54 protein-coding genes (2 of these 54 cut by a window edge) are annotated in these 55871 nt (G+C 72.4%); 38 read left to right on the forward strand and 16 right to left on the reverse strand.

The annotated features are described in order from the left end of the window. The 6 genes from M3147_RS10205 to M3147_RS19535 form a co-directional block, all read left to right on the forward strand. A protein-coding gene (locus M3147_RS10205) for a sugar phosphate isomerase/epimerase family protein (RefSeq protein ID WP_251203368.1) crosses the window boundary here: on the forward strand, positions 1–261 show its 3' portion. 546 nt of this gene lie to the left of the window's left edge; only the last 261 of its 807 coding nucleotides appear in the window; its start codon lies off the left edge, out of view; the stop codon is at positions 259–261. Next, positions 258–1550, forward strand: a complete 1293-nt coding sequence (locus M3147_RS10210; protein ID WP_251203369.1) for an MGH1-like glycoside hydrolase domain-containing protein — start codon at positions 258–260, stop codon at positions 1548–1550. The genes M3147_RS10205 and M3147_RS10210 overlap by 4 nt, the downstream gene beginning before the upstream one ends. Further along, positions 1547–2278, forward strand: a complete 732-nt coding sequence (locus M3147_RS10215) for a ThuA domain-containing protein (RefSeq protein WP_251203370.1) — start codon at positions 1547–1549, stop codon at positions 2276–2278. The genes M3147_RS10210 and M3147_RS10215 overlap by 4 nt, the downstream gene beginning before the upstream one ends. Positions 2279–2465: 187 nt before the next feature. Further along, positions 2466–2702, forward strand: coding sequence for a hypothetical protein (locus M3147_RS10220; protein ID WP_251203371.1), 237 nt, complete (start codon positions 2466–2468; stop codon positions 2700–2702). A 115-nt stretch (positions 2703–2817) separates the two neighbouring features. Beyond that, the gene (locus M3147_RS10225; RefSeq protein WP_251203372.1) at positions 2818–4383 is read left to right on the forward strand and encodes a helix-turn-helix transcriptional regulator; all 1566 of its coding nucleotides are present in this window, start codon (positions 2818–2820) and stop codon (positions 4381–4383) included. A gap of 237 nt (positions 4384–4620) precedes the next feature. Next, positions 4621–8808 carry a DUF5979 domain-containing protein gene (locus M3147_RS19535; protein WP_251203373.1) on the forward strand — a complete coding sequence of 1396 codons (4188 nt, stop codon included), beginning with the start codon at positions 4621–4623 and terminating at the stop codon, positions 8806–8808. 72 nt (positions 8809–8880) lie between these two features. On the opposite strand, the gene M3147_RS10235 is transcribed toward M3147_RS19535, so the two are convergent. From M3147_RS10235 to M3147_RS10250, 4 genes are all read right to left on the reverse strand, one after another. Next, positions 8881–10218, reverse strand: a complete 1338-nt coding sequence (locus M3147_RS10235) for an MFS transporter (protein ID WP_251203374.1) — start codon at positions 10216–10218, stop codon at positions 8881–8883. A 32-nt stretch (positions 10219–10250) separates the two neighbouring features. Further along, positions 10251–10730: an RpiB/LacA/LacB family sugar-phosphate isomerase gene (locus M3147_RS10240; protein ID WP_251203375.1), complete on the reverse strand. Its 480-nt coding sequence runs from the start codon at positions 10728–10730 to the stop codon at positions 10251–10253. Positions 10731–10847: 117 nt separating this feature from the next. Further along, complete coding sequence (locus M3147_RS10245) at positions 10848–11813, reverse strand: LacI family DNA-binding transcriptional regulator (protein ID WP_251203376.1); 966 nt, start codon at positions 11811–11813, stop codon at positions 10848–10850. A gap of 90 nt (positions 11814–11903) precedes the next feature. Next, complete coding sequence (locus M3147_RS10250; RefSeq protein WP_251203377.1) at positions 11904–12209, reverse strand: hypothetical protein; 306 nt, start codon at positions 12207–12209, stop codon at positions 11904–11906. Positions 12210–12346: 137 nt separating this feature from the next. Here M3147_RS10250 and M3147_RS10255 point away from each other — a divergent pair, with 137 nt between their 5' ends. After that, entirely contained in the window at positions 12347–14275 is a 1929-nt protein-coding gene (locus M3147_RS10255; RefSeq protein ID WP_251203378.1) for a bifunctional diguanylate cyclase/phosphodiesterase, read from the forward strand. A gap of 31 nt (positions 14276–14306) precedes the next feature. Here M3147_RS10255 and M3147_RS10260 read toward each other — a convergent pair whose 3' ends face one another. Beyond that, positions 14307–14600 (reverse strand): DUF7882 family protein, encoded by a 294-nt coding sequence (locus M3147_RS10260; RefSeq protein WP_251203379.1) that lies wholly within the window; start codon positions 14598–14600, stop codon positions 14307–14309. Between the two features lie 43 nt (positions 14601–14643). Here M3147_RS10260 and M3147_RS10265 point away from each other — a divergent pair, with 43 nt between their 5' ends. Beyond that, positions 14644–14910 (forward strand): hypothetical protein, encoded by a 267-nt coding sequence (locus M3147_RS10265; protein WP_251203380.1) that lies wholly within the window; start codon positions 14644–14646, stop codon positions 14908–14910. A gap of 17 nt (positions 14911–14927) precedes the next feature. Here the strand turns inward: M3147_RS10265 and M3147_RS10270 are convergent, their stop codons facing one another. Next, on the reverse strand, positions 14928–15707 hold the full coding sequence (locus M3147_RS10270; protein ID WP_251203381.1) for an EAL domain-containing protein: 780 nt from the start codon (positions 15705–15707) through the stop codon (positions 14928–14930). A 175-nt stretch (positions 15708–15882) separates the two neighbouring features. Between M3147_RS10270 and M3147_RS10275 the strand changes: the two genes are divergently transcribed. Further along, a complete protein-coding gene (locus M3147_RS10275; protein ID WP_251203382.1) occupies positions 15883–16206 on the forward strand; it encodes a DUF7882 family protein in 324 nt (107 codons plus the stop codon). A 31-nt stretch (positions 16207–16237) separates the two neighbouring features. Here the strand turns inward: M3147_RS10275 and M3147_RS10280 are convergent, their stop codons facing one another. Continuing rightward, positions 16238–16555, reverse strand: coding sequence for a DUF7882 family protein (locus tag M3147_RS10280; RefSeq protein ID WP_251203383.1), 318 nt, complete (start codon positions 16553–16555; stop codon positions 16238–16240). Between the two features lie 83 nt (positions 16556–16638). Here M3147_RS10280 and M3147_RS10285 point away from each other — a divergent pair, with 83 nt between their 5' ends. Then, the gene (locus M3147_RS10285; protein WP_251203384.1) at positions 16639–17586 is read left to right on the forward strand and encodes a hypothetical protein; all 948 of its coding nucleotides are present in this window, start codon (positions 16639–16641) and stop codon (positions 17584–17586) included. A gap of 244 nt (positions 17587–17830) precedes the next feature. Here the strand turns inward: M3147_RS10285 and M3147_RS10290 are convergent, their stop codons facing one another. Further along, positions 17831–18616 carry an SDR family NAD(P)-dependent oxidoreductase gene (locus M3147_RS10290; protein ID WP_251203385.1) on the reverse strand — a complete coding sequence of 262 codons (786 nt, stop codon included), beginning with the start codon at positions 18614–18616 and terminating at the stop codon, positions 17831–17833. Then, positions 18613–19968 (reverse strand): aspartate aminotransferase family protein, encoded by a 1356-nt coding sequence (locus M3147_RS10295; protein WP_251203386.1) that lies wholly within the window; start codon positions 19966–19968, stop codon positions 18613–18615. The genes M3147_RS10290 and M3147_RS10295 overlap by 4 nt, the downstream gene beginning before the upstream one ends. Before the next feature lie 137 nt (positions 19969–20105). Here M3147_RS10295 and M3147_RS10300 point away from each other — a divergent pair, with 137 nt between their 5' ends. The 9 genes from M3147_RS10300 to M3147_RS10340 all read left to right on the forward strand — a co-directional run bounded on the left by M3147_RS10300 (position 20106) and on the right by M3147_RS10340 (position 28966). Further along, complete coding sequence (locus tag M3147_RS10300) at positions 20106–21347, forward strand: M20 family metallopeptidase (RefSeq protein ID WP_251203387.1); 1242 nt, start codon at positions 20106–20108, stop codon at positions 21345–21347. After that, on the forward strand, positions 21344–22174 hold the full coding sequence (locus M3147_RS10305) for an IclR family transcriptional regulator (RefSeq protein WP_251203388.1): 831 nt from the start codon (positions 21344–21346) through the stop codon (positions 22172–22174). The genes M3147_RS10300 and M3147_RS10305 overlap by 4 nt, the downstream gene beginning before the upstream one ends. Then, positions 22171–23124 carry a thiamine pyrophosphate-dependent dehydrogenase E1 component subunit alpha gene (locus M3147_RS10310; RefSeq protein ID WP_251203389.1) on the forward strand — a complete coding sequence of 318 codons (954 nt, stop codon included), beginning with the start codon at positions 22171–22173 and terminating at the stop codon, positions 23122–23124. The genes M3147_RS10305 and M3147_RS10310 overlap by 4 nt, the downstream gene beginning before the upstream one ends. After that, complete coding sequence (locus M3147_RS10315) at positions 23117–24148, forward strand: alpha-ketoacid dehydrogenase subunit beta (RefSeq protein WP_251203390.1); 1032 nt, start codon at positions 23117–23119, stop codon at positions 24146–24148. Before M3147_RS10310 ends, M3147_RS10315 begins: the two co-directional genes overlap by 8 nt. Beyond that, complete coding sequence (locus tag M3147_RS10320) at positions 24145–24972, forward strand: acetoacetate decarboxylase family protein (protein WP_251203391.1); 828 nt, start codon at positions 24145–24147, stop codon at positions 24970–24972. Before M3147_RS10315 ends, M3147_RS10320 begins: the two co-directional genes overlap by 4 nt. 91 nt (positions 24973–25063) lie before the next feature. Beyond that, positions 25064–26413, forward strand: coding sequence for an MFS transporter (locus M3147_RS10325; protein WP_251203392.1), 1350 nt, complete (start codon positions 25064–25066; stop codon positions 26411–26413). Positions 26414–26430: 17 nt separating this feature from the next. Continuing rightward, a complete protein-coding gene (locus M3147_RS10330; RefSeq protein WP_251203393.1) occupies positions 26431–27459 on the forward strand; it encodes a quinone oxidoreductase family protein in 1029 nt (342 codons plus the stop codon). Beyond that, a complete protein-coding gene (locus M3147_RS10335) occupies positions 27456–27866 on the forward strand; it encodes a RidA family protein (protein WP_251203394.1) in 411 nt (136 codons plus the stop codon). Before M3147_RS10330 ends, M3147_RS10335 begins: the two co-directional genes overlap by 4 nt. Continuing rightward, positions 27863–28966 carry an aminotransferase class V-fold PLP-dependent enzyme gene (locus tag M3147_RS10340; protein WP_251203395.1) on the forward strand — a complete coding sequence of 368 codons (1104 nt, stop codon included), beginning with the start codon at positions 27863–27865 and terminating at the stop codon, positions 28964–28966. The genes M3147_RS10335 and M3147_RS10340 overlap by 4 nt, the downstream gene beginning before the upstream one ends. 149 nt (positions 28967–29115) lie before the next feature. On the opposite strand, the gene M3147_RS10345 is transcribed toward M3147_RS10340, so the two are convergent. Further along, entirely contained in the window at positions 29116–29982 is an 867-nt protein-coding gene (locus M3147_RS10345; protein ID WP_251203396.1) for an AraC family transcriptional regulator, read from the reverse strand. A 154-nt stretch (positions 29983–30136) separates the two neighbouring features. On the opposite strand from M3147_RS10345, the gene M3147_RS10350 reads away from it, so the two are divergent. After that, positions 30137–30757, forward strand: coding sequence for a class I SAM-dependent methyltransferase (locus M3147_RS10350; RefSeq protein WP_251203397.1), 621 nt, complete (start codon positions 30137–30139; stop codon positions 30755–30757). A gap of 43 nt (positions 30758–30800) precedes the next feature. Here the strand turns inward: M3147_RS10350 and M3147_RS10355 are convergent, their stop codons facing one another. After that, complete coding sequence (locus M3147_RS10355; RefSeq protein ID WP_251203398.1) at positions 30801–31175, reverse strand: winged helix-turn-helix transcriptional regulator; 375 nt, start codon at positions 31173–31175, stop codon at positions 30801–30803. Between the two features lie 126 nt (positions 31176–31301). Between M3147_RS10355 and M3147_RS10360 the strand changes: the two genes are divergently transcribed. Beyond that, on the forward strand, positions 31302–32165 hold the full coding sequence (locus M3147_RS10360; protein ID WP_251203399.1) for an MFS transporter: 864 nt from the start codon (positions 31302–31304) through the stop codon (positions 32163–32165). A gap of 170 nt (positions 32166–32335) precedes the next feature. Here the strand turns inward: M3147_RS10360 and M3147_RS10365 are convergent, their stop codons facing one another. Continuing rightward, positions 32336–33247, reverse strand: coding sequence for a transposase (locus tag M3147_RS10365; RefSeq protein ID WP_251203400.1), 912 nt, complete (start codon positions 33245–33247; stop codon positions 32336–32338). 201 nt (positions 33248–33448) lie between these two features. Here M3147_RS10365 and M3147_RS10370 point away from each other — a divergent pair, with 201 nt between their 5' ends. From M3147_RS10370 to M3147_RS10385, 4 genes are read left to right on the forward strand one after another with little or no spacing between them, the layout of a single operon-like run. Next, the gene (locus M3147_RS10370) at positions 33449–33778 is read left to right on the forward strand and encodes a PadR family transcriptional regulator (protein ID WP_189085403.1); all 330 of its coding nucleotides are present in this window, start codon (positions 33449–33451) and stop codon (positions 33776–33778) included. Positions 33779–33780: 2 nt separating this feature from the next. Next, positions 33781–34149 carry a DUF1048 domain-containing protein gene (locus tag M3147_RS10375; protein ID WP_251203401.1) on the forward strand — a complete coding sequence of 123 codons (369 nt, stop codon included), beginning with the start codon at positions 33781–33783 and terminating at the stop codon, positions 34147–34149. Continuing rightward, entirely contained in the window at positions 34146–34973 is an 828-nt protein-coding gene (locus tag M3147_RS10380; RefSeq protein WP_251203402.1) for an ABC transporter ATP-binding protein, read from the forward strand. Before M3147_RS10375 ends, M3147_RS10380 begins: the two co-directional genes overlap by 4 nt. After that, positions 34970–35734 carry an ABC transporter permease gene (locus tag M3147_RS10385; protein ID WP_251203403.1) on the forward strand — a complete coding sequence of 255 codons (765 nt, stop codon included), beginning with the start codon at positions 34970–34972 and terminating at the stop codon, positions 35732–35734. Before M3147_RS10380 ends, M3147_RS10385 begins: the two co-directional genes overlap by 4 nt. Positions 35735–35832: 98 nt before the next feature. On the opposite strand, the gene M3147_RS10390 is transcribed toward M3147_RS10385, so the two are convergent. Then, the gene (locus M3147_RS10390) at positions 35833–36783 is read right to left on the reverse strand and encodes a hypothetical protein (RefSeq protein WP_251203404.1); all 951 of its coding nucleotides are present in this window, start codon (positions 36781–36783) and stop codon (positions 35833–35835) included. Positions 36784–37031: 248 nt separating this feature from the next. Between M3147_RS10390 and M3147_RS10395 the strand changes: the two genes are divergently transcribed. From M3147_RS10395 to M3147_RS10405, 3 genes are all read left to right on the forward strand, one after another. After that, complete coding sequence (locus M3147_RS10395; RefSeq protein ID WP_251203405.1) at positions 37032–40187, forward strand: DUF11 domain-containing protein; 3156 nt, start codon at positions 37032–37034, stop codon at positions 40185–40187. 108 nt (positions 40188–40295) lie between these two features. Further along, positions 40296–40997 carry a FadR/GntR family transcriptional regulator gene (locus M3147_RS10400; protein ID WP_251203406.1) on the forward strand — a complete coding sequence of 234 codons (702 nt, stop codon included), beginning with the start codon at positions 40296–40298 and terminating at the stop codon, positions 40995–40997. Then, positions 40994–42190, forward strand: a complete 1197-nt coding sequence (locus tag M3147_RS10405) for a CynX/NimT family MFS transporter (protein WP_251203407.1) — start codon at positions 40994–40996, stop codon at positions 42188–42190. Before M3147_RS10400 ends, M3147_RS10405 begins: the two co-directional genes overlap by 4 nt. Positions 42191–42218: 28 nt before the next feature. Here M3147_RS10405 and M3147_RS10410 read toward each other — a convergent pair whose 3' ends face one another. Further along, complete coding sequence (locus M3147_RS10410) at positions 42219–43727, reverse strand: serine hydrolase domain-containing protein (RefSeq protein WP_251203408.1); 1509 nt, start codon at positions 43725–43727, stop codon at positions 42219–42221. Between the two features lie 88 nt (positions 43728–43815). Between M3147_RS10410 and M3147_RS10415 the strand changes: the two genes are divergently transcribed. The 3 genes from M3147_RS10415 to M3147_RS10425 all read left to right on the forward strand — a co-directional run bounded on the left by M3147_RS10415 (position 43816) and on the right by M3147_RS10425 (position 48115). After that, complete coding sequence (locus M3147_RS10415) at positions 43816–44997, forward strand: sensor histidine kinase (protein ID WP_251203409.1); 1182 nt, start codon at positions 43816–43818, stop codon at positions 44995–44997. After that, positions 44994–45674 carry a response regulator gene (locus tag M3147_RS10420; protein WP_251203410.1) on the forward strand — a complete coding sequence of 227 codons (681 nt, stop codon included), beginning with the start codon at positions 44994–44996 and terminating at the stop codon, positions 45672–45674. Before M3147_RS10415 ends, M3147_RS10420 begins: the two co-directional genes overlap by 4 nt. 104 nt (positions 45675–45778) lie before the next feature. Continuing rightward, on the forward strand, positions 45779–48115 hold the full coding sequence (locus tag M3147_RS10425) for an arylsulfatase (RefSeq protein WP_251203411.1): 2337 nt from the start codon (positions 45779–45781) through the stop codon (positions 48113–48115). A 100-nt stretch (positions 48116–48215) separates the two neighbouring features. On the opposite strand, the gene M3147_RS10430 is transcribed toward M3147_RS10425, so the two are convergent. Then, positions 48216–49568, reverse strand: coding sequence for an FAD-binding oxidoreductase (locus tag M3147_RS10430; protein ID WP_251203412.1), 1353 nt, complete (start codon positions 49566–49568; stop codon positions 48216–48218). Between the two features lie 169 nt (positions 49569–49737). On the opposite strand from M3147_RS10430, the gene M3147_RS19540 reads away from it, so the two are divergent. The 5 genes from M3147_RS19540 to M3147_RS10455 all read left to right on the forward strand — a co-directional run bounded on the left by M3147_RS19540 (position 49738) and on the right by M3147_RS10455 (position 53059). After that, on the forward strand, positions 49738–50610 hold the full coding sequence (locus tag M3147_RS19540) for a CPBP family intramembrane glutamic endopeptidase (RefSeq protein WP_251203413.1): 873 nt from the start codon (positions 49738–49740) through the stop codon (positions 50608–50610). 100 nt (positions 50611–50710) lie between these two features. Then, positions 50711–51658, forward strand: a complete 948-nt coding sequence (locus M3147_RS10440; protein WP_251203414.1) for a capsular polysaccharide synthesis protein — start codon at positions 50711–50713, stop codon at positions 51656–51658. 40 nt (positions 51659–51698) lie between these two features. After that, complete coding sequence (locus M3147_RS10445; protein WP_251203415.1) at positions 51699–52154, forward strand: acetyltransferase; 456 nt, start codon at positions 51699–51701, stop codon at positions 52152–52154. Beyond that, positions 52151–52543 carry a DUF1304 domain-containing protein gene (locus M3147_RS10450; protein WP_251203416.1) on the forward strand — a complete coding sequence of 131 codons (393 nt, stop codon included), beginning with the start codon at positions 52151–52153 and terminating at the stop codon, positions 52541–52543. The genes M3147_RS10445 and M3147_RS10450 overlap by 4 nt, the downstream gene beginning before the upstream one ends. A 102-nt stretch (positions 52544–52645) precedes the next feature. Next, positions 52646–53059, forward strand: coding sequence for a hypothetical protein (locus M3147_RS10455; protein WP_251203417.1), 414 nt, complete (start codon positions 52646–52648; stop codon positions 53057–53059). 91 nt (positions 53060–53150) lie between these two features. Here the strand turns inward: M3147_RS10455 and M3147_RS10460 are convergent, their stop codons facing one another. Next, the gene (locus M3147_RS10460; protein WP_285873764.1) at positions 53151–54164 is read right to left on the reverse strand and encodes a LacI family DNA-binding transcriptional regulator; all 1014 of its coding nucleotides are present in this window, start codon (positions 54162–54164) and stop codon (positions 53151–53153) included. Between the two features lie 102 nt (positions 54165–54266). On the opposite strand from M3147_RS10460, the gene M3147_RS10465 reads away from it, so the two are divergent. Together M3147_RS10465 and M3147_RS10470 are read left to right on the forward strand one after the other, a co-directional pair. Continuing rightward, positions 54267–55040, forward strand: coding sequence for a glutamine amidotransferase (locus M3147_RS10465; protein ID WP_251203419.1), 774 nt, complete (start codon positions 54267–54269; stop codon positions 55038–55040). Positions 55041–55062: 22 nt separating this feature from the next. Then, positions 55063–55871, forward strand: the 5' portion of a protein-coding gene (locus tag M3147_RS10470) for a DMT family transporter (RefSeq protein WP_251203420.1). It continues 181 nt past the right edge of the window; 809 of the gene's 990 nt are visible here — the first part of the coding sequence; it begins with the start codon at positions 55063–55065; its stop codon lies beyond the right edge, outside the window.

Raw genomic sequence — 55871 nt, forward strand, 5'->3', positions numbered from 1 at the left:
GGCGCCGACACGTACCACATGAACATCGAGGAGGCCGACCCGGCTGCCGCGCTCATCGAGGCCGGCCCGTACATCGGTCACGTGCAGGCGAGCGACTCGAACCGCCTCGAGCCCGGCGCCGGGCACCTCGACTGGGCCCTGTTCGGGGCGACGCTGCAGGCCATCGGATACGACGGACCGATCGCGATCGAGAGCCGGCTCTCGGGCGCGGCGGCCGAGGTGCTGCCGTCGGTGCCGCCGCTGCTCAGGCGGTACCTGTGAGCGACCTTGCGATCGCCGCCGCCACCCGCGTGCTCGCCCGCAACTGGCGGGGCAGCTACACCGTGCCCGCGGCGGGGCTGTACCCGCACCAGTGGAGCTGGGACTCGGCCTTCATCGCCATCGGGCTCCGCCATATCTCGCCGCGCCGGGCACAGCAGGAGCTCGACACGATCTTCAGTGCGCAGTGGGGCGACGGGCGGCTCCCGCAGATCGTGTTCAATCCGCGGCTGGACGTGCAGTACTCGCCCGGGGCGGCGTTCTGGCGCAGCGACCTGATCCCGAACTCGCCGCCCGTGCCGACCTCGGGGCTGATCCAGCCCCCAAACCACGCGCTCGCGGCGCTCCTCGTGCACCAGGCAGACCCCGAGGCCTCCGATCGTCGGCGCTTCCTCCCGCGCGCCTACGACCGGCTCCGCGCGTGGCACGGCTACCTCGCCCGACGCCGCACCGCGGCATCGGGACTCGTGCACGTGGTGCACCCCTGGGAGAGCGGCATGGACAATTCGCCGTACTGGGACGCACCGCTCGCCGCGATCGGCGACACCTTCGGCGAAGACATCCCCCGACCCGACCTCGACCACGCCGACGCGAGCCACCGGCCGTCGAACGCGGAGTACGGCAAGTATCTCTCCCTCGCGGCCCGGTACCGCGACCATGACTGCGACGACCGCGACGACGGCCATCCGTTCGTGCTCGAGGACCCCGCCGTGAACGCGCTGTACGCACGATCGGAGTGGGCGCTCGGCCAGATCGCCGAGCTCCTCGGCCACGATCCGGCGCCCCACGTCGAGCGGGCGCGCGCGATCACGGCGTCCCTCGGGTCGCTGTGGGTGCCCGAGCTCGGGTGCTATGTCGCGCGGGACGTCGTGTCCGGGCAGCTGCAGCGGTTCCGCACGGTGTCGGGCGTCGCGCCGCTGCTCATCCCCGACCTGCCGCACACCGCCGAGCTCCTCGCGACGCTCGAGGGCGAGCACTTCGCGCTCGGTCGGGCGGCGCTCGTGCCGAGCCACGACCTCACCGCGCCGACGTTCGACTCCGCGAGGTACTGGCGCGGGCCGTCGTGGTTCAACACGGCGTGGCTCATCGCGGAAGCGCTCCACGAGCGCGGCTTCGCCGAGGAAGCGCGGGGCCTCGCGAGTCGCATGGCGGACCTCGGGCTCGAGCACGATTTCCCGGAGTATGTCGACCCGCACAGCGGCGAGCCGCGCGGTACCCTGCGTTTCAGCTGGACGGCGGCGTTGAGTCTCGATCTCTACGAACGCCTGCACACGCGAGGGGAGACCCTATGAACGCACCGATTCGGCTGCTGGTCTGGAACGAGTACCTTCACGAGGTCGAGGAACCCGCCATCGAGGCGGACTACCCGGACGGCATTCACGGCGCCATCGCCGACGGCCTGCGGGAGCTGCTGCCGGAGGCGTCCGTCCGGACGGCGACGCTCGGGGAGCCCGAGCACGGTCTGACCGAGGCCGCCCTCGCCGACACCGACGTCCTGTTCTGGTGGGGGCACCGCGCACACGAGGACGTCAGCGACGCGATCGTCGACCGCGTCTGCGAGCAGGTGCTCGCCGGCATGGGGCTCGTGGTCTTGCACTCCGGCCACTTCTCCCGGGTGTTCACGCGACTCATGGGGACCACCTGTTCGCTGCGGTGGCGCAACGAGGGCGAGCGCGAGCTCGTGTGGACGGTGGCTCCCGCGCATCCGATCGCCGTCGGCGTGCCGAATCCGCTCGTGCTCGACGCCCACGAGACCTACGGCGAGTTCTTCGACATCCCTGCCCCCGACGAACTCGTGTTCATCAGCGGCTTCGAGGGCGGCGAGGTGTTCCGCTCGGGCGTCACCTTCCAGCGCGGTCGCGGGCGGGTGTTCTACTTCAGTCCGGGCGATCAGAAGTACCCGATCTACCACCGGCCAGACATCCGCCGTGTCCTCGCCAACGCCGCGGAATGGGCCCGGCCGACCGGGCCGCGGAACCTGCCCGTCGTCACGAACCCGCGACGCGGCTCGCACGCCTGACGCGGTGGAGAACTGGACGGTCCCCGTTCGTCGCCCCGCCGTCACCGGATCCGCCGACTGGATCTGGAACCGACCGGTCGGGATCGGCCATCATGGGGTGCAAGGAACGCACACCACGGAAGGGCATCGGATGTCGAGCACAGGGGAACGTCGACGGAGCTTCTCAATGCAGGGAGCGCCACGCAGCGTGCTGATCGCCGGCGTGCTTACCTCCGTCCTCGGTGCCGTCCTCATCGTGCTGATCCCGGCGGTGGCGGACAGGGCGGCGATCGGGGCGACCACGGGCGGGCAGGACGTGCGCGTCGCGATCGAATTCGGCGTGAGGGTGCTCCGTGAGCTCGCCCCGCCGATCGGTGCGGCGCTCGTCGGTGCCGCAGTCGTCATGGGGTTCGTCCAGGGGCGATCGGACCTGGAACCCAGGTAGCGCGGCCGGGTCTTCCGAGCTGGGCGGCCTGGGCCGATCGAGACCTCAGCTCGCTCTGCTATAGATGGGATGAAGCAGCCCGCAGCCCGAGCGAGCTGGTCTCGACCTGGGTTCCATGGTGCCGTCTCGCAAACCTGAACGAACTGATGATCCGCGCGTCGCCCTGCGCCGCGCCGTCGCCGACCGGGACGCCGAAGCGGTCACCGCCTTGGTCGCGCAGCACTGGATGTACCTGCTCGAGAGCCGCTCCATCATGTTGGCGCTGGCGCTCGGTCTGTCCGCGCCTGACCCGGCCGATGAGCTGACGAACGCGGTCTTCGGCGCGCTCGACGGCCAGCTGAAGCCGGCCTTCCGCGCGGACGCTTCCCGAAAGTGGGCCCGCCGGAGCGGCCAACGCTCCGAAGGGGACGCCCTGCCCGCCGTCCTCGGCAGCACGATCGATTCGATCGCCGCGCGGGCCGAGGGCCGTGCCGTCGAGAGCCTCGCCCACACCGAGCGTGCTCGAGCCGCCCTTCCCATGGCCGCGGAACGAATTCCCATCGCCATGCTCGCCCGGCTGCAGCACCACTGGCTGCGCTCGGAGATGATGAGCACCGGGTACGTGACGGTCGTCGACAGTTCCGAGGAAACGCTCCGTACCGCGGTCGCGACCGGACAGCTGGATGTCGCCTACAGCACCGTGGGCTACTACGCGCTCTCGCACGCGCTGGCCGGACGGGGACCCGCCTCCGACCGCGCCGTGGCGGACGCGGCTGCGCTCGGCGAGCTCGTCGAGCCCTGGCAGCGCGCGGCGATGGGCGTCCCGCTCCGGCTCGCGACGGCGCTCCGGCTCCTCGACCGCGGACGCGGCGGCGACGCGGCCGCCCTCCTCACCGACGATCGCCGAGCGGAGCAGGAGTCCGATCTGTGGGCGCTGGCGCTGATGGTGCGGACCCAGCTGCCGGCGGCGAAGCAGGATCCGTCGCGGTTCCTCGCGCAGCTCGAGGCCGAGGCGGCATCCTGGCCGTCGAACGTCGTCGAGCAGCCGGCGAACAGCGTCCACCTCGACGTGGCGCGGGCGCACCTGAACGGATTGGCGGGCCACGGTGCGCTCGCGGTCGAGCTGCTGGAGCGAAGCGCGGACAACGACCGGCACGGCATCGTCCGTGTCCGACTCGCGGCGATCCGGGCGGCGGAGGACGCGACCGCGGCTGCGGGGCTCGTGGAGATGGTGCTCAGCGAGAGCCGGGATCGACCGAGGGCCTCGGCCGAGATGCACCTGCTCAAGGCCGCTCGTGCGCTCGCGGAGAACCACCCCAAGACGGCGTCGAGGGAGTTCCGCCGCGCCGTGGCGCAGGCGCTCGAGAACGGCATCCCCAGGTCGCTCGTCGTGGCCGGGCCCGCGGTGCTCACGCAGCTCGCGGAGCTGACCGAGATGAGCGAGGCGCTCGACGCCGTCGCCCAGATCGATGAGGAGCTCGTCCACCTCGATCGCTCGAAGGACCGGGCGCTCCTCACCCCCAGGGAGCGTGCCGTGCTGCTCGGGCTGATGTCCGGGAGGACGCGCGCCGAGGTCGCGCGGGACTCCTTCGTCAGCGTGGAGACGGTGCGGAGCCAGTTGCGTTCGGTGTATCGCAAACTCGGCGTCCGGTCGCTCGAGGCGGCGATCTTCGCGGCGGCCGAGGCCGGTATCCACCCCTGATCGGGGGTGGGAGGAGTTCACCCTCAGGGGGATTCTTCTCGCGCCGAGGGTGAAGTCCTGTGTTCCGGGGGCAAATCTCCCATTCAGTCGGACATAGTCGAAACGACGCACCGCCCGGCGTGCACCCCGACGTACCCCGACGCCCGCCCGCCCGGCCGATGCGCACGCTCCGAACGGAGCCGCACCCGATCGGCAGCGACCCTGTCGCGCCCACCCGATTCACAGAAGGAGCGTGTCGTGCGTTCGACCACGCCGCAAAGCCACCGCCCGCATCACGGCCTCGTCCGGCGCCTGCTGGCGCTCGTCGCATCCATCGGGCTCGCGCTCGCCGCCGTCGTCGTCCTGCCGTCCGCCGCGCACGCGGCCCCGAACACGGGGATCCTCGTCGGCGATGTCGTCATCGCGCCCGCCGACACGCAGGCGACCATCGGCGACACGCTCACGGTGTCTGGCTCCTGGGATGCGAGCGCCGCGGACCCGCAGGCCGGCGACACCTTCACCATCGGGCTTCCGCCCCAGCTCAAGTTCCCGCAGAACGTCCCGTTCCAGCTCGTGGGAGCGACGCCGAGTGGGGACCCGGTCGTCTGGGGGAACTGCCTGACCGACACCGCGAGCGGCATCGCCACCTGTGAACTGACGGGCGAGGTCGAGGCGTTCCCGGAACTCGTGATGGGCACGTGGCAGTTCCAGGTCGAGGCGGTGCAGGCCACCACCGCGGAAGCGATCGAGTTCGACCTCAACGGCACGCCGGTGATGGTGCAGCTCCCCGGCGGCGGCGGCATCGACGACGGCATCGAACTGCCCGGCGAGGTCACCAAGTCCGGCGTGATGAACCAGAACAACTGGTCGATGACCTGGACCATCGACATCCCCGGCGCCAACCTCGTCGCGGCGGGCAACGAGACCGCCCGCATCACGGACACGCTCGGTGCCGGGCACGCGCTCTGCGACCCCACCGGGCTGAAGGTGGAGACGGTGCGGGGCAGCACGGTCGTCGATGTGACGAGCATCGCCACGCTCGACGGCGCACCGGGCGACACCACGTTCGGCCTCGTGCTCGCTGGTCCGTTCGATGCGAACGTGACCTACCGGGTCACCTACCAGACCTGCACCGCGGACGGGCAGATCGATCCGGCGGGCACCGTGTACGACAACTCCGCGCAGATCGAGGGTTGGGGCGAAGCCGGCCACGGCGTCGGCACGGTCGGCAATCTGCCGTGGCAGCTGAACCTCGGCAAGTCCGGCAGCGTGCTGGGCGGCGCGGAGCGCAACGGCAAGATCGCGTGGACCGTGGTCGTCCCGGGCGACCAGCTGCTCGGCAAGGACGGGTTCACGCTCACCGAGACGCTCGGCGCAGGACACCAGCTCTGCACCGACACGATCAGCGGGATCCAGATCACCGAACGGTACGGACCCAGCAACCAGCTGCAGCAGAACCTCACCAGCAAGCTCACCGCGACCACGATCTCGTCGAGCCCGCAGGCGTTCCAGGTGCGGTTCGACATCGACGACCCCGCCCTGCAGTTCAAGGCCTCCGACTACCGGTACGTGATCACCTACACGACGTGCGTGACGTCCGACGAGCTCCCGAACTCGGGGACGGCGTACGCCAACTCCGTCGACGTCGACGGGGTCGTCGCGACGACCGAGGCGACCGTCCCGAACCGGAGCCAGGGCAAGAACGGCCGGATCAACACCAGCGCCGTCACCCTCGACGGCGTGCGGCACATGCCGCAGACCACCATCGGCTGGTCCGTCACCATCCCCGGCCGGATGATCGAGAACGTCGACGGCGTCCTCACCCTGACGGACGTGCTCTCCGCCTCGCAGGCGGTGTGCGCGGCCGGTGACCCGTCCGCGGGCTTGGCGGCCCGGTTGGGTCTCCGGGTCGAGGCGCGCGACCAGATCCAGAACGGCGGCCTGCAGACCGTCGACCTGACCGAGTCCACGGCGGTGCAGCTCGACGGCAGCACGCTCACCTTCGGCCTCGACGCGGTCGACCTGCCCATCCCGACCGGGACCAGCGACGGGTTCAGTCGCGAGTACCAGTACGTCCTGAGCTACACCACCTGCACCGCCAGCGGCGGCATGGATGCCCCGGGCACCACGTACTCGAACACGCTGACCGGCGACGGGGTCTCCTTCTCCTCCAGCATCACGCAGAACAACAGCGGCAGCGGCACCGGCCAGGGCGTGACCCGCGGCTCCGTGGCCATCGAGAAGACGCTCGCGGACAACGCGGGTGCCGCGTTCGTCCCCGACGACACGGAGTTCACCGTGCGCGTCAAGGAGATCGACCCGACGAACGCGGTGCAGCGCGAGTACGATCTGCGCGTCCCGCTCGACGGTGCGCCGGTCAGCGGCCTCAACGCCCGCGGCACCGGCTGGAAGGTCGAGCTCACCGAGCCGACGTTCCCGACGATCCCCGGCGTCACGTTCGGGAACCCGGTGTTCACCGCCGGACCCGGCGTGACGGTCAGCCCCGACGGGAAGACCGCGGTGGCGTCGATCGATCCGGGCGTGAACGTGGCGGTGTCGCTCACCAACGAGGCGCTGCTCGGATCCGCGACCATCGTCAAGGAACTCGGCGGCGGCGCAGCCGACCTCGTCAACGCTGACCGCAGCTACCAGGTCACCGCGGCCATCGACACGAGCGCGCTCGGGGCGGGCTTCCCCGCGCAGCCCGACCGTGTCCTGCAGATCGAGAACGGGGTGCCGGTGACTCTGGCCGACCTCCCGATCGGCGCGACCGTGACCTTCACCGAACTCCGCCCGGTGGATGACGACACCCTCACCTGGGGCGCACCGGTGATCACCCCCTCGACCGTCGTGATCACGGCGGCGCACGCGAGCACTCCCGCCGCGATCACGGTCAGCAACAGCGTGGAACGCTCCGTCGGCACGTTCACGCTGGCGAAGACGGTGACCGGTGCGCAGGCCGACAACCCGGCCGTGCCCGACACCGTCACCGTCACCGCGAGCTGGATCGAGGAAGGCACGCCCGGCAGCACCACGCTGACCGTGCCGGCCGACGGCACCCCCGTGCCGCTCGGCGTGGACCTCCTCGTCGGCACCACGGTGACGTTGACCGAGACCCCGCTCGTCGACGGGTCCAGCATCGCGTGGGGCGCCCCCACGTGGTCGGGGACCGGAGTGACGGTCGACGGACAGGACGCGGTCGTCACGATCGGAAGGACGGCGGGCGCGACGGTCGCGCTGGAGAACCACGCCGCCACGTCGACCGCCGGGATCAGCCTGCTCAAGGGCGTCGCCGGCGCGGCCGCCGGCGAGGTCGACCCGACGGCCGAGTTCCCGGTGACCGCCACGTGGGTCGACGCGGACGAGGTCCCGCAGTCCCGGGAGCTGCTGATCAACACCGTCGCACCGACGCCGCTCGGGGTGGAGCTGCCAGCCGGTACCGAGGTGACGATCACCGAAGGCTCCCAGCCGGGCTTCGACACCGTCGTCTGGGGATCGATCACGATCTCCGGGGCCGGCGTGGACGACCACGGCGACGGATCCGCCACGGTGATCGTGTCGGATCAGCAGAGCGACGTCGCCCTCGTGACGGTCGTGAACGAGGCGAACTGGGCCCCCGGGGACTTCTCGATCGCGAAGCGCGTCGACGGGGTCCGCGGCGACCACCCCGACGTGCCCCGCGCGGTGACCGTCCTCGCCGAGTGGGTCGACGGTGACGGCGAGCAGTCGCTCGAGCTCTCGGTGCCGACCGACGGGACGGTCGTGGACTTCCCGCACCAGCTTCCGCACGGCACCGAGGTGACGCTCACCGAGACCGGGCTCGACGGCGGTGCGCAGTTCACCTGGGCGCTGCCGGAGTGGAGCGGAACGCGTGTCGCGGCGACCGGTGACGGGGCCGCAGTGGTGACGATCGGCGCAGCCGACACCGCCGAGGTCGCGCTCGTCAACACGGCCGTCCCCTCGCTCGGAGGTCTCACGATCACCAAGTCGCTCACGGGCGACGGGGCGGATGCCACCGCGAAGACCGTGTTCCCGGTGACCATCACCTGGACGGACCTGCTCGGCGAAGCGCAGAGCCGCGACGTCGAGCTCACCGCCGGCGTCTCTGCCACGGTCGACGGTCTCCCGCTCGGCACTGAAGTCCGCGTCGAGGAGGGGACCGCCGAGCTCCCCGCGGGGATCCGTTGGACCGGCGCCGAGTGGTCCTCCGCCGACGAGCTCGTGACCGTGATCACCGAGGCCGGCAGCCCGATCGCCACCGTCACGGTGACCGGCGAGCCCGGCACCACGGCCGAGCTCTCGCTCGAGAACACGGTCGGGATCGGCCCCGCTCTCGCCGCCACCGGCGTCGACGGCGTCCTCCTCGGAGCGGTCGGCGGGGCGGCGCTCCTCGCGGTGCTCGCCGGAGCCGCGGTCCTCGTCGTCAGGCGACGGGCGCTCCGGTAGTGCGAGCCGGCGCGGCCGGCGCCGTCGGGTGAGATCCCGGGCGCCGGCCGCGTCGCTCCACCGGCCGCCTGTTCAGGCGGCCACGGTCTCGCGCCGCGCCTCCTCGATCTGCGCCGCCACCTTCGCGCGCTGCGCCCGGCCCCAGGTCTCGCGGGCGGTCAGGATGCCGGCGAGGCCGATCACGGCGGCGAGGATGTAGAGCATCGCCGCTCCGGGCCATCCGAACACGCCCGTCAGCAGCGTCGCGAGGAGCGGGGCGAAGCCGCCGAGCGAGGCCGCGACCTGGTAGCCGATCGACGCGCCCGAGGTGCGCCTGGTCGTGCCGAACTGCTCCGAGAGCAGCGAGCCCTGCACCCCGGTGAGCGTGGCGTGGATGAAGGCGATCCCGAACACGAAGACGGCGAGGATGAGCGCCGGCACCCCGTCGTTCGTGAGCCAGTACATCGGGAACGCGAACAGGATCGCCGTGACGCACGCGGCGATGTACAGCGGGCGGCGGCCGAAGCGGTCGCTGAGCGAGCCGGCGAGGAAGGTGGTGCCGATCGCGATGACGCTCGCGACGGTGATCGCGGCGAGCGCGACCGAGCGGGTGTCGGGATGGTTCGTGGTGAGGTAGTTGAGCAGGAACGTCGCCGTCAGGTAGTACGCGAACGACTCCACGATGCGCAGGGCGATGACGCGCAGGATGCCCCGCCAATCCTTGCGGAGGGTCGCGAGGAACGGGTTCTTCTCGATCTTCCCGGTCTCCTTCGCCGCCTCGAACTCAGGCGACTCCGACAGCCGCGCGCGCACGATCAGCCCGGCGACGACGAGGACGAGGCTCAGCAGGAACGGCACCCGCCAGGCCCAGTCGCCCGGGAGGTTCGCGCAGACGAGGAACATGAGGCTGGCGAGCGCGATGCCGAGCGGGTTCCCGGACTGGGGGATCGCGGCGAACATCCCTCGCCGGTTCCACGGCGCGTGCTCGTACGCCATGGTGACCGCGCCGCCCCACTCCGCGCCGAAGGCGAGCCCTTGGATCATGCGGATGACGACGAGGAGGATCGGGGCGAGGATGCCGACGGTCGCGTAGGTGGGCAGCACGCCGATCACGAAGGTCGCGCCGCCCATGACGAGCATGGCTCCGACCAGCACGGGCTTGCGGCCGAAGCGGTCGCCGAGGTATCCGCCGATCGCGCCGCCGATGGGGCGCATCAGGAAGCCGACGGCGAGCGTCGCGAACGCGAGGAGCGTGCCGACGACGGGATCCTCGTTGGGGAAGAACACGGGGCCGAAGTACAGGGCGGCCGCGGTGCCGTAGGCGATGAAGTCGTAGTTCTCGACGCTCGTGCCGACGGCAGCGGCGATCGCGGTCTTCACCCGGTCGGGTGAGCCCAGGGGGCTCGGGGCGGTGCTGGTCGTGCTGGTCATACCCAATCTCCTTCGATTGCGCGGTGGTGGGGTCAGGGGGTGGGGGCGTCGCTCAGGTACTCGGCGAGCGTGCGCTGCTCGAGCAGGTGGAGCTTCCGCACCCGGCGCCGGGTGTCCTCGTCGTCGTCGAACGTCGCCATGAGGAAGGCGTCGAGGATGTCGCGGATGAGTGCGCGCGGTGCGAGCCACGCCCCCATCGCGATCAGGTTCGCGTCGTCGTGCTCCACGGCCTGGTGGGCGGAGTACGGCTCGTGGGTCAGTGCGCAGCGGATGCCGTCGATCTTGTTCGCCGCCATGATCGCGCCGGCACCGCTGCCGCAGACGAGCACCCCGCGCTCGGCCGCGCCCGACAGGACGGCATGCGCGGTGCGGGCGGTGATGTCGGGGAAGTCGACGGGGGTCTCGTCGAAGGTGCCGACGTCCACGATCTCGTGGCCGAGGGCGGTGAGCTGCTCCTTCACGTACCCGGTCAGGGGGAACCCCGCGTGGTCCGCGCCCACAGCAACTCTCATCAGCGACTCCTTCATCCACAGTGGATGTGAACGTTTACATGGAAACGTTTACATGACTGCAGAGAGTTAACCTCCGCGGGCTCCCGCTGTCAAGTCGCGCCGGTGCAGTCGCGCGGTTCAGCCGCGCGGGATGAGTCGCGTCGGCAGCGTCACCGACCGCGGGTGACCGCCGTCGATCAGCTCGAGCAGCAGGCGCATCGCGACCGCGCCCATGTGCGCGGCGTCCTGCTCGATCACCGAGAGCGGCGGGTCCACCAGGCGCATCCAGTCCTGGTCGTCGAACGAGACCAGTTCGACCGCCGCGCCCCGGCCGCGGATCGCCTCGAACGCCCCGGAGCTCATGAGTGCGTTCGACGACAGCACCGCCGTCGGCGCCGGGCTCAGGGCGAGGAGCCGCTCGGCGGCGTCGGCCCCGCCGCCGCGTCGGCCGTCGGCGAGCTGCACGAGCTCCGGCGCCGGATCCAGCCCGAGTTCGTCGCGGATGCGTTCGAACGCCGAGACCCGCGCCCGGCCCGTCGAGACGGAGACCGGTCCGGCGATCAGGCCGATGCGGCGGTGTCCGCGGTCCCGCAGGTGCGTGATCGCCTGCTCGACCCCCTGACGCACGTCGAACGTCACGACCGGGGCGTCGACGCCGTCGAGTGTGCGGTTCAGCAGCACCACCGGGATCCCGGCCTCGACGAGCGACCGGGCGCCTTCGGCGCTGCCGCCCTGCGGCGACATCAGCACGCCGTCCACGCGCTGCGCGCGGAACGCCCGGAGGTACCTGGCCTCGATCGCGGAGTCCTCGTCCGCGTTGGCGAGCATCGTCACCCGCCCCGCCGCGAGCGCCTCCTGCTCCGCCCCGTGCGCGGCGTCGGCGAAGAAGGGGTTCCGCACATCGGAGATCGACAGGCCGATCACGCCCGTCCGCGCCAGTCGGAGCGACTGCGCTCGCGCGTTCGGGGTGTAGCCGAGCCGCAGGGCGGCCTCGCGCACGCGCTCGCGTGATTCGGGGGAGGTGGCGGGGTTCCCGCTCAGCACCCGCGACACCGTCCCGATCGAGACGCCCGCGAGCCGCGCGACATCATGAATCGTGCTCATCCAGGTCCCCGCTCGGAAACGTTTCCACGTGCGCCGTCACGGTACCACGGGCCAGCACGGCGACCCGCGGCGCCGGTGTCCGCGCCAGCCTCAGGCCGCGAGCACGCGATGCCGGTCGGACGTGTCGGATGCCGTGAAGGCCACGGCCTCGTGCAGCGCCGCGTCGGCGGCCACCGGCACGGAGCCCGCGGTGCGCTGCGCCTCGCGGAGCACGTCGGCGCGCGAGGTGTGCCACGTCGGCGCCGAGCGCCGCGCGATCCAGACCGCCTCGTAGCCGCCGCGCTCCCCGCGCTCCACGTACGCGACGAGTCGCTGCACCTGACCGACCGGATACTGCGAATCGCAGAGCCGCCAACCCCCCGGCGCGAGCGGCTCCCAGATCAGTGTCTGCTCCATGTTCATCGACCTCCCGAGGGAATCATGCCGCCGGGACGCCCCGTGCACGGGGCCCTTGACACCGGCGGGATTTCAGCTAAGTCGGCTACGCTGGCCACACCGGTCGTCTCCAATCCCTTCCGGCAGACGGAGTGACCTTGGACCCGGCCCAACTCGCCCTCGACCCCGATGAGCTCCGAAGGCTCGACGAGTGCGCGAAGGAGCCGATCCGAACGCCCGGGTCGATCCAGGCGCACGGCACGCTGTTCGGCATCGACCGCACGGGCATCATCGCGGTGGCGAGCGAGAACGCGAGCAGCTGGCTCGGGCATCCGGTGTCCGAGGTCGGCAACGTCGAGCTCGAGTACGCGGTGCGCACCGGGCGGGCGATCGACCCCGTGCGGATCACGTGGGAGGGCGAGGCGTGCGACGCGATCGTGCACCACCGCGACGCGTTGACGATCGTCGAGATCGAGCCCCTCCCGGAGAGTGGCGAGTACGCCCGTACCGCGGTCGTCGGGGCCATCATGCGCACCTCGCAAACGAGTTCCGAGGAGGAGCTGCGGGCGGCCGTCGTCGCCGAGATCCGCGAGATCACCGGCTTCGACCGCGTCATGATGTACCAGTTCCACGAGGACGGCCACGGCGAGATCGTCGCGGAGGCCCGCACGGAGGAGCTGCAGCCCTACCTCGGCCTGCACTTCCCCGCCTCGGACATCCCGCCGCAGGCGCGGGCCCTCTACATCTCGAAGATCGGCCGCACGATCGCGAGCACCGAGGCGCCCGGCATCCCGCTCGTCGCGCTCGCCGACGACCCGAGAACGATCGATCTCTCGGATGCCGAGCTCCGCACGGTCTCGCCCTACCACCTGCAGTACATGCGGAACATGGGGCAGGCCTCGAGCTTCTCGCTCTCGATCGTCGAGAGCGGCCGACTCGTCGGCATGATCACCTGCGCCGACCGGGGCGAGCGCCGGCTGCCCGTGCTGCTCCGACGGGCGCTCGAGGTGCTGGCCGGTCAGATCGCACTCCAGCTCGCCTCGATGCGCCAGATCAGCCGCCTCCAGCACATGGTCGACGTGCGCGAGCGGCGAGCGGAGCTCCTCGCCCCGCTCTACGCGTCCGACGACATCCACGCGGCGCTGCTCGGCGGTGCCGCGACGGTGCTCGACCTCGTCCCGGCCGACGGCGTGCTGGTGCGGATCGCGGGCACCTCCCGGATGGCGGGCGAGACGCCCGCGCTCGGGGCGATCCTGCAGGTGCTCGAGCGAGTGGGCAGCACCCGCTTCGTGTCCGAGTGCCTCCTGGCCGACCGGCCGGAGCTCGCCGAGCTCCTCCCGGGCGTCGCCGGCCTGCTCATCGTGCCCCTCGCCGAGACGGGCGATGTGCTCGTATTCTTCCGCGGAGAGGTCGCACGGGAGATCTCCTGGCTCGGCGACCCGGGCGGGGCGAACCGGCCGGACGGGCTCTCGCCGCGCACGTCCTTCGCCACCTGGCAGCGCACCGTCCGGGACCGCAGCGAGCCCTGGGGCACCGTCGTAGACGAGGCGGCGGAGCTCGGCCGCGAGCTCGAGGTCGCCCTGCAACGACGGGCCGAGGCGCAGTTGGCGGAGCTCGCGATGCGCGATGCGCTCACCGGGCTGTACAACCGGCGCTACCTGGTGGAGCGCCTCGCCACGCGCGGCCCGGTGGGCGAGGGCGGCAAGGCGATGCTCTTCGTCGATCTCGACGACTTCAAGCGGGTGAACGACGCGCACGGCCACGACGCGGGCGACGCGGTGATCCTCGAGGTCGCGAACCGACTCACCGAATCGTCGAGGGAGCAGGACGTCGTGGTCCGGCTCGGCGGTGACGAGTTCGTGGTGCTGCTCGACGGCGTCGTCGGTGAGGACGTGGAGGCGATCGCGGGACGACTCGTGGAGTCGATCTCCGCGCCCATCGTCACGAGTCGCGCGGTGCTGTCGGTGACGGCCTCGTGCGGGGTCGTCGTTGCCGAGCCGGGCTCGCCCAGGGTCGGGCTGCTCGAGGCGGCGGACGCCGCGATGTACCGGGCCAAGCACGCCGGCCGGAACCGCGTCTCGCTCTGAGGAGCGGGCGGGCCGGTCGGCCCCGCGCCCGTCAGCTCGGCGAGGGCTCCGGCGTGATCCGCATGCCGGCCGCGCCGTTCGCGGAATCGATCAGCTCCTCCAGCCACACCCGGTTGATCTCACCGGGCGTGCCGTCGAACTCGAAGCGCAGCGTCGAGGACGGATTGATCCAGACCTGCTGGCGCGCGCCTCCGTCGCCGTCGATCGAGAGCGCGAAGGCCTCTTTGCGGCGGAGCTTGGCGAGCACGACGAACTCGACGTGTGCGAGGGTGCGATCGGGGATCGCGAACGAGGCCGGCGGCGAGCCGTAGTGCAGATGTCCCATCGTTCCGATCCTATGCGGAAGCGAGCCGAGGTAGCCTGAACCGGTGACCCTTGTGCACCGACTGACCGTTGACGGCCGAGACTATTTCCTGCCCGACCCCGTGACCGAGCTGAAGCAGCAGGTCCTCGAGGCGATCAAGGCGGGTGGCGGGTACGTCAACATCCCGCCGCTGCGAGGCGGCCCCGGCATCGACATCCTCTTCTCGCCGGGCATGCCCGTGACCTGGTCGCAGATCGACGTGGGCGGCGACCTGGCCGACCGCGACGACGACAAGCCCGCCGCCGGGTCCGGCGACGAGATCGTCCTCTAGCGGCGAGACGCCGGTCGCTAGGCGACGCTGAGCAGCCGCGCCGCCTCGGCCGCGGGCAGCGCAGGGGAGAAGTAGAAGCCCTGGCCGCGGTCGCAGCCCCATCGCCGGGCACGGGCGAGGTCCTCGGCGGTCTCGATGCCCTCGGCGACCACCACCGCACCGCGCGCATGCGCGACCTCCACCGCCGCGATGGCGAGCGCGTCCGCATCGGCGCCCCGGTCGCGCATGAGGGAGCGGTCGATCTTCACCTCGGTGAGCGGCATCCGTCGGAGCGCCTCGATCGAGGTGAACCCGGCGCCGAAATCGTCGACGGAGACGCCGACGCCGCCGTCGATGAGGGCTCGCAGGGTCTCGACCTCGTCGCAACTCTCGGTGAGGGCGGGGGTCTCGGTGATCTCCGCGGTCACGGTGCCCGCCGGGAGCCCGAGCTCGCGGACGAACGCCAGCACGGTCGCCGCGAACTCCGGACGGAGCTGCGTCGGGGAGACGTTCACCGCGAGTCCGACGTGCCGGCCGTGGCGGTGCCAGTCGGCGACGCGCCGCCCGGCCTGGTCGAGCATGGCGCGGCTCAGCTCGCCGATGAGGCCGGTGCGTTCGGCGACGGGGATGAACCGGTCGGGCATCACCACGCCGCGAACGGGGTGCAGCCAACGGCACAACGCCTCGACCACCACGGGCTGCCCGGACGCGAGATCGTACTCGGGTTGGAAGTAGGCGACCAGTTCGCCGCTGCCGACGGCGCGCCGGAGTTCCTCGGCCGACCCGTCGGCGGTTGGATTCGATGCGCGGCGCTTCATCCCATAAGAATCGTGCTGTCAAGCCCCTTGCGCAAGGATCGTTCGTTCTCAGCTTGACGGTGTACTGTGCGCGCTCGACGATTCCGGCGCGGCCGGGCGTCGGCTTGAGCGGGCGGAGCGCCCTCGGGGCGGGGCGGTGCCGGGGTGCGGCCGTCGGCCCGGTATCCTTCCTCTGATGGGCACGCTCACCTACGACTCCAAGCTGGTCGTCTCGTTCGACGATCGGGTGCTCGCGCACCTGCAGGCGGCGATCTGGGCGAAGCTGCGCCGCGGCGAACCCTTCGCCTTCACCTGGACGGAGTCCGCCTCGGCCAGCGGATTCGGCCGCACCTCGGTCTGGCTGTCGCCGGCGATCCCCGTCGCGTTCGAGTACTTCGGCGGACGGGCGCCCCGGCTCAATCCGGCCTGGGTGCAGGCGATGAATCGCTCCGCGAACTCCGCCGGCGGCCTCACGATCGTGCCGGAGCCGCTCGAGGCCGGGCGCGAACCCGCCGCCTGAGCCGCGAGGCATCCGTGCGACGTGCCGTCGGCTAGTGCTCGGTGAGGTCCGCGCCGGTCGGTTCGGGCACGAGGCTGAGGCCGGCGGGCGAGTTCGCCGCCCGCGTCAGCTCGCGCAACCAGAGCGGGTTGAGCCGCGGCTCCCGCTGGTCGAAGAACTCGAAGACGACGGGGATGTCCGGACCGAGCCAGATCGAGTTGCGGCCGCTGCCCTGCTCGGCCGGGACCTCCCAGGAGAACGCGAAGGACTCGCCCCGTCGCAGCTTCGCCAGGATGACGCTGCGGAGATGGGCGAGCGACCGGTCCTCGATCTCGACGGTCCGGATGAAGCGATAGGTCAGGATGCCCACCGCTCCAGCATGCCACCCCGACGGTCGCTCGGCCGCCATGCGGTGCGTCCCGCCGGGCGGCCGGAGCCGGTAGCGTCAGCGGGGTGACCCTCTTGCTGCATCGCCCCACGGGGCGCGTCTGGTCCGACGGCACCGATGCCGGGAATCCCGGCGGCGTCATGAGTTGGCATCCGGGAACGGGGGAGGTGCGGCGCTTCGCCGACGATCCGCAGCTCGCGGCGTTCGCCGACGGACGGCTGTACGGCGTCTCCGACGACGGGTCGCTCGTCGCAGTCGGACGCCCCGTCGTGCACCGGGGGAGCAAGGTCGACCTCGCCGTCGTACGGCTCTCCGACGGAGCCGAGCTGCTGCGCACGAAGCGGCACCTCGTCTACGACGTCGTGTTCGGAGCAGGCGGGGACGTCCTGCTCGTCGAGGCGTTCCGCTCGAAACCCCGGCGCTACGTGTTCGACGCGGCATCCGGCGGATTCGACGACCGCGGCGAGCTCGGGATCGACTACCGGACCTTCACGGGCGAGCGGGACCCGCTCGCGAACCGCTTCCTCTCCTCGGCGGAGGGTGCGGCCGGGCGCGTGATCTCGACTGATCTGGTGAACGGCGAGGTCGACGAGGTGACCGTTCCGATTCCCGGCGTCGTGCGGTCGATCCAGTTCCTCGGCGGGGGCGAACGGCTGCTCGTGCAGAGCGAGGAGGGCGTGCACTGCCTGACGGAGCGGTGGGAACCGGTCTGGGATGCGCCGGTCGTCGGGAAGGTCCACGTCGTCCCCGACGGTTCGCTCGTCTGCGTCGAGCAGTTCTCGACGGCGCACAACCCGTGGGGCGTCGAGATCGTGCTCGACGCGGTGACCGGCGCGCGCGTCTCGCAGATCGAGAGCTTCGAGGGCCGGGGGCGGCTCGCCTGCGGCCTCACAGGAACCGCGATGCTCCTGCACGGCGGGCGCTCGCTCGACCTCGCGAGCGGCGAGGTGAGCGACGCGATCGTCGTACCGGGGTTCGTCGAACCGCGCGAGAAGGACTGGGCCTGGGGCTGAGGTCGGCCGCGGGCCACGTCCCGAGCGCGAAGTCGAGCACTCGTCCCCGGCACAACTCAGGAACATCTGGCGGTTATGCCGGTCGAGAATCCGGCGAGCCCCGCGATTCCGGGGCTCGCCGGGAAGCGTTCCTGAGCTGTGTGACGCGCGGCGGCTCGCGCGCTGGCCGGCCGAGCAGGCCCAGGGCCCAGGGCCGCGGCCCTGGGCCCCGCGGCCCGCGGCCCTAGGCCCCGCGGCATGCAGCTCAGAGCCCGCCGTCGACGCGGAGCACCTGCCCGGTGAGGTATACGGACCCGGGCTCGAGCAGGAAGCGCACGAGCGGGGCGACGTCGGCCGGCACGCCGATCCGGCCGAGGGCGTTCCGCACGTTCGCGTTGGCCTCCGGTCGCTCGGCCATCCGACGCAGCAGCCGTCCGGTGGCGATCGGGCCGGGCGCGACGCAGTTGACGCGGATGCCCTCGGGCCCGAGGTCGTTCGCCAGGTAGCGCGAGTAGTGGGCCACGGCCGCTTTCGCGACCCCGTAGTGGGCGTAGCCGCCGTGCGCGGTCGGTTCCAGGCCGTTGAGCGAGGACATCGTGACGATCGCGCCGCCGGGCGCGGCGCGGAGCAGCCCGAGATGCGCCTGCACGGTGCGGACCGTTCCCACGAGGTTCCGGTCGAGCATCTCCGCGAGGTCGGGGATCGAGACCTCCGAGGCCCGGTTGCCGTCGAGCGCGCCGGAGCCGCCGCCGGCGTTGCAGACGAGCCCGTCGAGCGCGCCCCAGCGTGCCTGGAGCTCGGCGGCCACGGCATCGAGCGCGCCCGGCTCGGTCACGTTCGCCTCGAAGCCCACGGCATCCGCGCCGAGTTCGAGCAGGGCGTCCACGACGGGAACGGTGAACGGCTCCTCGGGGAACTCCCGGTAGCCGTCGAGATCGAGGTCGACCACCGCGACATCCCAGCTGGCGCCGGCGAGGTCCTCGGCGAACGCCCGGCCGAGCCCCCGGGCGCCGCCCGTCACGAGGGCGCGGCGCCGCTGCGCCTGCGTCATGCGACCGGGATCGGGGCCTGGCGGGCGACCCGCTCGGTCACGAGGGAGCGGATCGTCTCGCCGAGCAGCTCCAGGGCCCGCGCGGCCTCCTCGGCCGTGATCGTCATCGGCGGGGTGACCCGCAGCACGTTGCCGTACAGCCCGCCCCGGCCGATCAGCAGGCCCAGCTCCCGGGCCCGCTGCACCGCCGCGACCGCGAGGCCGGGTGCGGGCTCCGTGGTGCCCGGCTCGACGAGCTCGACGCCGATCATCAGGCCGGCTCCGCGGACCTCGCCGACGAGGCCCTGCGATTCCGCCGCGATCACGCGGAGCCCCCGCTGCAGGAGCTCGCCCATACGGTCGGCCTGCTCGATCAGCCCGCGCTCCTCGATGTAGTCGAGGGTCGCATTCGCCGCGGCCATCACCACCGGGTTCCCGCCCGCGGTGGAGATGCTGTTGGCGGGGAGGCTGTTCATGATCTCCGCTTCGGCGACGACCGCGCCGATCGGCAGCCCGTTCGCGATGCCCTTCGCGAGGGTCATCAGCTGCGGCACGACGCCGTGCGCGTGGATGCCGTAGGGCCCCCGGCCCGTCCGGCCCCAGGCCGTCTGCACCTCGTCCGAGATGAGCGGGATGCCGTACTCGTCGAGGACCGCCTTCGTGCGCTGGAAGAATCCCGCCGGCGGCTCGGCGAATCCGCCGGCGCCCTGCACCGGCTCGACGAGCATGGCCGCGACGCGGCCGCTCGTGCTCGTCTCGATGATGGTGCGCATCTCCTCGATGCACGCGTCGACGAAGCGGGCGTCGTCGAGCTCGCGGAAGGGGCTGCGGTAGCGATAGCCGCTGTGCAGGTAGCTCACCTGCAGGGGGCTGAAGCCGGTCGCCGACCAGGCGCGGATGCCGGTCGTCGCGACCGTGCCGAAGCTCCGCCCGTGGTAGCTGCCGCGCAGCGCCAGTACCTGGTTGCTCGAGGCATGCGCCGTGGCGACCAGCAGCGCGGCCTCGACCGCCTCGGTCCCGGAGTTCACGAAGAACACCCGGGGGTCGTCCATCCGGCTCGCGGCCGCGAGCCGCTCGGCGAGGCGCACCTGCCCGCTCAGCAGGTAGAGGGTCGAGGAGTGCAGGATGCGTTCCGACTGGCGGTGGATCGCCTCCGTGATCTCGGGGATGTCGTGCCCGACCATCGTCGCGAGCAGGCCGCCGAAGCAGTCGAGGTACTCGCGCCCGTCGCTGCCGAGGACGGTTCGGCCGCTGCCCGAGACGAGCTCCAGCGGCTCGTCGTAGTACAGCGACATCCAGTCGGGCATCACGGCGCGGTGGCGCTCGAGGAGCGTGCGCCCGTCGGCGTCGGGCGTGGAGTGCGCGTTCGTCATGCGCCCACGGTAGGGCGGTCGACGTCGCCGCAGCGGGCTCGAACGGCATCTTTTCAGATAATCGAAATGCTTGTTCGGAATATCGATGAGGGGTGAACCCACCCTGAAGATGATCCAGACCAGAGAGGGAATCGAGCATGACAGCAGGGGAAACGCACGATCTCGACGACGAGATCGTGGCGCAGGGCGAGGCGCTCGCCGCGTTCCTCGCGGACTCGGTGCGGCGACCGAGCGTGACCGGCGCCGAGCGCGCCGTCGCCGACTTCTACGCCGACTGGATGCGCGCGCACGGCTGGGACGTCGAGCTCCAGCTCCTCGCCGGCACCCGCTTCGCCGCGAGCGAGGAGCACGTCGACGACCGGGCGAACGTCATCGGCTACCCGCTCGGCCGGCCCCGGCCGGGAGACCGCACCATCGTCTTGAACGGCCACCTCGACGTCGTCCCCGAGGGCGAGCTCACCGGCTGGACCCATCCGCCGTTCGACGGGGTGCGCGAGGGCGGTCGCGTGCACGGTCGCGGCACCGTCGACATGAAGGGCGGGATCGCGGCGGCGCTCGTCGCCCTCGACGTGCTCCGCGAGCGCGCCGAGCCGCTGAGCCACGTCCCCGTGGTCCATCTGGTCATCGGCGAGGAGCGCACCGGGGTCGGCACCCGACTGGCCCTCACCCTCACCGGGCCGCCCACGGCCGCCATCGTGCTCGAGCCGACGGGCAACGCCCTCGTCACGGCCTGCACGGGGCTCCAGTTCTTCCGGGTCGAGGCGGCTGGCATCGCCGCCCACTCCTCGGCGCCGTGGCTGGGCGTCGACGCGCTCGCGCGGCTGCTCGTGCTCCGGGACGCCTTCATCGCGACCGCCGCCGCCCGCTCCGCCGAGTTCGCCCACCACCGCTTCGCCGACGTCCCGACGGGCATCCCGTTCAACATCGGTCTCCTCGAGGCCGGCGAGTACCAGGCATCCGTGCCGGAGCGAGCCCGGATGACCGGACGCATCGGCCTGAAGCCGGGCGAGGACCCGGAGGCCGCCCGAGCCGCCTTCGCGGACGCGCTCGCCGCGGTCGTCCGCGACGACCCGCACGAGCGCGAGCGCCCGCACCGGCTCGAATGGCTCGGAGCACCGTACCCGGGGTGGGAGACGCTCGAATCGGGCGAGCTCGTCCGGGCGTTCGTGCAGGGGCTGGAGCTCGTCGACGGCGACGCCGAACTCCGCGGCTTCACCGCCGGGAACGACGCCGGGCAGTACGCGGCACTCGGGGTGCCGACCGTCGTGTTCGGCCCCGGTGACACCGCGCTCGCGCACACCGCCGACGAGTCCGTCACCGAAGCCGAGCTGCTGCGCGCCGCGCGCACCATCGCCAACGCCCTGCGGGTGCTGCCGTGACCGCCGCGAAGTCGGAGATCCTGACGACCCTGAGCCGGGGGATGGCGGTCTTCGAACACCTCGTGAACACCGGCCCCGCCACCGCGAAACAGCTCGCGGCCGAACGCGGCCTCTCGCTCGGCGTCTGCTACCACGTGCTGCGCACCCTCGAGGCCGACGGCTACGTCATCCGAGGCGCCAGCGGCCGCTACGAGCTCGGCCCGCACGGCTTCGCACTCGGCCGTGGCTTGCAGCGCCACTCGGAGATCGCCCCGGAACTCGCCGTCATCCTGACCCGGCTGTTCAACGCGACCGGCGAGACCGCATTCATCGCGGAGTGGAGCGGTGGCGCCGTACTGCTGCGCCAGTTCCTGACGAGCACCCACACCCTGAGCGTCGGCGGACTCGAGGTCGGCTACACGGGCGACATGCACGCCAGAGCATCGTGCAAGTCGATCCTCGCCCACCTCCCGGTCGAGCAGGTGGAGACGCTGTTCGCGGGCGTGACGCTCGCCCGGCTCACCCCGCGCACCGTGACCGACCTCGACGGCCTCCTCATGGAACTCGCGCGGGTGCGCAGCCAGGGCTACGCGGTCGACGAGGAGGAGTTCGCCGAGGGCATGCGCTGCGTCTCGGCCCCGTACTTCGCCCCCGACGGCGCCCCAGCGGGGTCGTTCACCGTCTCCGCGCCCTCGGAGCGATTCGTGCGCAGACGACCGCAGCTCGTCGCCGCAGTCGGTGAGGCCGCGACGCTCGCGAGCTCGCTGCTCGCTTCCGGGCGCCTGCGCGCGCCCGCCGCCGTTCACGAGGCCGCCCGCGCGGCCGGAGACAGGAAGGAGACCGCATGAGCACGGAGACGCTGCTCGCATCCCTCGAGGTGATGCACCGCATCAGAGCGACCGAGGAGACGATCAGCCGGCTCCGCCTCAGCGAGGACATCGTCGGCTCGGTGCACCTCTGCAACGGTCAGGAGGCGATTTACACGGGTGCGGTCCGCGCGCTCGACTTGAGCCGCGACGCGGTGTTCCCGACCTACCGGGGGCACGGCTGGGCGATCGCGTGCGGCGTCCCGCCCGAGGCCGTGCTCGCCGAGCTCCTCGGCCGGGAGAGCGGCATCAGCGGAGGACGCGGGGGATCCGCGTACTTCACCGCCCCCACGTACGGCATGTACGGCGAGAACTCGATCGTCGGCGCCGGCGCGCCGATCGCCTGCGGGGCGGCGCTCGCCGGCCGCTTCGACGGGAGCGGGCGGGTCGCCCTGGCCTCGTTCGGCGAGGGCGCGATGAACCAGGGCGCCGTGCACGAGGCCATGAACTTCGCGGCGGCGATGACGCTGCCCGTCATCTTCCTCGTGGAGAACAACACCTACTCCGAGCTCACCCCGACGCGGAACGTGGTGCGCAACGACCAGTTCTTCCGCCGCGCCTCCGCGTACGGCATGGCCGGGGTCCGCTTCGACGGGAACGATCCGGACGCGGTCCGGGAGGCGGTCGCCGACGCGGTCGAGCGGTGCAGGAGCGGCGTTGGCCCCGTGCTGCTCGAGGCGATGACCCAGCGGATCGTCGGGCACTACATCGGCGACGTGCAGCACTACCGGCCGGCGGGCGAGCTCGACGCCGCCATCGCGGCCGAACCGATCGGGAGGGCCGAGCGGATGGCCCGGGCCGCCGGCGTCGGCGACCAGGAGCTCGCAGCCCTGCGTCAGCGGGTCGCCGACGAGGTCGACCGCGCCGCCGCGGCCGCGCTCGCCGCACCGCTCGCAGATCCCGCCACCGTCGAGGAGCACGTCTATGCCTGAGATCATCGAGAAGTCGCTGTCCTACGCGGAGAGTGTGAACGCGGCGCTCGCGCGGGCGCTCGAGGAGCGCCCCGAGACGCTGCTGTTCGGCGAGGACGTGGCGATCCCCGGCGGGGTGTTCGGCGTCACCAAGGGTCTGCGCCGGAAGTTCGGCGATCGCGTGTTCGACACGCCGATCTCCGAGTCGGCCATCCTCGGCGGCGCCGTCGGCTCCGCGATGTTCGGCCGCCGGCCGATCGTCGAGATCATGTGGGCGGACTTCGCGCTCGTGGCCTTCGACCAGATCGTGAACCAGGCCGCCAACGTGCGGTACGTCTCCCGCGGTGCGGTCGCCGCCCCGCTGACGGTGCGGACCCAGCAGGGGAACGCCCCCGGCGCGTGCGCGCAGCACTCGCAGTCTCTGGAGGCGCTGTTCGCCCACATCCCCGGGATCCGCGTCTGCATGCCGACCACGAACCAGGACGCCTACGACCTGCTGCTCAGCTCCATCTGGAGCGACGACCCCACGATCGTGATCGAGAATCGCACGCTGTACCACGGTGCGAAGCAACCCGTGCGCATCGGCGGCCCCGTGCAGGAGGTCGGCGGCGTCGGGCTGCGCAGGTCGGGATCGGACCTCACGCTCGTCACCTGGGGGGCCATGCAGCGGCGTGCACTCGCCGCCGCCGAGCGCGCGGCCGCCGAGGGCATCGACGTCGAGGTGATCGACGCGCGGTGGATCCGGCCGCTCGATCTCGACAGCATTCTCGCCAGCGTGCAGCGCACCGGCCGCCTGCTGGTGGTGCACGAGGCGCACACGACGGGCGGGGTCGGCGCCGAAGTCGTCTCCCGGGTCGTCGAGAGCGGGGTGCCGCTCAGCTCGCCGCCCGTGCGGGTCGGCGCGCTCGAGACGAGGATCCCGGCCGCCGTGCAGTTGGCGGCCCGGGTACTGCCGGGCGACGAAGACATCCTCGGGGCGATCCGCCGGGTCGCCCACGACGTGCCGGCCGGACGCGTCGAAGCCATGCCGGTGGGTGCGCGATGAACGCGGCCGCGCCGGTCGCGATGCCGGTCTTCGCCCCGCTCTTCACCCCGGGCACCGAGCGCGTCGAGGTGCGCTGGCTGACCGTGGAGGCGCCGATCGAAGCCGAGGTCGCCGCCCGGTGCCTCCCCGCGGGGCTCGGCGTGCCCGCCGCGCCGACCGTGGCGCTCTGGATCGCCGAGTTCATCGGCGCGGAGTTCTCCTCCCCGAGCGGGGTGGAGCGTCGCCCGAACTACCTGCAGGGCGGCGTCTCGCTGCGTTGCGCAGGCTACGGCGGCGGAGCCGACGGCGCGTACGCCGTCGAGACCTTCGTCGAGGGGCTGAACCACGGCATCCTCGGTCGCGAGCTGTTCGGGCTGCCGAAGAAGCAGGCCAGCGCGGTCCGGCTCGACGAGGACGGCGACGGGGTCGCATTCGCGATCTTCTCCGCGCTCGGCGAGGAGCTCGTCGCGGGCGAAGCGGCGCTCGCGCCCGCGCCGCAGGCCCCGGGAGCCGTGCCGGCCCCCGGATGGTTCGAGCGCCACTGCACGGTGAAGGCGATCCCGAGCGCGGAAGGCACCGGTTACGACCTCTGCAAGCTCGTCGAGATCCCCTGGAGCCTGGCCGCCCTCACTCCAGCCCGCACGGGCACCGCGGACTTCGCCTGGGGCGCGAGCGAGGCCGACCCCCTGCACGTCTTCGCCCCGACCGGACCGGCGACCGCCGCCTACGGCCGCGCCGTGCTCGACATCGGCTACGGCCGGTACCTCGCCGACGTGGACCCGCCCGCGCCGATCGGCCGCCCGAACTGGAACCCCGTGCCGCCTCGCGCGCGGCATCTGCCGTGAGGCACCGCAGCACCACCCGGCATCCGCCGCCCCGATCCGCCCGCGTCACCCGATCCATCCCCCGCGTCACCGAACAGCAAAGGAGCTCACGATGACTGTCACGCACCCCCGGAACGCCCGCACGAAGGGCCTGGAACCGTCGCAGATGCGCGCGATCGTCGCCGCCTGCATCGGCAACTTCCTCGAATGGTACGAATTCGTCCTGTACGGCTACTTCGCCGCGGTGTTCGCGGCGCTCTTCTTCCCCCAGGAGGACCCGGCCGTCGCCCTGCTCACCACCTTCCTCGTCTTCGGCATCAGCTTCATCATCCGTCCCTTGGGCGGCGTGCTGTTCGGGCTCGTCGGCGACCGGCTCGGGCGGAAGGCCGCGCTCTCGGCGATCATCCTCATGATCTCGATCGCGACCGCCCTCATGGGCCTGGTGCCGCCGTACGCGAGCATCGGCGTCCTCGCCCCGATCCTGATCTTCCTGCTGCGCCTCGTGCAGGGGCTCTCCGCCGGCGGCGAGTGGATGGGCGCGGTCACGTACATCATCGAGACCGCCCCCGCGGGCAAGCGTGCCTGGTACGGGAGCTTCCAGACCATCACGATCGTGCTGGGCATGTTCGTGGCCGCGCTCACCTCGCTCTTCATCACCACCTCCCTGAGCCCGGAAGCCGTGCTCGAATGGGGCTGGCGCATCCCCTTCCTCGTCGCGCTCCCGCTCGGGCTGATCGGGCTCTACATGCGCCTCCGCCTCGCCGACCCGGCGGAGTTCACCGAGGCGAAGGCCGAGGTCGACGCCGCCGACGGGCGGGAGGCCGGTCGCTCGCCGCTCTCCCGCGTGCTCCGCGAGAACTGGCGCTCGGTGCTGCTCGTGGCCGGGCTCGTCGCCTCGCCCACGATGTGCACCTACGTGCTGCTCGTCTGGGGGCCCACGTTCTTCGCCGGGCAGCTCGGCTATACCGACACCGAGGCCCGCAACATCGGGCTCGTCTCGATGCTGGTGCTCGTCGTGCTGGTGCTGACGTTCGCGAAGGCGTGCGACCGCTTCGGGCGACGTCCGTTCATCCGCTGGGGTGCGGCGCTCGTGATCGTCACCACGCCGCTCGGCTTCCTCTTGCTGCACACGCAGCAGCTCGGTCTCGCCATCCTCGGCATCGGACTCATCCTGGTCGGCGACGCGATGATGCTCGCGGCCCAGCCCGCGCTCTTCGCCGAGCTCTTCCCGACCGCCCAGCGGTACAGCGGCCTCGCCGTCGGGTACAACCTCGGCGTGGTGCTCTTCGGCGGGCTCGGGCCACTCGTCGCGCAGGCCCTGGTGACCGCGACCGGCTCGAGCTGGTCGCCCTCCTGGTACCTCGTGGGCGGCGCGGTCATCAGCCTGATCGCCGCCCTGTTCACCCCCGAGACCAAGCACGCCGAGCTTCGCACCGGCGCGATCCCAGCGGCGGGCGCATGACGGGCGCGGATGCCGCGATGCAGGCCCTGGTTCACGGCGGGGCGCCGGGGCTCGACGGCCTGCACCTCGCCCGGGTGCCGACTCCGGAGCCCGCGGCGGGGGAGGTGCTGCTCGCCGTCGAGTACGCGGGGCTGAACCGGCACGAGCTGTTCTCCGCGGAGCGCCGGGACGGCTCGGAGCCGGACCGGATCCTCGGCGCCGACGCGGTCGGGCGCGTGGTGCGCATCGGATCCGCCGTCGGCGGGGGCCCGGGACCCGGCCCCGCGCTCGGCGATCGCGTGCTGCTCGACCCGACCCTGAACTGGCCTCGGCGTGCGGAGGTGCCGGAGCACCCGGATCTCCTCGGCGGACGCGCACCGGGGACCTTCGCGGAGTTCGTGGCGGTGCCGGCGGGCAACGCCCATCCCATTCCGGAGCACCTGACCGGGCCAGAGGCCGGCTCGCTCGGGCTCGCCGCGGTCACCGCCTTCCGGGCGCTCTTCACCGTCGGCGAGCTCCGTGCCGGGGAGCACCTGCTCACCCCCGGCATCGGCAGCGGGGTGGGCCTCCTCGCGCTGGACCTCGCGCTCGCCGCGGGGGCCCGTGTCACCGTGACCAGCCGCTCGGCCGAGAAGCGCGCCTTCGCGCTCGCCCGCGGTGCCGCCGCCGCGGTGCCGAGCGAGGAGCTCGGCGGCGCCCGGCTGCCACCGGTCGACCTCGTCGTCGACACGGTCGGCGCCGCGAGCGTGCCGGCGGCGCTCGGCACGCTGCGCCCCGGCGGGCGGATCGTGACCCTCGGGGCGACGACGGGCGCGGAGATCCGGCTCTCGCTGCGCGAACTGTTCTTCCGGCAGCTGAGCCTGCGGGGCACCTCCGTGGGCAGCGCGGAGGAGTTCCGTGACGCGCTCGCCTTCGTGCGCGAGCATGGGATCCGGCCCGTCGTCGACGCGGTGCACCCGCTCGACGAGGCCCCGGCCGCGATGCGCGCGAGCGCCGACGGACGGACGCTCGGCAAGACCGTGTTCCGGATGCCCGGAACGCCCGAAGAAGGAGGAGAACGGCCATGATCGTCACCGGAGGCAACCCCGACGCGCTCGCCGCGCCGATCGGGCCGTTCCGGCACTACACGGTCGTGCCGGACGACCACCGCCTGGTGTACCTCTCGGGGCAGGTGGGGCAGGACCGCGACGGCGTGCTCGCTCCGGGCGGTTGCGCCGGTCAGACCGCACAGGTCTTCCGCAATCTCGAGCTCCTGCTCGACGAGCTCGACGCGACGCCCGCCCACATCGTGAAGCTCTTCACGATCGTCGCGGGCGAGGGGAGCTTCCGGGAGTTCGCGGGGGTCCGCACCGAGGTCTTCGGCCGCTGGTACCCGGACGGCGCGTATCCCGCGCACTCCGCGTTCGTGGCGGCCGAGCTCGCCGCCCCCGAGCTCCTCGTCGAGATCGAGGCCGTGGTCGCGGTCCCGCGATGACGCCGGAGGAGTTCCGCGGGAGCTTCCCGGCACTGGAGCGCTGGGCCTGGCTCGACACCCCCGGCTCGGCCCCGGCAGCAGCGCCGGTCGCGGCCGCGCTCCGGCGCGCCGTCGACGGGCAGCTGTCCGGGGACTTCGACTGGAACGACTGGGACGGCGCCGCCGATCGCGCCAGGGTGCGGTTCGCGGACTGGTGCGGCGTGCCGCGCGACTCGGTCGCGACGCTCGGCTCGCTCGCCGAGGCCGCCGCGACGGTCGCCCGATTCCGGCCCGCGGGCATCGCGCTGCTCGCCGCCGACGAGTTCCAGAGCCTGCTGCTGCCCTTCGTCGCCGAGGGGGACCGGGACCCCCGCCGCCCGGTCGAACGGGTGCCGGTCGCAGCGGGCGAGAGTCGGGGCGATGCGCTGCTCGAGCGGATCCGGCCGGGCGTCTCGCTCGTCGCGGTGTCCGAGACGACCACGCTGGACGGGGAACGGATCGATCTCGCGGCGCTGCGGGAGCGCGCGAGCGAGATCGGCGCCGAACTGTTCGTGAACGTCACGCAGAGCCTCGGCGTGCTCCGTTCGCCGATCCCGGCGGCGGCGCCCGACTACCTCGCCGTGCACGGCTACAAGTGGATGCTCGCGCCGCGGGGAGCGGCGTGGCTCGTCGCAGCCCCCGGAGCCGCGGCTCGGCTGGAAGCCATCGCCCCGGGCTGGAAGACGGCCGAGGGCGCGGACGGCCTGTTCGGCGGCCGGCCGCAGCTCGGCGGCGGGCTCGCGCGGTGCGACACCTCGCAGGCCTGGTTGTCGTGGATCGGGGCGGAGGCGGCGTTGGGCCTCCTCGCCCGGCTCGATCCGCGCGAGATCGAGGCGCATGCGCTGGAGCTCGCCGAGCTCTTCGAACGCGAGGCCGTCGAGCTCGGCGCCATCCCCGTCCTGGCCGGGGCGGGCTCGCACATCCGGGTCGTGCGGGTGGCACGCCCCGAGCGGCTCGCCGCCCGCCTCGCCGAGGCGGACGTGCGCGCCCGCGTCATGGGCGATCGACTCCGCATCGGCGTGCACGGCTTCAACGACGTCCACGACATCGAACGTGCGCTGACGGCCATCCGGGCCGCCTGACCGCCCCCACCCACCCCTCACACAACTCAGGAACTTGTGGCAGTTATGCCGGTCGTGGATTCGGCGAGCCCGAGATTCCGGGGCTCGCCGCGAGGCGTTCCTGAGTTGTGTGAGGGCAGTCGGGACGACGGGCACCGCCGAACCCGCACTCAGGCGCGCTCGACCGGGAGCCACAGCTCGCACGTCGCGGTGGCGAAGTCGTCCGAGCGCTCGAGCACCGCGACGATCGACGGTCCGGGTCGGAGCCGCCACGGGTTCGACGGGAACCAGTCCGTCGCCGTCGCGGCCCACGCCGTCTGCAGCGCGGCCGGGTACTCGCCGGTCACGCGGAACACCGCCCACTCGCCGGCCGGCACCTCGATCGTGTCGAGGCCGTCGGGCGTCGAGGCGGCGTCCGCGATCGCGACGCCGTGCAGGTAGGTGAGCGGTGTGCCCTCCCGGGCGTCGGGGTCCACGTCGGCGCTCACCTGGAGCAGCCCGCGCGGCTCGGTGTCGCCGAGCTGCTTCAGACGGGCGTGCTCGCTCGGCTCGATCGCGGCGATGTGGGCCTGGATGTGCGGGTTCACCCCCTCATGGATGAGCGGGACGCGCGCGGCGCGGCCGGCGAGCGTGAAGGCTGGGCGGGTGGCGATTCGGGTGTCCATCTGGGCACTCCCTTCGACGGTCAGGCGGAACCTGAGCTGTGGTTGCGTGCGAAGGGGACCGCCGTCGCGGCGCACCGCGGCGGGTGCGGCGCCGTGCACCGCCCGGAACGCCCGACCGAACGCCTCGGTCGAGCCGTAGCCGTGGCGCACGGCGATGTCGAGCAGCTCGCCGTCGCCCAGCACATCGGCCACGGCGAGGGTCATGCGCCGCCGCCGGACGTATTCCGACAGCGGCATCCCCGCCAGCGACGAGAACATCCGACGCAGGTGGTACTCGGTGGTGCCCGCCTGCCGCGCGAGCGCGGCCAGTTCGGTCGGCCCGTCGAGGGTCTGCTCGACGAGCTCGACCACACGGTTGAGGGTCGCGATCACGGTTCCTCCTTCGCCGTCCAGCCTGCTCGTCGCGCCGGCTCGGGGCCCGACTTCCGCGGTCCGGATCGATCGGATGCCGGCGCCGGCCCCCGCGCGTCGCCGCGACACGTCGATCCCGTGGGGCACAGTCTGCCAGCGCCGGTAGAGTCCTCGCGTGACGGTCGAAGCGGTCAGTGCGGCGTACGGTGCGCGGTCGGCGGAGTACGTCGAACGCTTCGGCGGCATCGACGCGGCAGCGGATGCCGATCGCCGAGCCCTGCTCGCCTGGGCGAGCGGCGTCACCGGTCCGGCGCTCGACGTGGGATGCGGCCCGGGCCAGTGGACCGCCTTCCTCGCCCGGCACGGGCTCGACATCGAGGGCGTGGACCCCACGCCGGAGTTCGTCGCCGCCGCCCGGCTGCGGCACCCGACCGAGCGGTTCCGTCTCGGACGGGCCGAAGAGCTCGGCGTCGACGACGCGAGCCTCGGCGGCATCCTGGCCTGGTTCTCCCTGATCCACACTCCCCCCGACGCCATCGACCTCGCGCTCGAGGAGTTCGCGCGAGCGCTCGCGCCCGCCGGCTCGCTCGCCCTGGGATTCTTCGAGGGTCCGGAACGCGAGTCGTTCCCGCACGCCGTGACGACCGCCTACTTCTGGCCCCTCGACGAGCTCACGGCGCGGGTGGAGGGCGTCGGGTTCACCATCACCGACGCGCAGGCCAGGACCGACCCCGGCGTGCGCAGGCAGGGGCTCATCCTCGCCCGCCGTGCCGCGCCGAGCCGGCGGGGTGCCTGACCGAACCGCTCGCCGCGCCGGCGTCGCTCGTCGACGGGCCGCGTCAGCCGCTCGGCGCCGCCCCGACCCCCGCGCGCTGCTGCGCCGCGTATTGCCCGCCCCAGCGGGTGAGCGCCTCGACGAGCGGGCCGGCGCTCTCGCCGAGCTCACTCAACCGGTACTCGACCTTCGGCGGCACCTGCTGGTACACGGTGCGCACGACGAGGCCGTCCTGTTCGAGCTCGCGCAGCTGGCGGGTGAGCACCCGGGCGGTCGGGTTGTCGAGCAGCCGGCCGAGCTCGCCGAAACGGAGCACGCCGTGCTCGGCGAGGAGGCTCAGGATGCTCGGCTTCCACGCGCCGCCCAGCACGGCGATCGAGACCTCCGCATCGCAGGACTCTGTCCACTCGCGGATGACGCGTTCGGTCTTCTCTCGCATCGGCTGCACCTCCGGGCCGCATCGGATGACTCGTCGTGATCGTGGGCGTCACAGTATCCGAACGGGTACTACGTGACGAAAATGACCGTACTTGTCACTCAGTACGGTACTCCACAGAATGGTCCAGTGACCCTCTCTCCGGCCCGTCCAGACTCCCGTTCCTCGATCCGCCGCTGGGCTGCGATGGTGCCGATGCTGCTCGGCATCCTGATCGGCTCGCTCGCGATCAGCAGTGCCGCGACGGCGCTGCCCGCGATCCGCGCGGAGCTCTCGCTCGGCGACACCGAGGCGCTCTGGCTCGTCGACAGTTACTCCCTCGCGATGGCCGCGACGCTCATCATCGCGGCGAGGATCGGCGACGCCTTCGGCCGCAAGCGGATCATCCTCATCGGGCTGGCGGGCTTCGCCATCCTGAACCTGGCCGGCGGACTCGCCACCGGTGGCGCGATGCTCATCGGGGCCCGAGCCCTGCTCGGCATCGCGGAGGCCTTCGTGATCGCGGGCGTGGTCGCCACGATCGGCGCTCGCTACGCGGGGCGGGACCGCGTCGTCGCCTACGGGCTCTGGACCGCGACCTTCGGCGTCGGCAACGCGCTCGGCCCGGTGCTCGGTGGCGCACTCGCCGAGGGCCCGGGCTGGCGGTGGCTCTTCCTCGGCAGCGTCCCGCTCGCGATCATCGCCATCGTGCTCGCGGCCTGGCTGGTGCCCGACTCCCGCAGCAGCCTGCGCCCGAGCTGGGACGTGCCGAGCATCCTCGCCTCGATGCTCGCGCTCGGCGGGCTGGTGCTGGCGCTGCACGAGGCGGTCGCCGCCCCGCTCGTCGCGATCGTCGCCGGCGCCGTCGCGGTCGCGAGCCTGGTGTTCTTCATCCTGCGGCAACGGCGGCTGCGCGAGCCGCTCATCGACGTGCGGCTGTTCGGCCTCGGCCCCGGCCGCAAATCGTCGAGCGCGGCTGGGTCGCTGAGCTCGTCGAAGCGGCTGGGTCGCTGAGCTTGTCGAAGCGCCGTTGGTTCGCTGAGCTTGTCGAAGCGCCGTTGGTTCGCTGAGCCTGTCGAAGCGGCGTTCCCTTCGACGAGCTCAGGGAACCAGGGGCCGTTCCCTTCGACGAGCTCAGGGAACCAGCGGCGTTCCCTTCGACAAGCTCAGGGAACCGGGCAAGCTCAGGGAGCCGCCGGGCCGGCCCGCAGCGCATCGACGGCGGCGCGGGCCTCGCTCGCCGCGCGGGCGGCCCGGGCGCGGTTCCGCTCGAGCGGCGGCACCGCCTGTTCCGCGCGCGCCAGCTCGCCCTCGGCGTCACAGAGCCGGCGCTCGAGCTCCCGCCGTTCGGCGAGCAGTGCGTCCCGGGTCGCGGCCGCGGCCCCGGCGGCGGCGCTCGCCGCGTCGACCAGCTCGGTGGCCTCGGCCGCGCCTCGTTCGGCGGCATCCGCCCGTGCTTCGGCGTCGGCGAGCTCCCGCTCGGCGCGCGCCCTGGCCTCCTGGTGCTTGCGCGTCCGGCGCTCGGCGAGTTCGTCCGGTGGCGCGGCCGGGCGCCGCGCGGAGGCGGGGGCGGAGCCGGCCGACGCGAGGCCGCCCGCCACGGCGCCGTCGAGGTCCACCTCGGTGCCGACCGCTTCGAGCGCCCGCACGAGCAGGCCGCTGCGCACGGCGTCGGCGGCCGAGGCATCCGTCATCGCTGCCTGCAGCGTCCCGGCGACCTCGTCGAGGACGGGCTGACGCACGGGCGCGCCGAGCTCGTCGGCGAGTGAACCCGCCTCGCGGGCGAGCGCGGTGACGACGGTGCGCCGCTGCCGGGCGAGCGTCGTGAGCGCCGCCGCGTCGAGCTCGGCCTGCGCGGCCTGGAGCTCGGCGCCGAGTTCGAGGAGCTGCTCGAGCTCGGACCAGCGGTGCCTGACCAGCTGGTTCACGAGCCAGGCGGCCGGCGCCGGACGCCGCAGCTCGGCGACGGCGGCGGCGAGCGCCGGGTCCTCCGGCTTCAGCTGCGTCACGCGCGCATTCCGGGCGGCCACGAAGTCCGCGGGGCGCTGGGCGTAGAGCTCCCCGGCGATCTCGGCCAGTGCCTCGCGATCGGCCATGCCTTCATCCTGCCCCGCCCCGTCCCCGACTTGCCCGACTTTCATGAAAGTCGGGCAAGTCGAAAAATATCTGGTATTCGGTGTTGCTAAGTACCGGTACTCAGTGTTACTTTCTAGTGGTACTCAGCAACACTGAATAGCAATCGCTGAGCACCACGCATTCCGCACCACCGAGAAGCACGAACAGAAGGGAGCATCCCGATGGGCAAGCAGATGACCGAGATGCTCAAGGGCACGCTCGAGGGCATCGTCCTCGCGATCATCGCGGTGCAGCCGGCCTACGGCTACGACATCACCGCGCGACTCCGCGAGCGCGGCTTCACCGACATCGCCGAGGGCACCATCTACGCCCTGCTCGTCAGAGTCGAGCAGCGCGGCCTCGTCGACGTCGAGAAGGTGCCCTCCGAGAAGGGCCCGCCCCGCAAGGTGTTCACCCTGAACGCCAAGGGGCACGACGAACTCGAAGAGTTCTGGAGGACGTGGAGCTTCCTCGCAGAACGTATCGAACAGCTCCACGAAGGAGAGAAGTGACCATGGCTGCCAAGTGGATCGAAGCCCTGACCGGCTCGCTCGAGCAGAAGAAGCAGTACAAGCAGACGAAGGCCCGCATCGACGCGCTGCCCGAGCCCTACCGCACCGCCGCGAACGCCTGCCACCGGTACTTCATGTACTACGGCGGCATCACCGACGGCGACACGCTCGTGCAGATGTTCGTCGACCTCGCCGACCTCTGGGAGCGCGCGGCCGTCGACGGCACGCCCGTCGCCGACATCGTCGGTGACGACCCGGTGGAGTTCGCCGAGTCGTTCGCCCAGGCGTACGGCGGCACGCAGTGGATCGACAAGGAGCGGGCGCGTCTCGTCAAGGACATGGATCAGGCGAAGCGAGGTGACCGGAAATGAGCGACACCGCCATCAGCGTTCGAGGCATCGAGAAGTCCTTCAAGGACGTGCACGTCCTCCGCGGCGTCGACTTCGACGTCGAGCGAGGCAGCATCTTCGCCTTGCTCGGCTCGAACGGCGCGGGCAAGACGACGCTCGTGCGCATCCTCTCCACCCTCCTGAAGGCCGACGCCGGCGCGGCGACGGTGCAGGGCCACGACGTGGCCCGCGCACCCGGCGAGGTGCGCGAGTCGATCAGCCTCACGGGGCAGTTCGCCGCGGTCGACGAGGTGCTGAGCGGGCGGGAGAACCTCGTGCTCGTCGCGAAGCTCCGGCACGTGAAGGACCCCGTCGCCGTGGCCGACGAGCTGCTCGCGCGGTTCTCGCTCACCGAGGCGGGCGACCGCCGGGCGGCGACCTACTCGGGTGGCATGCGCCGTCGGCTCGACATCGCGATGAGCCTCATCGGGAAGCCGAGGATCATCTTCCTCGACGAGCCCACGACCGGGCTCGACCCGCAGGCGCGCATCGACGTGTGGCGCACGGTGAAGCAGCTCGCCGAGGGCGGCACGACCGTGCTGCTCACCACGCAGTACCTCGACGAGGCCGAGCAGCTCGCCGACCGCATCGCGATCCTGCACCGCGGCACCATCATCCAGAACGGCACCCTGGCCGAGCTCAAGCAGCTCCTCCCGCCCGCCGAGATCGAGTACGTCGAGAAGCAGCCCTCCCTCGAGGACGTCTTCCTGGCGCTCGTCGGCGAGACGGGCGAGGCCGAGTCCGAGTCCGGCGCGACCGGCGAGCCGGGCGACGCGGATGCCTCGACACGAAAGGAAGCACGATGACCACCCACGCCATCGCCGACACCGGCGTGCTCACCGGGCGCTCGCTGCGCCACATCCTCCGCAGTCCCGACACGATCATCACGACCGCGGTCACCCCGATCGCGCTCATGCTGCTCTTCGTATACGTGCTCGGCGGGGCGATCAACACCGGATCCGACGAGTCGTACATCAACTACCTGCTGCCGGGCATCCTCCTCATCACGATCGCCTCGGGCGTGGCGTACACCTCGTACCGGCTGTTCCTCGATCTGCAGGGCGGCATCTTCGACCGCTTCCAGTCGATGCCGATCGCCCGGTCGAGCGTGCTCTGGGCGCATGTGCTCACCTCGGTGGTGGCGAACCTCGTGTCCGTCGCGATCGTCGTGGGCGTGGCCCTGATCATGGAGTTCCGCACCGGGGCGTCGGTCGGGGCCTGGCTCGGCATCGCCGGCATCCTGATCCTCTTCATCCTGGCGCTCACGTGGCTCGCCGTGGTGGCGGGGCTCTCGGCGAAGTCGGTCGACGGCGCGAGCGCCTTCAGCTACCCGCTGATCTTCCTGCCGTTCATCAGCTCGGCGTTCGTGCCGACCGACTCGATGCCCGGGCCGGTGGCGTGGTTCGCCGAGAACCAGCCGGTGACCTCGATCGTGAACACGATCCGGGCGCTGTTCGCGGGCCAGCCCGTCGGCGGAGAGATCTGGATCGCCCTCGCCTGGCTGGTCGGCATCCTGGTGGTCGCCTACGGCTTCGCGATCGCGATCTACCGGAAGAAGCTCAGCTGAACCGCCCCAACCCCGAGTTGCCCGACTTTCATGAAAGTCGGGCAACTCGGCGTTGGGTCGGCGGGGCGTAGCGGTCGTCGAGCGGGCGGGCGGATGCCTCAGCGGCGCGTGAGCGCGGCGGGCTCCGCCCAGCGCAGCACCCGGAGCGCGCGCAGCGTGTTCCAGCGGCTCGGCTGCCCCTCGGGCACCTCGACGACGTAGCCGCGCAGCGTCGGTCGTTGCGGCCCGGCCGGCCAGCGGCCGTCGGGCAGGCGCTGGGCGAGCAGCAGTTCGAGCGCCGGGGCGAGCCGCTCGTCGGGCGCCCCGCCATTCAGCCGGAAGTGCTCGAGCGCGCGCAGCACGTCGTAGAACCAGTACATCGGGAACGCGAACGTCGCGTACTGCGGGTTCGCGAGCTCGCCGGTCGCCCGGCGGCGGAACAGGTTCCGCTCGAGCAGATACTCCTCGCCCGTGCGCACGGCGTCGGCGATCGAGGCATCCGCAGACCCCGTCGCCCGCTGGTACGCGCGCAGCCCCTCGAGCGCGCAGAGCGTGCTGTCGAAGGAGGAGCGCACGGACTCTTCGACGGGGTCGCAGTTCCAGCCGCCGTCGCTGAGGCGCTGGCCGAGCAGGCGGTCGACCAGGCGGTCGGATGCCTCGTCGAGCACCCCGAAGTACGCGGCGTAGGCCAGCACGCCGCCGTTCACGCGCTCCTCGACCTCGCCGGCGAAGAACGGCCGCCCGCCGTCCTCCTCGGGCCAGCGCACCCCCTCGCGCACCCGTTCGATCGCGGCGCGAACCTCGGGCGCCTCGGGGTCGACGCCGAACCGCAGCAGCACGTGCAGCGTCCACATCACGCTGTCGCGCTCGCGTTGCGGCCCGTAGGTGAAGCCGCCCCAGTACCCGCGCTCGTCCTGCAGCTCCAGGATGCGCGCGGCGAGGCCTTCGCGCGTCGCGAGCGCCCGCTCGGCGGCGACGAGATCGGGCGGCGAGTCGAGCAGATCTCGCTGCACCTGCCAGCGGATCGCCGGGTCGGCGTGCAGCAACCAGTCGATGACGTCCTCGTCCATGCGGGCGATGATGCCACCGACCACCGACGCCCGCATCGCCCGGAGGAAAACTCAGGTACTGCCGCGCGGGCGGCGGGCTACCGAGGAGTGCGGCAGGACTACCGAACCGGCGTCGCCCGCCACGCAAGGGGCGTCCCGGGGCGACCGGGAATCCGCGGGGATCGGCGGCCGGGCCGCGGCAGCGGGGGAGAGTGATCGTGGCGCCCAGCGCCATACCCGATTGCCCATTACCCGAATTGCGATGAATCATGTCTCGAACCCGATCCATCTGGGCTGCCGCCGTCACCGCGCTGCTCGCCCTCGTCCTCGGGCTGCTGAACCCAGCAGCAGCCTTCGCCGGTAACGACGGCATGCTGAACACCGCCCTCACCGCGAAGAACGCCGCCGTGTACTCCGGCGACGCGCTCGTGTACGAGGCGCAGCTCAGCTGTTCCGACCCGGCGGACTGCACCGACGTCACCCTGCACTTCTCGAAGCCGGTCGGCGTCAAGCCCGGCGCGAAAGGCACCGTCACCAAGCCGTACCCGCCGGGGGTCAGCTCGGTCACTGCCAACGAGGACGGCACCGTCGACGTCGCCTACTCCGCCACCGCGGCCGGGCTCGTGTCGCAGCTGACGATCTCCTGGCCGACCGAGAACCTGACCACGCTGCCCGGCGACCAGACCACGACGATGACTGTCACCCAGCCCGGGCAGCCCGATGTCGCACGTGAGGCGACGATCGCGCTGCTCGCCGGCAGCGAGATCCGACTGCGGAAGTCGGGCGCGGCCACCACGCTGCCCGATCAGGCCTACACCTACAACCTGGACCTGGGGCTCTCGTATCTCGACCCGGTCAACAAGCACGGCGGCCTCACCTTCACCGACGCGCTGCTCGTCGATCCGCTTCCCGACGGCGCAGTCTTCGTGAGCGCCAACGGCGGCGGGGTCTACGACGCGCAGACCCACACCGTCACGTGGCAGATCGGGAACTTCGGCGCCGGCGACCAGCGGCAGGTGACGGTCACCTTCCCCGCCCCCGCCGACGGCGGCGAGGCCGAGTACCTGAACACCGCCACCCTCAGCGGCCTGCAGCTCGGCGCGAGCGAGCGCACGAGCGTCGACTCGAGCTCGCCGGTGACGGTGCGCGCCGACGCGGCGGACTACCGGGTGACCGCGGAGAAGCACGGGACGCCGTTCATCACCGACGGCGTGCAGCACTTCGAGATCATCGTCACCAACCGCAGCAACGTGGCCGCCGACATCCGCGTCACCGACCCCATCCCCGACGGCGTCGTCGTGACCTCCGTCGACCGCGGCTACTACGGGGCCTCGCCCGGCAGCACCATCGAGTTCGGCTACGCCGACGGCACCACGAGCGGCCCGCTCGACTTCGACGTTCCGAGCGTCGCCGTGCCCGGCGGTGCGCCGCGGGTCACCACGGTCACCGTCGTCTTCCACCAGCTGCCGGTCAACCGGACGGCCAGCGTCTACCTCTACACCGTGGCGGACTGGGAGGCGATCGGCGACCGCACCAGCCTGACCAACTGCGCCACGATCGAGACCATCGCGACCGGCGAGGAGCAGCAGGAGTGCGCGCGGATCGAGGTGTCCCCGGTGCCGGTGCCCTCGCCGGGCATCGGCAAGGCCGCCGACCAGACTCCGGTCGGTCCGGGCGGCACGATGACCTGGACCCTCTCGATCACGAACTCGGACAACAACCCGACCCCGCTCATGCCCGTCGTCTACGACAACATCCCGAACCAGCTGGAGTACGTGCCCGGCTCGCTCCGGCTGACGCCGGGCGCGGGGGACTACTGCCTGCCGGCCGCGGACTTCGACGAGGAGATCCTCGACGGATGGAACGCCGATCACGGCCTCCAGTACGACGACCGCCGGGCCGTGACCGTGCGGTGGACCTACACGGGCACCGCCGGGCTCGTGATCCCGCCGTGGCGGCCCGCGTGCGCGTACGAGTACGACACCGTCGTGAAGCCCGGCATCGTGAGCGGCTCGTACACCGGGAACAGCGACTCCGGCAGCTTCCGGGGCAACGATGCGACCATCTTCGACCGCGATCGCCGGATCCCCGCCTCGCCCTACGCCTGGCTGAACGATCTCTACGACATGGACGGCGACGGCGACACGACCGAAGAGGCGCCGCGCGTCGCCGCCGACTTCTCGGTCGCGGACTCGGCGGCGGCGTGGATCGAGAAGCACGTCACCGGCGACCAGGACGGCGGCCACTGGTTCGACTCCGCCGAGAAGCAGGGCAAGCGGGCCGAGGTCGGCACCTCGACCCCCGGCGGCACGGTCTCCTACCGGGTGCGGCTCGGCAACCTCGGCAACCGCGATCTGACGAAGCTCGTCGCCTACGACCTGCTGCCGCTCCCGGACAACCACGGCATCACGAACGGCCGCTACGCGCAGGACCCGCCGGGACGGGGCAACGAGTGGACGCCGAGCATGACCGGCCCCATCGAGAACCCCGCCCCCGACTCGCTCAGGATCACCTACTCCGTGAAGGCCGACCCGTGCCGCCCGGAGATGGACAACTCGGACGAGCACTCGGCGTCGTTCTTCTGCGACGGCCAGCAGGATCTGTCCTGGCAGACGGCCGAGGAGGTGGCCGACTGGTCGCAGATCCGCGCCATCCGCTTCGACTTCGGCGACCAGGTCTTCTCCGGCGGCGAGTTCGTCGACCTGGAGTGGACGATGGCCGCGCCGACCGCGCTCGCGGACGGCTCGCCGATCGTCGGTGGCGAGCGAACCTGGAACCGGATCGCGCTGGACTCGGTGCAGGCCGCCGACGGCTCGCCGATGCTGGCGGCCGAGGCGCCGTGGGTCGTCGACCGGATGGCCGTCCCCGCGGCGCCGACGGCACCCGCGGTCTCGATCGAGAAGTGGTCCACTGCGGACGGGTTCCCCGTGGGCGACTTCGACACCGCTCCCGGCAAGGGGGTCGCCGTCGGCGCGGCGACCGCGATCACGATGACGATCACGAACACCGGCGCCGAGGCGCTGCGCGAGGTGACGGTCGCCGACGGGACGCTCGACGGCCCGGCGATGACCGGGCTGAGCTGCGACTTCTCGCCGCTGGGCGGGCCGTCGTCCGGCACGAGCTGGGCGGGACCGTTCGAGGCGGGAGACGCCTTCGAGTGCACCGGCGAGGTGCCCGGGCTCGACGCGGGGGCCGCGCACGCGGACCGCGCGGCGGTCACCGGGATCGGCGTCGTCACGGGCGCGCAGGTGGAGGATGCCGACGACTGGCACGCGACGGCGTCGGAGCACGCCGCCCCGACGCCGCCGTCCAGCGGGCCGGGCGCACTCGCGCACACCGGCATCGCGCTCGGCGGGATCGGGCTCGCGGTCGCCGCGCTGCTGTTCGGCCTCGTGCTCGCCCGTCGCCGCCGCGCCCGCCCGTAGCGGCTCGCACCGGGTCGGTCCCGCCCTTCGGCGGGGCCGACCTCGTGGCGTTTCCAGCGCCGAGCGCATTTGTCCAACATTTGGCTCAATTCGGGGTAGGCTGGGCTGGTGCCAACGGTCTCCCACAACACCCCGCTCTCGGCGCAGCTGGCCGACGAGCTCCGCCGCCGCATCGCCGAGGGCGAATACGCGGTCGGCGCGCTCCTGCCGACCGAGGTCGAGCTCGCCGCCGAGTTCGCGGTGAGCCGCAACAGCCTGCGCGAGGCGATCCGCTCGCTCGTGCACGCCGGGCTGCTCGGCGCCCGCGCCGGCTACGGCACCTTCGTCGTCGCCGCCAGCGACGTCGCCCCGGCGCTCGCCCGACGCCTCGACCACGACCGGGCCGAGGACGTCGCCGAGGTGCGCCTCCTCCTCGAGCGCGAGGGTGCCCGGCTCGCGGCGCAGCGAGCCGGCGAAGCCGAGCACCGCGCGATCCTCGACGCGCTCGCCGCGCGCACCGCCGCCCAGACCGTCACCGAGTACGCCGACGCCGATGTGCGCTTCCACCGCGCGGTGCAGGATGCCTCGGGCAACGCGCTGCTCGCCGAGCTCTATCGCGGCGTCGGCGGCAACGAACAGGCCCTCGCCCCCCTCACCGGCCCCGAGGTCGATCTCGCCGCCCAGCGCGCCGCCTTCGGGCACGTCGACGACGCCCACGCCGAACTCGCCGAGGCCATCGTCGCCGGCGACGCCGAGGTGGCCGCCGCCGCCGCCGAACGCATGGTCCGGCTGGCCCACGAGCAGACCGGCTTCCCCGGGAACGCCCGGTGAGCGGCTCCGCCCGCGCCCTCAGCCCCGCCCTGGTGCTCGCCGGGCTCCTGCTCGTCGCGGCGAACCTCCGCGCCGGCATCACCACCGTCGGGCCGGTGCTCGGCGAGCTGCAGCACGACCTCGGGCTGGCCTCGCTCGAGGCATCCGTGCTCATCAGCCTGCCGCTCGTCGCCTTCGCCGTCGTCTCGCCGATCGCTCCGGCCATCGCGAGCCGGATCGGCCTCGAACGCTCCCTCGGCATCGCGCTGGCGGCCCTCGCCGTCGGGCTCGTGGTGCGATCGCTGCCCGGCCTCGCGCTGCTGTGGATCGGCACCGCCCTGCTCGGCGTCGCCATCGCCGTGCTGAACGTGGTGCTGCCCGCCGTCGTGAAACGCGACTTCCCGAAGCGCATCGGCCAGGTGACCGGCACCTACTCGGCCGTGCAGGCCGCCTTCGCCGCACTCGCCGCGGGCGTCGCCGTGCCCGTCGCCGGCGCCTCCGCCCTCGGCTGGCGACTGCCGCTCGGCATGTGGGCCGGCCTCGCGCTCATCGCCATCGCCGTGATGCTGCCGCAGTTCCGGCGCACCACGCACCTCTCGGCCCAGGATCTCGCCGATGCGGAGCACCCGGATCTCGCGGGCCTGCGCTCGCCCTGGCGTTCCGCGATCGGCTGGCAGGTGACCGCGTTCATGGGTTTGCAGTCGCTCGGCTTCTACGTGCTGATCACCTGGCTCCCCTCGATCGAGGCCTCGGCCGGCATCGACCGGGCGTCGGCGGGCCTGCATCAACTCCTGCTCAACGGGGCCGGCATCGTGGGCAGCCTCGCCGCCTCGGCGCTCATCCCGAGACTCCGCGACCAGCGCTGGCTCGCAGCCGGCAGCTCGGCGCTCTTCCTCGGCTCGGTGCTCGGCGTGCTCGTCGCGCCGGCCCTGGCCGCGGTCTGGGCGATCGTCGCCGGCATCGCGGGCGGGTCCAACATCGTGATCGCGCTGAGCTCGTTCGGCCTGCGCACCAGCCATCACGCGCAGGCGGCGACCCTCTCGGGCATGGCGCAGTCGGTCGGCTACACGCTCGCCGCCGCCGGCCCGATCGCCGTCGGCCTGATGCACGACGTGACCGGATCGTGGACGCCGCCCCTGCTCGTGCTCGCCGGGCTCGTGTGCCTGACGGTCGTATTCGGCTACCTGGCCGGGCGGGACCGCGTGCTCCGCTGATCGGGCGGGCGGGCGGGCGGCGGAACGCTCAGCGGGCTGCCGCCCGACGGCGGGCCCGGGCGTAGCTCGCGGCGCGGCACACGAGGGCCGCGAGCCCGAACCCGACGCACACCAGGCCGAGGATCGCGGCCATCGGCAGCAGCCACAGCGTCACCACCCAGTTCGTGACGAGCCCGGTGTTCGCGTTCATCAGCATCGGCAGCAGCGCCCCGCCGACGACGATCGCCGCGATCGGGAGCAGCCGCAGCACCACGAGCGGCCGCCTCGCGAACACCCGGCGCCGGGCCCAGCGCGGCGCCCGCACGATCGCCAGGATCAGCAGGATGCCGATCACGATCGTGAGCGCGAGCAGCACGGCGTTCAGCGCGGTGAACGGGTTCTCGATCGGCAGCACCGGGTCGCCCGTGACCGTCGCGAGGAGGTTGGCCGACAGCTCGCCCGGCGAACCGGCCGCATTCGTCAGCACGACGACGGCGGTGCCGTCGCCGGGGGCGAAGACCACGTCGCCCGTCCAGGTCGCGAGCGTGCCGCCGTGGCCGACGAGGGGAACACCGGAGGGCGTGCGGCGATCCTGCCAGCCGAGCGCGTAGCCGTCGCTCCCGGCGGTCGCCTGGTGCAGGGTCGCGAGCGAGTCCGCGCCGAGCAGTCCGATCGTCGCGCCGGTGTTGAAGCGCATCCAGCGCACGAGGTCGTCGAGGGTCGAGATCACCCCGCCGTTCCCGGCGCACAGCCCGGGCATCTCCGGCACGTCGACGGCGAATCCGAGCACGACCTCGTAGCCGTCGGCCACGCCGGGGACCTCGTCGGAGCAGCCCTCGGTGGCGAGCGTGTCCGTCATGCCCAGCGGGGCGAACAGCTCCGTCTCGAGGAACTCGTCGAACGGCTGCCCCGCGACCACCTCGACGAGGCGCGCGGCGATCGCGTAGTTCGTGTTGTGGTACTCGAACTGCGAGCCCGGGTCCCACGCGAGGTGCCGATTCGCCAGCCGTGCGACCGCTTCCTCGGCGCTTCCGGCCGGCGGCAGCGCGTACTCGTCGTTGGTGCGGATCGAGAGCCCCGAGCGGTGCTGGAGCAGCTGCCGCACAGTGATCTCGCCGGCGCGGGGATCGTCGAGCCGGAACTCGGGCAGCAGCTGCGCCACCGGGTCGTCGAGCCCGAACTCGCCGCGCTCGACGAGGAGCATCACCGCGGTCGCCGTCATCGACTTGCTGATCGAGGCGATCCGGAACGGGGTGCTCGCACTCACCTCCCGCCCCTCGCCGTCCTGCCCGCTCGTCACGCGCTCGACCCCGGTGTCCGTGATGATCGCGGCGGCGGCCCCCGGGGTGCCGTACACGGCGCGGTAGTCCTCGACGAGCTGGGTGGGGGAGGGAGCGGATGCCTCGGGCGAGCCGTTCGACGCGAGTGCGGCCGGGGCGGCCCCGGCGGCGCCGGCGGCCCCGGCGGCGCCGACGGCGAGCAGTAGCCCGGCGACGGTCGCGGCGGCGAGCCTGCGCGGGCGGGAATGGGCGGATCTGCGGGGGAGAGGCCGATGCATGCCAGGAACGGTATGCACCGCGAGCGGGCGCGACATCACCCCGCGGGATGAGGCGGGCATCCGCCGATCGTGGGATCGTTGCGGCAGCATGCATCCCGATCCCGCGTCCGCCGCCCACCCCGCCGCGCAGCCCGGCCGGGGGTGGCGGCGTGCCGCGCTCGTGGGCCACCTCGTGCTGGCTCCGGCCTCGGTCGCGGTGATCGTGCTGATCGCCGCCAGCGGCGGCGGCACCTGGCTCGTCGGCGCGACCGTCGCGGTCACCGTGGCACTGCACGTCGCGGTCGGGCTCGCGGGTCGGTTCCCCGACGCCGGCTTCGCCCTCTCCGCCGCGGCCATGGTCGCGCTCGTCCTGCTCCCCATGCCCGGCTGGTCGCCGAGCCTGCTGCCCTCGGCCGGCTGCTTCCTCCTCGTCCTCTGGCGCGAGGCGGAACTCGGTGCGCGCACCCGGCGGCTCGTCGCGCTCGCCGTCGGCCTCCTCGGCGTCGTGCTCGCGGAGCTCGTCGCCGTCCGACGCTCGGTCGACGTGGAGCCCACGTGGATGCGGCTGACCGAAGGGGTGCTGCTCGCCGGCACCGTCGTCGGCATCTGGTTGGCGGCCATCGCGGCCACCCGGAGACGCGAGCGCGCGGCATCCGCCCAGGCCGCCCGCATCGACGAGGCCCGCCGGGCCGAGCGGGCCGGCATCCGCAGCGACCTGCACGACGTCATCGCCCACTCGCTCACCGTGATGATCGCGCGAGCCGAGGCGGCGGCGCTCGCGACCGTCGACCCGGGCGCCGAGACCGAGCTGCTCGAGATCGCCGAGTCGGGCCGTGATGCGCTCGACGGCCTGCGGGCGATGCTCGCGGTGCTCGACGCCGACCCGGGCGCGACGTCGGGACTGCCGCTGTCGCTCGAGGCCCTGCCGACGATGGTCGCCGCGGCCTCCACCTCCCTGCACACGGTCGAGCTCGTCGAGGAGGGCGAGCGCCGGACGCTCTCGCTGCGGGCCGAGCTCGCGCTGGTGCGCCTCGTGCAGGAGGCGATCACGAATGCGCTGCGGCACGTGCAGCCCCCGCTCGCCGTGCGGGTGCGCCTCCGCTGGGAGGCGGACCGGGTCGGCGTGGTAGTGCAGGACGACGGCGGGAGCGGGCCGCGCCGGGCGCGCGGCTCGGGCTCCGGGCTGTCCGGGGTGCGCGAGCGAGTGCTCGCGGCGGACGGGACGTTCGAGGTGACGGAGGACGGCGGATGGCGGCTCGAAGCGATGCTCCCGGTGCGGGAGAGACGATGAGACCGGTGCGGGTGCTGCTGGCGGAGGACCAGGCGATGCTGCGCGGGGCGCTGCGTGCGCTGCTCGAGGCCGACCCGGAGATCGAGGTCGCCTTCGACGTGGGCGACGGCGCGGCCGCCGTCGAACTCGTGCGCGCGCACCGCATCGACGTGGTGCTGATGGACCTGCGGATGCCTCGTCTCGACGGCGTGCGCGCCACCGCCGAGATCACTCGGCTCGCGCCGACCACCCGGGTGCTGGTGCTCACCACCTTCGATGCCGACGAACTCGTAGTCGCCGCGATCCGTGCGGGTGCGTGCGGCTACGTCACGAAGGACATCCGCCCGGCCGCGCTCCGACAGGCGGTGCTCGACGTCGCCGACGGCAGCGCGGCGCTCGCTCCCGGGGTGGCCGAGAAGGTGATCGGGCTGCTGCGGCGAGCGCCCGTGGCGGACCCCGACGCGCTGGCCCCGCTCACCGCGCGGGAGCGGGAGATCTTCGGGCTCATCGTCGCCGGGCGCTCGAACGACGAGATCGGCGCCACGCTGCACCTCACGAGGAACACCGTGAAGACGCACGTGCGGGCCGTGCTCGGCAAGCTCGGCCTCCGCGACCGGGTGCACGCCGTGATCTACGCCTACGAGCACGGGGTCGCCCCCCGCGACGGGCTCTTGAGTTCCCCTCGCGTCTCGCCCTAGGCTGCGATCGGGCGCGCGACGGCGGCGAACACGCCGCCGGATCCGGGGGGATGCGGTCGGCAGCGTCTGCCGCGACGGCGCGGCACCGCGGAGTCGAGGTCGACATGACGGGCAAGCGCACATCGGTCATCGGGGAGGCGCTGCCGACGGCACGCACGCTGCCGTTCCCGCCGAAGGCCTCCGGCAGCACCGCGGGGCGGACCCTGCAGGAGTCCACCTATGCGCCGAAGCCGCCCGAGCGACGGCTGCCTGCCGACGCACCGAACGTGCTCGTCATCCTCATCGACGATGCCGGACCCGCGCTGCCGAAGCCGCTCGGCGGCCTCGTCGAGACGCCGACGCTCGCGCGCATCCGTGCGGGCGGCATCGGCTTCAACCGCTTCCACACGACCGCGATGTGCTCGCCGACGCGCGCCTCCCTGCTCACGGGGCGCAACCATCACCGGGTCGGCAACGGGCAGATCGCCGAGCTCGCCAACGACTGGGACGGCTACTCCGGGCACATCCCGAAGTCGAGCGCGACGATGGCCGAGGTGCTGCGCCAGTACGGCTACTCGACCGCGGCCTGGGGAAAGTGGCACAACACCCCCGCGGAGGAGACGACCGCGGCCGGCCCCTACGACCGCTGGCCGACCGGCTACGGCTTCGAGTACTTCTACGGGTTCCTCGCGGGCGAGGCCTCCCAGTACGAGCCCAACCTCGTGCGGAACACGACGACCGTGCTGCCGCCCCGCTCGCCCGAGGAGGGGTATCACCTGAGCGAGGACCTCGCCGACGACGCGATGCGCTGGCTCCGCGACCACAAGGCCAACGCGCCCGACCAGCCCTTCTACCTGTACTGGGCGACCGGGGCCATCCACGGTCCGCACCACATCATGAAGGAGTGGGCCGACAAGTACGCCGGCGCGTTCGACGACGGCTGGGACGCCTACCGGGAGGAGGCGTTCGCCGGGGCGAAGGCGGCCGGCTGGATCCCCGACTCCGCCGAGCTCACCCCGAGGCCCGAGAACCTGCAGGGCTGGGACGAGATCCCCGAGCACCAGAAGCCCTTCCAGCGGCGGCTCATGGAGATCGCCGCCGGCTTCGGCGAGCACGCCGACGTGCAGGCCGGCCGGCTCATCGACGAGCTCGACCGGCTCGGCTACCTCGACGACACGATCATCGTCTACATCTGGGGCGACAACGGCTCGTCGGGAGAGGGGCAGAACGGCACGATCAGCGAGCTGCTCGCGCAGAACATGATCCCGACGACCATCGACCAGCACCTCGCCGCGCTGGAGGAGCTCGGCGGCCTCGACGCGCTCGGCACCCCGGCCACCGACAACCAGTACCACGCGGCGTGGGCCTGGGCCGGGTCGACGCCCTACCAGGGCATGAAGCTCATGGCCTCGCATCTCGGCGGCACGCGGAACCCCATGTTCGTGCAGTGGCCGGGCAGGATCGCGCCGGATGCCTCGCCGCGCACGCAGTTCCACCACGTCATCGACCTCGTGCCGACGATCTACGAGATCATCGGCATCCAGCCGCCGGAGACGGTGAACGGCATCCCGCAGATCCCGATCGACGGTACGAGCTTCGCGTACGCGATCGACGACGCGGCCGCGGAGGGGCGGCACCGGGTGCAGTACTTCGAGATCATGGGCAGCCGCTCGATCTACGCCGACGGCTGGCTCGCCTCGGCGACGGGACCCCGGCTGCCCTGGGTGCCGGGCGCCCCTCCCGGCATCGCGACGTGGACGCCCGACGCCGACCCGTGGGAGCTCTACCACCTCGACGAGGACTGGAGCCAGGCGCGCGACCTCGCCGCCGAGCACCCCGACAAGCTCGCGCAGCTGAAGGAGCTCTTCGCGATCGAGGCGGCGCGGAACGAGGTGCTGCCGATCGGCGGCGGACTCTGGGTTCCCGTCTACCACCCCGAGTACCGGCTCGGCCCGGCGTACACCGAGTGGGAGCTCTCGGGGGACACCGTGCGAATTCCCGAGTTCTGCGCGCCCGCCCTCGGCAACACGCCGAACCTCGTCACCATCCGGGCCACGCTCCCCGAGCGCGCGAACGGCGTGCTCTACAAGCTCGGCGGGGCGGGCGGCGGTCTCACGGTCTACCTGATCGACGGGGTGCTGCACTACGAGTACAACCTCTTCCTCGTGCAGCGGACGATCATCGCGACACCCTCCGCGCTGCCCGCCGGTGAGACGACGATCGAGATCGAGACGGCCTACGTCGAGCGCCGGCCGGGCGGCCCGCTCTCGGTCGTGCTGCGGGTCGACGGCGAGGAGGCCGCGAGCGGGACGGTGCCGGTGAGCGCCCCGCTGCTCTTCTCGGCGAACGACTGCCTCGACGTCGGGCGTGCCTACGGCGGCGCGGTGTCGCGGGCGTACGCCGAGCGGATGCCGTTCGCCTTCGACGGCACGATCGACGCCGTGCACATCGCCTACCGCTGAGTCGGGCCGGGCTCGGTGGGGCCGGAGCCGGTGCGGTGCCGGTGGGGCAGGAGCCGGTGCGGTGCCGGTGGGGCAGGACCCGGCCCGGCCCGGCCGCGGCTCAGGCGAAGACGCGGTTGCCCCGGAAACGGCCCTCCGGGTCGAGCCGGCGCCGCACGGCGTCGGCCCGTTCGACGTCGGCACGGTCGTACGCGCCGAGGTAGCTCGGCTCGCCCTCGAGGAACGTCGCGAAGGTGCGCTCGGTGACCCGTTCGCCGAGCGCCGCCGCGATCGCGGCGAACCCCGCCTGCACCGCGGGCTCGATGCCCGGAACCGCGACCGCGCGGGCGCTCACGACGTGCGAGTGCGGCACGGCCCCGGCGATCGCCGGCCGCTCGGGCGCCTCGGCCAGCGCACCGCCGAGCCCGCGGAACTCGATCATCATGACCGCCTGCGCCGCGGGCGACTGCCAGGTCTCGAGCAGGGCGTCGAGTGCGGCCGCGTCGAGGTCGGCGAAGCGGCCCCAGCCGTAGCCCGCGCTCGGGTCGGTCGGTTCGTCGGCCACGACCGCGAGCTGTTCGATGCCGATCGGGGCGATCGTGTCGAGCTGCACGGCGCCGGCGGCCCGCACCGGTGCGAGCACCGACTCGAGGGTGTCGGCACCGTCGGTCGAGACGGCCTGGACGGTCACGATGGTGCGCCCGCGGAGCTCGGCGGGAACGGCTTCGACGTCGGGCAGCCGCATCGCCCCCGCGTGCAGGGCGACCTCGCGCGGGGCTGCGGCCTGGGCGGCGAGCGCCGCATGCAGCACGGGCGCGAGATCGGCTCCGTCGAAGGCCAGCCGGCCGCCGACGAGCTCGCGGGCGGGATACAGCTCGAGCTCGATCGCGGTCACGACGCCGACGGCGCCGCCCGCGCCGCGGAGGCTCCACAGCAGCTCCGGGTCGTCTTCGTCGCGCACCCAGCGGTGCTCGCCGTCGGCGGTGAGCAGCTCGACGGCGATGAGCGAGGCGGAGCCCTGCCCGTGCTCGCGACTGAACCAGGAGTGCCCGCCGGCGAGGAGGAACGGCACCGTGTGCACCACACGGTTGGAGCCCGAGAGGGCGACGAGCCCGGTGCCCTCGAGCCCCTCGAGCACGCGGCCCCACCCGACTCCCGCCCCGACGCGCGCCACCCGCCGCTCGGCGTCGACCTCGACCGAGTCGAAGGCGGCGGTGCGCACGAGCACGGCGCCCTCGAGCGAGCCCGAGGCGCCGTGGCCGCCGGGCTGCACGGCGAGCTGCAGGCCGTCGGCGCGCGCCGCCTCGAGGAGGTCGCGGAGCTCGTCGACGTCGCGCGGGCTCGCCACCGCGGCGGGGCGCTGGTCGACCGCTCGGTTCCACGGCGCACGTGCCTCGTCGTAGGCAGGATCTTCGGGGAGGACGAGCCGCTCGCCGAGTCGTGCGGCGAGGGCGGTGAGTGCCGTCGAGGTCATAGCGCGACGGTAGCGGGGCCCGCCGACATCCACCATCTCCGGCTGGAGCGGAGTTCCTGCGCGCCGTGCTTCCGCGCCGGTCATCCGCTCCGCTACCTTCTGAACACCGACCTCGACCCCGTCGCGCCGTCGGCGCGAGCCGCTCGGGGACCTGCCGAGAGGACTCCCCGTGACCGCCGCCCCGACGCCCGCCGTCCCCGAGCGCGGCTGGCGCGCCTTCTGGAACCGCGGCGGGTGGTGGAAGGCGGCCCTGGTGGTCGTCGGGTATCTCGGCGTCTACCAGCTGCTGCCGCTCCTGCTGCTGCCGCTCACCCGGCCGATGATGGACGAGGACCTGTTCGCCACGCCGGGGAGCGTCTTCGCCGGGCTGGTCCTGCCCGTCGTGCTCGGCTCGATCGTGCTGCTCGCGTTCGCCTGGTCGCTCGGCTGGCTGCCGCGCCCGCTCTTCGGCCGGCAGCCGGTGCGCGGCCGCTGGTGGATGTGGTCGGCCCCGGTCCTCGTGCTGATCCCCGTCGCGCTGCGGCTGTTCGGCATCGACTACGCCGAGTACTCGGCGGGTGTCATCGTGATGACGTTCGTCGCCGGTCTCTTCATCGGCCTCTCCGAGGAGCTCGTGACGCGGGGATTCGTCGTGACCCTGATGCGCAAGGCGGGGCACGGCGAGTGGGCCGTCGCCGCGGTCTCGGCGCTGCTCTTCGCGCTCATGCACACGGTGAACGCACTCACCGGCCAGGCGATCACGACCGTCGGCTTCACCCTGCTCTACACCTTCGCCTTCGGCATCCTGATGTACCTGACGATGCGGGTGACCGGCAGCATCGTCTGGGCGATGGTGCTGCACGGCCTCACCGACCCGACCACCTTCCTCGCGAGCGGCGGGGTCGACGAGGTCGGCGGCGGCGCGGAGCACCCGCTGTTGGCGCTGGCCGGGCCGGCGACGATCGTGCTGATCGTGGGCGCGCTCGTGCTGCTGATCTTCATCCGCGGCCGGGCGAACCCGCGGCCGGCCCGGATCGCGGACGACGCGGCGCCCGCGCAGTGACCCCCCAACCGAGTTGCCCGACTTTCATGAAAGTCGGGCAAGTCCGGTTTCGGGTGCGAGTGGCCGTCGCCCGGGCGGCGCCGCTCGGTACCCTCGGGGGATGAGCGGCACCGGAGGCATCCCCGATCTCGACCGGGTGATGGCGGGCCTGCGCGCTCAGCTCGAACGCTCGGCGCGCTTCGAGGAGACCATCGACCTCGCCGCGTCGCTGCGCACCTCGCTGCGCCTCGTGCAGCTGCTGCAGCCGCGACTCGGCGAGCTGCGTCGCGCAGCCGGGCTGCCCGAGGCGCCGCCGCCCTTCGCGAGCTGGCGGGCACGGCGCTCGGCCCGCGCCGCCGCCGCGCAACCGGTGCCGAGCGACCGCGTCTTCACGTTCTGGAACCGGCCGATCGCCGAGGCACCGCCGCTCGTGCGCGCCTGCGTCGCCCAACTGCAGCGCACGTACCCGCACGCCCGGGTGCTCGACGGGGCGGCGGCGCGCGAGCTCGTCGAGATCCCCGAGCGCGTCGCCACCGTGCTGGAGGCGGCGCGCCCCGCGCATTTCTCGGACTACGTGCGCACCCGGGTGCTCGCCGAGCACGGCGGTATCTGGGTGGATGCCACGGCCTGGGTCGACCGTCCCCTCGACGCGGAGCTGCACCGGCTGCTGCGCGCCGGAGTGGTGTTCCCGCGCTGGGCGAAGCGGCAGATCGCGAACTGGTTCATCGCCGGGCAGCCGCGCGACGTCGTGCTCGTGCTGCAGCGTCTCGCGCTCGACGCCTGGTGGGAGTCGACGGACGATCTGCCCGACTACTTCCTCTACCACCGGATCTTCGAGGTGGTCCAGGCGCTCGTGCCCGAGGCGCGCGGCCAGTGGGACGCCGTACCGCCGCTCTCGGCGACCTCGGCGCACCTGCTGCAGCTCGAGATGATGCAGCCCTGGCGCCGCGCGACCGTCCGCCGCATCCTCGACGCCGCCCCGCTGCAGAAGCTCAGCTACAAGTACGACGCTGTGCCGGCGGGCTCGGTGCTGGAGCGGCTGCTCGCGGGCGAGGGGCTCGGCGGCTGAGGACCACCCACCGTCGGAGGGGTCGCGTATCGTGCTCTGCATGGCATCCACGATCCGACCGGCCGCGCCGAGCGACCACCCGCGCCTGCTCGAGCTGTGGCGCGCAAGCGTCGAGGCCACCCACCACTTCCTCGCGCCGGCCGATGTCGACTGGTACGAAGAGGTCGTCGCGGGCTACCTGCCCCAGCTCGGCGACCTGCGCGTGGCCGTCGACGACGACGGCGAGGTCGCGGGCTTCATCTCGCACGACGACGGCGAGATCCACATGCTCTTCATCGACCCGGCCAGGCACGGCCAGGGCATCGGCACCCTCCTGCTCGAAGACGTCGGCGCCGACGGCGGCGAGCTCCGCGTCGACGTGAACGAGCAGAACCCGGTCGCCCGGGGCTTCTACCTCGCCCGCGGCTTCGTCGAGGTCGGCCGCTCCGAGCTCGACGGTGAGGGGCGGCCGTTCCCGCTCCTGCATCTGCGTCGCACTGCGAGGGCCGCCGCATGATCGCCGCCGGGCTGGTGCTCGCCGGCCTCGGCGGGCTGATCCACGTCTACATCTGGGTGCTCGAGTCGCTCATCTGGACCGGGCCGCGCGCCCGGGCGACGTTCGGCATCCGCAGCGACGAGGAGGCTGCGCTCACCCGCGCCCTCGCGTTCAACCAGGGGTTCTACAACCTCTTCCTCGCGATCGCCGTGTTCGCCGGCATCGTCGCCTTCGCCGCCGGGGCGGTCGCGGTGGGCGCCACGCTCGTCTTCGCCGGCGCGGGCATGATGGTCGCCGCCGGGCTCGTGCTGCTCGTGTCGAGCCCCTCGAAGGCCCGCGCCGCACTCGTGCAGCTCGGCGCACCCCTGCTCGGTGTCCTCGCGCTCTGGATCGGCCTCGCCACGGCCTGATCCGTGCGCCGGAGGTGGCCCCGGCCGGTCGGTGTCCCCGGTGCGGCGTAGACTCCCGTGGTCACAACAGAACAGGGGAGGTTGCACACAATGCAACGATTCATGACGACGACGGCACTCGTGTTCGCGGGTGCCCTGCTGCTCTCGGGCTGCGCCACGTCCGGTTCGGGCGACGCCGCTTCGACGTCGGCGACCGAGGGCTGCGACGCGATCCGCAGCGAGGTTCGCGGCGTCTCGAACGGCGCGCAGAACACGCTCGCGACCGCGACCGACGGCGCCGAGACCAAGACCTACCTCGAGAGCCTCGAGGACCGGGTCGACGCGCTCGACGAGCAGGCCGGCGACGACACCAAGGTCGAGGACGCGCTGGAGGGCCTGAAGTCCGCCCTCGGCGACGCCGCCGACTACGCCGTGACCATCCCGGCCGACGGCACCCAGGACCCTGAGGCGCTCGCCGCCCAGCAGACGGCGATCCAGACCGCTGCAGACGAGGTCACCGCGGCCTGCGCCGCCTGACGGCCAGCGTCCTGACGCGCGAGCGCGCGGCATCCCTCCCCGGATGCCGCGCGCTTCGTCGTTTCCGGGTGCGGCCGGACCGTGGTCCGGGTCAGCGGTCCGCCGACTCCGCCCGCCCGCTCGACGGCGGTGCCGTCGAGGCGCGGACGCGGAGCGTCATCGGCAGGGTGTGCGGGGTCGGGGTGCCGCCGGTCGCGACGTGGATGAGCTCGTCGACGGCCTGCCGTGCGAGCATCTGGGTGGGCTGGGCGACGGATGTGAGCTGCGGGCTCGTCCAGTCGCCGAAGGCGATGCCGTCGCAGCCGATGATCGAGAGCTCGTCCGGGACGCCGATCCTCGCTTGGCGGGCTGCCTCGAGCACCCCGATGGCGGCGATGTCGCTCGCGCAGAAGACGGCCGTTGGTGCGGGCTCGACCGAGCTCACGTGGGCGAAGAAGTTGGTGCCGAAGTCGGCGGTGTAGCTGCCGCGCAGCACCAGACGGTCGTCGACCTCGAGCGAGTGGTCGGTCATGGCCGCCCGGAATCCCGCTTCCCGCTGCTCCGCCGTCTCGAGGCCGCGCGGGCCGCCGACGTGCGCGATGCGGCGATGCCCGAGGCCGGCGAGGTGCGCGGTCGCCTGGTAGGCGCCGCCGAAGCTGTCCGCCGTGACCTGGGAGATGCGCGTCCCATCGGCGATGACGTACTCGTCGAGGAGCACGACCGGCAGTTCCTCGCCGACCCGTCCGGTGAAGGCCTCGTTCGTGCTGTGCATGCCGAGGTAGACGATGCCGCCCAGGTTCGGCACTTGGGCGAGGCGCTCGACGCTGTTGCGTTCGCGCAACGCGGAGGACCCGGTCAGGGCGGTGAAGACCTCGATGCCGTCTTCGGCCGCGGCATCCACGACGGCGTCGGCGAGGGCGGCGAAGTACGGGTTCGCGAGCGACGGCACGACGAGGCCGATCGTCGTGACTGCGCGTGAGCGGTCGGCGGCGGGGCGCCCGTCTTCGGCCAGGGCCTGGTCGATCCGGCGCGCGGTGGCGGGGGAGACCTTGAGTTCGCCGCGCACGTACCGCGACACCGTGGAGGTGGACACTCCCGCGCTGCGAGCGACTCGACTGAGCGACATCCGGCGGCCCCCTCATCTCCGTGTTGACTCCGTGCGCGATCCATCCTAGATTGATGCGCATGTTGCGCAACAGTGCGCAACAAGCAAGACGTGGAGGCGACGATGGTGAGAGTCCTGCTCGCAGGCGAGTCGTGGGTGAGTGCGACGATCGATCACAAGGGGTACGACCCCTTCGCGCACACCCGGGTGCAGATCGGCTGCGCCCGGTTGCTGAGCGCACTCGAAGCCGAGGGGCTCGACGTCGTCCACCTCCGGTCGCACGACGTCGCCGAACGATTCCCGCAGACGCTCGAAGCGCTGTCCGCGTTCGACGTCGTGCTGCTCTCCGACATCGGTGCGAACTCCCTGCTGCTGCACCCCGACACCTTCTCGCTCGGCCGGCCCACGCCGAACCGGCTCACGCTCCTGCGCGACTGGGTGCACGGGGGCGGCGGGCTGATGATGGCCGGCGGCTACCTGAGCTTCCAGGGCTTCGAGGGCAAGGCGAACTACCACCGCACCGCGGTGGAGGAGGTGCTGCCCGTCGACCTCTCCCCGTACGACGACCGCGTCGAGACGCCCGAGGGCGTTCGCGGAGGGGTCGTGCGGCCCCACGTCATCACCGACGGGCTCGACGCCCGCTGGCCGATCCTGCTCGGGTACCAGCGCGCGGTCGCGAAGCCGGATGCCACCGTGCTCGCCGAGATCGCCGGCGACCCCCTGCTCGCGATCCGCGAGGTCGGTGCGGGGCGCACGCTGGCGTTCATGTCGGATGTCTCACCGCACTGGGCTCCCGAGGAGTTCATGTCCTGGCCCGGCTACGGGCCCCTGTTCGCGAACTCCCTCCGCTGGCTGGCGGGAGCATCGGCGGCGCCCACGGCGGATCCGCGAGACTGACGAAGGAACGATGATGATGACAATGACGTCTGCACTCCGGGCCCAGTCGGCCCGATCGGCCTCGGTGGCGCTGTTCACCTTGGCGACGGTCTTCGCGGGCATGCTCGGTCCGCTCCAGGCGCTCGTCAACGGGCGGCTCGGCGCGACCCTGAACGACGGCCACGCCGCCGCCCTGATCTCCTTCGGCACGGGCCTCGCGCTCATGCTCGTGGTCGTGCTCGCCCGCGGGCGGACGCGTCGCGCGTTCTTCGCCCTGCCGCGTCAGCTCCGCCGCGGCGAGCTGCCGAGATGGAACTTCTTCGCCGGGCTCTGCGGCGCCGTGATCGTGCTCTCGGAGGGGGTGACGGTCGGCTTCCTCGGCGTGGCCGTGTTCCAGACCTCGCTCATCTCCGGTCTCGTCATCTCGGGCGTGCTCTGCGACCGCCTCGGCATCGGCGTCCCCGTCAAGCAGGCGATCACCATCCAGCGGGGTCTCGGGGCGTTCCTCGCCGTCGGGGCGACCCTGCTCGTCGTCTCGCCCAGCTGGTCGGCGCCGCACATGATCGCGCTCGCGATCATGCCCTTCGTCGGCGGCCTGCTCGCCGGGTGGCAGCCCGCGGGAAACTCGGAGATCGGCCGGCTGTCCGGCTCGATGCTCGTGTCCATCACCTGGAACTTCCTCGTGGGCTTCGTCGCGCTCGGCGCCGTCTACCTCGTCCGGATGGCGGCCACGGGTGCGCACTTCAGCCTGCCCGACACCTGGTGGATGTACCTCGGCGGGCCCCTCGGTCTCCTCTCGATCGCCCTGATGGCGCTCCTCGTACGCCGGCTCGGCCTCCTCCTGCTCGGGCT

The sequence above is a fragment of the Agromyces mediolanus genome (assembly GCF_023715325.1).
In the GTDB taxonomy this organism is placed as follows: Bacteria; Actinomycetota; Actinomycetes; order Actinomycetales; family Microbacteriaceae; genus Agromyces; species Agromyces mediolanus_A.

What these genes read in the sequence shown, in the direction of transcription:
- M3147_RS10450 (WP_251203416.1), top strand. Translation starts at nt 52,151, where the DNA reads ATGATCGCCGCCGGGCTGGTGCTCGCCGGCCTCGGCGGGCTGATCCAC.
- M3147_RS10325 (WP_251203392.1), top strand. Translation starts at nt 25,064, where the DNA reads ATGACTGTCACGCACCCCCGGAACGCCCGCACGAAGGGCCTGGAACCG.
- M3147_RS10455 (WP_251203417.1), top strand. Translation starts at nt 52,646, where the DNA reads ATGACGACGACGGCACTCGTGTTCGCGGGTGCCCTGCTGCTCTCGGGC.
- M3147_RS10245 (WP_251203376.1), bottom strand. Translation starts at nt 11,813, where the DNA reads ATGAGCACGATTCATGATGTCGCGCGGCTCGCGGGCGTCTCGATCGGG.
- M3147_RS10340 (WP_251203395.1), top strand. Translation starts at nt 27,863, where the DNA reads ATGACGCCGGAGGAGTTCCGCGGGAGCTTCCCGGCACTGGAGCGCTGG.
- M3147_RS10300 (WP_251203387.1), top strand. Translation starts at nt 20,106, where the DNA reads ATGACAGCAGGGGAAACGCACGATCTCGACGACGAGATCGTGGCGCAG.
- M3147_RS10390 (WP_251203404.1), bottom strand. Translation starts at nt 36,783, where the DNA reads ATGGACGAGGACGTCATCGACTGGTTGCTGCACGCCGACCCGGCGATC.
- M3147_RS10395 (WP_251203405.1), top strand. Translation starts at nt 37,032, where the DNA reads ATGTCTCGAACCCGATCCATCTGGGCTGCCGCCGTCACCGCGCTGCTC.
- M3147_RS10375 (WP_251203401.1), top strand. Translation starts at nt 33,781, where the DNA reads ATGGCTGCCAAGTGGATCGAAGCCCTGACCGGCTCGCTCGAGCAGAAG.
- M3147_RS10430 (WP_251203412.1), bottom strand. Translation starts at nt 49,568, where the DNA reads ATGACCTCGACGGCACTCACCGCCCTCGCCGCACGACTCGGCGAGCGG.
- M3147_RS10240 (WP_251203375.1), bottom strand. Translation starts at nt 10,730, where the DNA reads ATGAGAGTTGCTGTGGGCGCGGACCACGCGGGGTTCCCCCTGACCGGG.
- M3147_RS10335 (WP_251203394.1), top strand. Translation starts at nt 27,456, where the DNA reads ATGATCGTCACCGGAGGCAACCCCGACGCGCTCGCCGCGCCGATCGGG.
- M3147_RS10420 (WP_251203410.1), top strand. Translation starts at nt 44,994, where the DNA reads ATGAGACCGGTGCGGGTGCTGCTGGCGGAGGACCAGGCGATGCTGCGC.
- M3147_RS10410 (WP_251203408.1), bottom strand. Translation starts at nt 43,727, where the DNA reads ATGCATCGGCCTCTCCCCCGCAGATCCGCCCATTCCCGCCCGCGCAGG.
- M3147_RS10445 (WP_251203415.1), top strand. Translation starts at nt 51,699, where the DNA reads ATGGCATCCACGATCCGACCGGCCGCGCCGAGCGACCACCCGCGCCTG.
- M3147_RS10415 (WP_251203409.1), top strand. Translation starts at nt 43,816, where the DNA reads ATGCATCCCGATCCCGCGTCCGCCGCCCACCCCGCCGCGCAGCCCGGC.
- M3147_RS10290 (WP_251203385.1), bottom strand. Translation starts at nt 18,616, where the DNA reads ATGACGCAGGCGCAGCGGCGCCGCGCCCTCGTGACGGGCGGCGCCCGG.
- M3147_RS10295 (WP_251203386.1), bottom strand. Translation starts at nt 19,968, where the DNA reads ATGACGAACGCGCACTCCACGCCCGACGCCGACGGGCGCACGCTCCTC.
- M3147_RS10260 (WP_251203379.1), bottom strand. Translation starts at nt 14,600, where the DNA reads ATGGGACATCTGCACTACGGCTCGCCGCCGGCCTCGTTCGCGATCCCC.
- M3147_RS10465 (WP_251203419.1), top strand. Translation starts at nt 54,267, where the DNA reads ATGGTGAGAGTCCTGCTCGCAGGCGAGTCGTGGGTGAGTGCGACGATC.
- M3147_RS10250 (WP_251203377.1), bottom strand. Translation starts at nt 12,209, where the DNA reads ATGGAGCAGACACTGATCTGGGAGCCGCTCGCGCCGGGGGGTTGGCGG.
- M3147_RS10315 (WP_251203390.1), top strand. Translation starts at nt 23,117, where the DNA reads ATGCCTGAGATCATCGAGAAGTCGCTGTCCTACGCGGAGAGTGTGAAC.
- M3147_RS10225 (WP_251203372.1), top strand. Translation starts at nt 2,818, where the DNA reads ATGGTGCCGTCTCGCAAACCTGAACGAACTGATGATCCGCGCGTCGCC.
- M3147_RS10385 (WP_251203403.1), top strand. Translation starts at nt 34,970, where the DNA reads ATGACCACCCACGCCATCGCCGACACCGGCGTGCTCACCGGGCGCTCG.
- M3147_RS10275 (WP_251203382.1), top strand. Translation starts at nt 15,883, where the DNA reads ATGGGCACGCTCACCTACGACTCCAAGCTGGTCGTCTCGTTCGACGAT.
- M3147_RS10235 (WP_251203374.1), bottom strand. Translation starts at nt 10,218, where the DNA reads ATGACCAGCACGACCAGCACCGCCCCGAGCCCCCTGGGCTCACCCGAC.
- M3147_RS10355 (WP_251203398.1), bottom strand. Translation starts at nt 31,175, where the DNA reads ATGCGAGAGAAGACCGAACGCGTCATCCGCGAGTGGACAGAGTCCTGC.
- M3147_RS10370 (WP_189085403.1), top strand. Translation starts at nt 33,449, where the DNA reads ATGGGCAAGCAGATGACCGAGATGCTCAAGGGCACGCTCGAGGGCATC.
- M3147_RS10380 (WP_251203402.1), top strand. Translation starts at nt 34,146, where the DNA reads ATGAGCGACACCGCCATCAGCGTTCGAGGCATCGAGAAGTCCTTCAAG.
- M3147_RS10440 (WP_251203414.1), top strand. Translation starts at nt 50,711, where the DNA reads ATGAGCGGCACCGGAGGCATCCCCGATCTCGACCGGGTGATGGCGGGC.
- M3147_RS10215 (WP_251203370.1), top strand. Translation starts at nt 1,547, where the DNA reads ATGAACGCACCGATTCGGCTGCTGGTCTGGAACGAGTACCTTCACGAG.
- M3147_RS10425 (WP_251203411.1), top strand. Translation starts at nt 45,779, where the DNA reads ATGACGGGCAAGCGCACATCGGTCATCGGGGAGGCGCTGCCGACGGCA.
- M3147_RS10460 (WP_285873764.1), bottom strand. Translation starts at nt 54,164, where the DNA reads ATGTCGCTCAGTCGAGTCGCTCGCAGCGCGGGAGTGTCCACCTCCACG.
- M3147_RS10365 (WP_251203400.1), bottom strand. Translation starts at nt 33,247, where the DNA reads ATGGCCGATCGCGAGGCACTGGCCGAGATCGCCGGGGAGCTCTACGCC.
- M3147_RS10320 (WP_251203391.1), top strand. Translation starts at nt 24,145, where the DNA reads ATGAACGCGGCCGCGCCGGTCGCGATGCCGGTCTTCGCCCCGCTCTTC.
- M3147_RS10270 (WP_251203381.1), bottom strand. Translation starts at nt 15,707, where the DNA reads ATGAAGCGCCGCGCATCGAATCCAACCGCCGACGGGTCGGCCGAGGAA.
- M3147_RS10310 (WP_251203389.1), top strand. Translation starts at nt 22,171, where the DNA reads ATGAGCACGGAGACGCTGCTCGCATCCCTCGAGGTGATGCACCGCATC.
- M3147_RS10330 (WP_251203393.1), top strand. Translation starts at nt 26,431, where the DNA reads ATGCAGGCCCTGGTTCACGGCGGGGCGCCGGGGCTCGACGGCCTGCAC.